Below are 55,953 nucleotides of genomic sequence, written 5' to 3' on the forward strand. Positions count from 1 at the left end.
CCTCCAGGACACCGGGCCGCTGTACCGGGCGGGCCCGCCCGGCCTGCGACGGGTGAAGGAGGGGGCGCATGGCGTGCTCGAGGCGGGTGGCACCGCCACGCCCGAGGGCACCGCTGCCCTGTCCGCTCTGGACACGGAGCTGCGGGAGCGGGGCATCGCGCCGCGCGGAAGCGCCGTGCTGCTCGCGGGCGCCCTGTTCGTGGACGGTCTCCCGGTAGCGGCGGTCGCGGCACCGGTGGTCACGGCGCCGTCCGGGCGGTGACTCCCCTCGGACTTCGGACTTGCGGGTGTTCAGTCCTTCGCCGGTGCCGTCAGCCCGTGGCGGTGGAGGAAGGCGTCGACGAGCCGGTCGGTGAACTCCTGGCCGACGGGTTCGCCGGTCACCAGCACCCGGTAGTAGACGGGGCCCATGAGCTGGTCGGTCTCGGCCGCCAGATCGAGGCCGGGCGGCAACTCCCCGCGCTCCAGGGCCCGTTCCAGCGGAAGGCGGTCGCGGCCGCGCTGGTCGTCGAGGTACCGGGACCGGAAGTCCCCGGCGAACGCCGGATCGTGCTGCGCGTGGGCGATCAGGGCCTTGAAGACGGCACCGGAGTCGGACGCGCTGAGGAACCAGGCCAGCTCGCGCAGATAGGTGCGCAGGTCCCGGGCGAGGTCGCCGTGGTCGCGCACGGTCAGGTCCTCGGCCACGTCCTGGAGGAAGGCGTCCATGAGGACGTCGGTCTTGGTGCTCCACCAGCGGTAGATGGTCTGTTTGGCGACACCGGCCCGGGTGGCGATGCCCTCCATGGTGACGCCCGCGAAGCCCTTCTCGACCAGCAGGTCGTCGGCCGCGTTCAGCACCGCGAGCCGGGCCTGCTCGCTGCGTCCGTGCCGGTTGCCGTGGTGGCGTGCCGCCGGTCGGCCGGTGCCGGGTGTCCCGGTGGTCTGTGTCGCGCGTGCCATCTCGCCTCCCCGGTCAGGATAGCGACCCGCCGGGGCCGCTCCGCCCGGGAGACCCTCCCCGGCGTGGAGCGGCAGTACGCGTCCGCCGCCGCGTCCGGGCCACATGGCTGGGCCCGCCCGCCGGTGGGAGATCACCGGCCCGCGGGCCCGGGTGCCGAGAGGGGTGGCTAGTCCCGTTCCCCTTCGGCCTGTGAGGGAGTCGTCCTCTGTACGTCGGGGTGGCCGGTGTCCGTCTCGTCGTCGCGCTCGCCCTCGGCCTGCGAGGGGGTCGTCCACGGCACGTCCGGGTGGCCGGCTTCCCGTTTGCGTTCGGTGCGGGAGGGGGCTGCCTCGGTCATCTGATGCCTCCGCTCCTCATGCCCTCCTGGTGCGGACGCCGCCCATTTTACGCCCGAACGCCCACGTCGGCGCGGTGGCGATCACGAGGGCCGGAGCGAGGCCGGGAGCTGCCGGTGCACCAGCGCGGCGTACCGGCCCCCGGCGAGCATCAGGTCGTCGTGGCCTCCCCGCTCCGTGAAACGGCCGTCGTCCAGGACGACGATCTCGTCCGTGTCCATGATCGTGCTGAACCGGTGCGCGACGACGATCCGGGTACAGCCCAGCGCGGACAGCTCACCGGCCACCTCCGCCTCGGTCACGGCGTCCAGATGACTCGTGGCCTCGTCCAGCACCGGCAGCGCGGGGTCGGCCAGGAGCGCGCGGGCGATCGCCAGGCGCTGGCGCTGGCCTCCCGAGAGCGCACTCCCACCCTCCGCCACATGTGTCTCCAGCCCCATGGGCATCCGCCGCACATCGGGGAGCAGCCCGGCCCGGCCGAGCGCCTCGAAGAGGGCGCCGACGAGCTCCGTGCCAAGCGGGACGACCTCGACCCGGCGGGCTCCGCGGACCTCAGGGCTCCGGATCCGGCCCTGCGCTGATGTCGGCACGTGAGAATGTCTAGACCAGTGTCATGTTCACTGCCATGATGACTCTGCACTTCCGGCACCCCCGCTTTATGAGACCCCCCATTCCCCCCGCTGACGCGGCCCGTGGGGCCGCGCGAGAGGTGGCGTATGTCCAGACGCGTCTCCACCCGATTCCGGACCCTGCCCTGCTGCCTGTCGGCCTTACTCCTGGCCCTGGGCATGACCGCACTGGCCCCCGAGGCGTCCGCCCGGCCGGCCGTGCCGAGCACGATCCCGCTGAAGTTCACCAACAACTCAGGGCGCGGCGACCAGATCTACGTCTATACGCTCGGCACCCTGCTCTCGACCGGGCAGCAGGGCTGGGCCGACGCCTCCGGGACCTTCCACCCCTGGCCCGCCGGTGGCAACCCGCCCACCCCGGCGCCCGACGCGTCGATCGCCGGACCGGCGGGCGGCCAGTCCCTGACGATCCGCATCCCCAAGCTCTCCGGCCGGGTCTACTTCTCCTACGGCCAGAAGATCGACTTCCGGCTCACCACCGGTGGCCTGGTGCAGCCCGCCGTGCAGAACCCCTCCGACCCCAACCGGAACATCCTGTTCAACTGGAGCGAGTTCACCCTCGACGACTCCGGGCTGTACATCAACAGCACCCAGGTCGACATGTTCTCCGCGCCGTACGCGGTGGGCGTGCAGGGTGCCGACGGCAGCGCGAAGACCACCGGCCACCTCAAGCCCGGCGGCTACAACGGCGTCCTCAACGCGCTGCGCGCACAGGCCGGCGGCTGGGGCAAGCTCATCCAGACCCGCCCGGACGGCACCGTGCTGCGGGCCCTGTCACCCGGGCACGGCATCGAGGCAGGCGCCCTGCCCGCGAACGCGATGGACGACTACATCAACCGGGTGTGGCAGAAGTACGCCGGCACCACCCTCACGGTCACGCCCTTCGCCGACCGGCCGGACACCAAGTACTTCGGGCGGGTCTCCGGCGACGTCATGAACTTCACCAATGGTTCGGGAGCCGTGGTCACCAGCTTCCAGAAGCCGGACTCCGACTCCGTCTTCGGCTGCTACAAGCGCCTCGACGCACCCAACGACCAGGTGCGCGGCCCCATTTCGCGGACCCTGTGCGCGGGCTACAACCGCACGACCCTGCTCACCAACCCCAACCAGCCGGACACCAGTGACGCCGGGTTCTACACCGACGGCGTGACCAACCACTACGCCCGCGCCATCCACGGCCAGATGGCCGACGGAAAGGCGTACGCCTTCGCCTTCGACGACGTCGGCCAGCACGAGTCGCTCGTCCACGACGGCAATCCGCAGCAGGCGTCCATCACCCTGGACCCCTTCAACTAGGCCGGGAGGAGGCACGGCATGAGACGCAAGAGACCGCTGCACACCCGCCTGGCGGCCCTCGCCATCGGAGCACTCGCCCTGCTGGCCCCGCAACTCCTCCCGGCCACGGCCGAAGCGGCGCCGCCCGCCACCGTGTGCAACAAGTACTGCGACGCCCGCGATCCGGCGCTCGCCCCGCAGAGCCGCACCCCCGTCACGGCCACCGTCTTCTCCCGCTCCATCGCCCTGCACTTCGACGACACCGACGCGATGGGCTGGGCCTCCATCGACAACGGCAGCCCCGGTGACGAGGTGTGGCTGGACCGTTCCTTCGACGGCGGCCGGACCTGGTCCTCGGGCAGCCGCCTCGGCAACACCGCCGTCCCCGCCGGACAGCGCGGCTGGCGCACCCTGATGTACAACGTGGACGACTGGGGCGCCCAGGGCGTCGGCGCGCTGCGGGCCTGCGGCAAGGCCGGTGACCGCACCGACATCGCGTGCACGCCCTGGGCCCGTACGACCTGGAACGCAGGGGACCGCCGTACGGCCGCCGCCACCGCCCAGATGGCGTTCTACTCGAACGGGACCGGCCTGTTCTCCACCACCGGCTGGTGGAACTCGGCCAACGCCCTCACGGCCGTCATCGACAACATCCGCGTCACGGGCATGCACAGCTATGAGTACGCGATCGCCCGCACCTACGACCTCAACCTCGGTGCGCAGGGCGGGCAGTTCCGCAACGACTACATCGACGACACCGGGTGGTGGGGCCTGGCCTGGGTGGCCGCCTACGACCTCACCGGGGACTCCCGCTATCTCGCCACCGCCCGCGCCGACGCCGACTACATGGCCTCCTACTGGGACTCCACCTGTGGCGGCGGAGTGTGGTGGAGCACGGCGAAGACGTACAAGAACGCCATCGCCAACTCCCTCTACCTCCAGCTGAACGCCGCCCTGCACAACCGGATCCCCGGCGACACCGCCTACCTCCAGCGGGCGAAGTCGGAGTGGACCTGGTTCCAGGGCACCGGCATGGTGAACTCCTCGAACCTGGTGAACGACGGCATCGACCTGGGCACCTGCAAGAACAACGGCAGCGCGGTCTGGTCCTACAACCAGGGTGTGCTGCTCGGCGGCCTCACCGAGCTGTACCGGGCGACCGGTGACGGTTCCGTGCTCGACACGGCCCGTCGCATCGGCACCGCCGCCACCACCTCGTCCCAGCTCAACACGGCTGACGGCATCCTCAGGGACCCCTGCGAGACCGGCGACTGCGGTGCCGACGGCCCGTCGTTCAAGGGTGCCCATGTGCGGGGGCTGGCCAAGCTGAACGCGGCACTGGCCGACCACCCCTACACGGCCTACCTCAAACGGCAGGCGGACCGCGCCTACGCCGCCGACCGCAACGCCCTGGACCAGTACGGACTGCGCTGGTCAGGACCGCTGGACAAGACCGACGCGGCACGACAGCACAGTGCACTGGACCTGATGAACGCGGCCTCCTAGGCCACGACGGCGGCCACGAAAGCGGCCGCGGCAGCGCTCATCAGGGCCGCAGGATGAGCTTGCCGCGGATGTGGCCGGTCTCGCTCTGCTCATGGGCCGCGGCGGCGTCGGCGAGCGGGAAGCTCCGCACCACGGGCACCCGCAGCCGGCCCTCCGCGGCGAGCCGGGCGAAGTCGGCGATGGCCTCCGTCGGGCGGCCGCCGCCACCCGCCGAGAAGGTGACACCGAGATCGGCGGCCGCGGGGTCGGCGATGGTGACGACGCGGTCGGTCGTGCCGCCCCGCAGCTCGATCGACACGGGCAGGGCACCCTGGCCGGCCGCGTCGTAGACGGCGTCGACGCCCTTGGGCGCCACGGCGCGCACCCGGTCGGCCAGGCCCTCGCCGTAGGCCACCGGGATCGCGCCGAGCGAGCGCAGATAGTCGTGGTTGGCGGGCGACGCGGTGCCGATGACCGTGGCGCCCCGGGCCACCGCGAGCTGGACACCGACCCCGCCGACCGCACCGGCGGCCCCGTGCAGCAGCAGGGTCTCGCCCTCCTTCAGCCCCAGCAGGTCCAGGACGCGTGCCGAGGTCTCGGCGGCCACGGGCAGCGCCGCGGCCGTCTCCCAGTCGAGTCCGGCCGGTTTGGGGGCGACATCCGTGGCCAGCGCGTACGCGGCGTAGGCCCCGGTGTCCGTCCAGCCCAGCACCTCATCGCCCACCGACACATCGGTGACCCCGTCACCGACCTCGTCGACGACCCCGGCCGCCTCCACACCCGGGATCGCGGGGAACGCGGCCGGGCCCATCTGCGGCATCCGGCCACTGCGGATCTTGTAGTCGAGCGGGTTCACCGCGGCGGCCATGACCTTCAGCCGCACCTGCCCGGGACCCGGATGGGGCTCCTCCGTCTCCTTCAGCCGCAGCACCTCGGGGCCGCCGTACTCCTCGTAGACGATCGCCTTCATCACTCTCACTCCCGTCAGCCCTGTCGAGGGGCTTTTGTAGCGACAACGCCATCCTCGGCCGGGACATGCCCCGCCCCGGCCGTTCCTCCGGCCAGTTCCACCTGGCCGGAGGAACAGCCGGGGCCGCGGGACGGGCCCACGGCGACCCGCCCGGCGACCCCGGAACCACCATCACCAGCGCCGAGATGGCCGCCATCGCCCCGGTGGCGCGCGCCGAGGGAACCTGGCAGGGCCGGGCGTGGATGGCCGGAGCCGAGGTGCCCGTGCTGGCCGTGCACAGCGATGCCACCGCGCGGGGCGCGCTGCTCGTCCTCGTACGGACCGAGGAGATCCCCGTCCCGGGCGAGGCACTGGCGGCCGCCCGCGCCCTGTGGGACCTGGTGACCGCGCACCGGGACCGGATGGCGGTGGAGGCGGTGCCCGGGATGCTGGTCCAGTCGCGGGCCGCGGCCGCGGCGCGGGCCACGGCCATCGCCGAGCTCGTCGACGCCCACGGCGCCGCCCTGTCCGCCCTGCTCGGCGTGTTGCGCTCCCGCGATCTGGACGACCGGACCGCCCGGCACCGAGGAGGGCGCGGACCGGCTGCTCGCGGCCGATGTGGCCAATACGGCCCGCGCGGTGGTGCGGGCCGTGGTGCACGCCATGCTCGACGAGCAGGGACCGGGCCGGGACGGCGCGCCGCGCCCGGTGCACCGCGTGCACATCGGCTGGAAGGTCGGCGAGGGCGAGCTGCGCGCCACCGTACGGGACGACGGCCCCGGCGTCCTGAGGCGGACCGCCCTGGACGCCCGCCGGGTCGGGGAGCGGCTGGCCGCGCTGGGCGGACGGCTGGACGTGGACGCGGTCCCGGAGGGGCACCACGGTGACGGCCACCTTGCCGCTGGGCCCGCCGCAGCCCGCCCGCGAGGATCCGCTGGACGGCCTGGGGGCGCGTGAGCTGGAGGTGCTGGAGCAGCTGGCCCGCGGACGGCGCAACCGGCAGATCGCCCAGCAGCGAGTCGACGGTGAAGTTCCACGTGGCGAACATCCTGGAGAAGCTGGGTGTCACCTCACGTGGCGAGGCGGCCGCGCTGGCCCACGCGTGGGGGGCCACCGGCTCCTGAGCCGCCGACATGGCGTACCCGGCAGGCACGTCGGCGTACGGCCTAACGCTTCGGAACGTATCGTTGGCGGGAACGGCGAGCGGAGCGTTTGATGACCACACCGCGGGACCTGCTGATCGTCACTCTGGACGTGGCGCCCATCCGACCCCTGGAGCGGGGCGACCTGTCGCTCGCGCTCGCGGGAGCCGAGCTGATCGACCTCCTCGGCACCGAGGCGCTCGCGATCGAGGGCGAGCGGATCGTGCCGGGGCTCTGCCCGCCGACCGGGGATCGCCTGCTGGACGAGGCCGCGGCGTCACTGGTTCGCCAGCCGCCCCACGAGCTGGTCGGCGAGTGGCTGTGGCGCAGGGGCCGCGGTCTGTCCTCCGCCTATCTGGACGCCCTGGAGGAGGCGGGACAGATCACCCGGCGGCGCCACGGGTGGCTGCCGCTCCGCGCCGGTCAGGCGGTGCCGGTCGACTCGCCCGCCCGCCGCCGCGCGACGGACCGCTGGGCCTCGGACGAGCCCGTCCTCGCCACCCTCGCGGCGGCCATCGGCATCCGTGAGGAGCCCGCGGAGGACGCCGCGGGCGCGGCCGACGACGCGACCGTGACCGTGCTCGCCGCCGTCAACGACGCCGTGATGGAGCTGGAGGCCGAGCGGCAGCGGCGAGCCATCGAGGAAGCGGCCTACGACAACATCTGGCGCGGCGAATGACCGAGTGACGGTGACGGGGGAGTGGCGGACGCCGCCGGGGGTGGCGCGGTGTGCGGTGGTGGGTGGCGCGGTGTGCGGTGGTGGGTGGCGCGGCGCCGCCCACGATCCGCAACCGTGGCCCCGGGCGGGCCGTTCCGCCGTATCGTGTCGGATGATCCACCACGTCCCATTGGGCACCATCCCCGAACGGAGACGCACATGGACACGTTAGCCGGAGCGTCCGGCCACAGATCCGCCCGCCGCGACGCCGAGCCCATCACGGCACCCTTCCCCCAGGCTCTCATCGACGCGTTCCGCGCGCGGCCGGAGCCGCCCGCCTTCGAACACCGCTCGCGCGTTCTCTCGCGCGGCGAGGTGCTGGAGCTGATCGGCCGGTGCGCGGACGGGCTGCGGGCGGCCGGACTCGGCCCGGGCCGTTCGGTGGCAGTGGCCACCGATGTGACGCCCGAGGGTTTCGCGCTGCTGGTGGCGGCCTACGCGCTGGGCTGCCGGGTGACGGGGCTGCGGCCCGGCATGACCCCGGCCCATCTGGTGTACGTCCTTTCCGACGGAATCGACGTCCTGGTGGCCGACGAGACCGGTGCCACCCCCGAATTGCTGGACGCGGCGGGTGGGGTGACCGTGTTGCGGCTGGGGGACCTCCTGGACACCCACCCGAAGGCCACGGGAGAGCTGACCGCCCAGGGCCGCCCCGACGACATCGCCCTGGTGACGCTGACCAGTGGCAGCACCGGACGCCCCAAGGGCTGTGCGCAAAGCTATCGTTCGCTCACCCTCAACTGGGCGTGGCAGTCCGCCCGTTGGCCCGAGCGGACCGCGCGGCTCGCGGCGGGCTACCAGCGGTATCTGCTCTTCGGCACCCTGAGCAGCGCGGTGATCTTCGAGCATCTCGGGGTCTGCCTGATGGGTGGCGGCACCGCCGTCATCCCCGAACCGCCGTTCGCCTTCCCCCAGGTCTTCGAGCGCCACCGGATCACCGCGTGTCTGATGACCGTGCCCCGGCTGCACCATGTGCTGGACGTCCTGCGCACGGACCGCGTGGACACCTCCAGCCTCCGGGTGCTGCTGGTGGCCGGGTCCCCGCTCGCCCCGCACCGGCTCGCGGAGGCGGCCCGGCTGCTCGGCCCGGTGGTCCACCAGGGCTACGGGCAGACGGAGACCGGCATGCTCGCCCTGCTCACCCCGGATGAGATGGCCGAGTTTCCGGATCAGGTGTACGACTCGGTGGGCCGGGCGTGGTCCGGGGTGGAGATGGACGTCCGCGACCCCGAGGGGCGGCCGGTGCCCGCCGGGACCACCGGCGAGATATGGGTGCGCACCGACTCGGCGATGGTGGGCTACTGGAAGGACGAGGCGCGGACCCGGGAGGTGCTGCGGGCCGGGTGGGTGCGCACCCGCGATGTCGGACACCTGGACGACCAGGGCTTTCTGCGGCTCACCGGGCGCGCCCGGGACGTGGTCATCATCAACGCGATCGTGCACTACGCCGGGGCGATCGAACGCGCGCTGGCGGCCCATCCCGATGTCGACCAGGCGTATGTGGTGGGCGCGCCCGACGAGCGCACCGGCGAGGCCGCGCACGCCTTCGTCGTTGCGGCCGAGGGCCGTGAACCGGACCTCGACACCGTGCGCGCGTTCGTCGCGGCGGAGTTGGGGGAGGCGAGTGTCCCCGCCACCGTCACCGTCGTGACCGAGGTGCCGGTGGCGCCGAGCGGGAAGCCGGACAAGCGGGCGCTGCTGTCGCGGATCACCGGGCCGCTGGAGACGGCGTGATGGTGTGGGGTCGCCCGGACTGAGAGGTCCCGGTGTGCCGGCGGGCACACCGGGACCTCTCCCGTGCGAAGGGTGGCGCTCAGCTCCCGGCCGGCACCGCCGCCGTGGTGCCGGCCGGCTCCCCGGCCGCCCGGGACCTTTCGTCCCGGCGGTCCAGCCAGTTGAGCACCGGAACGGTCATCACCGTGGTCACCAGGGCCACCAGGACCAGCGCCGCGAACAGCTCATCACCGACGATCCCGGCCGAGAGCCCGATGTTGAGCGCGATGAGCTGCATCAGCCCGCGCGCGTTCATCAGGGCGCCGACCCGGACCGCCACCGCCCCCGGCTCCCCGCACAGCTTGGCGGCCGCCCAGCAGCCGCCGAACTTGCCGACCGACGCGAGCACGACACAGCCCGCGCCGAACGCCATCACGGCCGGGTCCGCGAACACGTCGAAGCGCGTGTTGAGACCGGAGTAGGTGAAGAACATCGGCACGAAGATGACCTGGGTTGCTCCCTGAATCGTCCGCACCACCCGCTCGGACGCCTCGTGGCGGGGCATGGACAGGCCGGTGCAGAACGCCCCGAAGACCGCGTACAGCTGGATGGTGTCGGTGAACCAGGCGCCGCAGAACAGCACCGCGACAGTGAACAGCAGCCGGGACTCGTCGCTCAGCCCCGGCTTGGTCAGGATCCAGGCCAGGAGCCGCCGACCCACCAGGAGCAGGACGGCCACGAAGAGCAGCGAACCGCCCAGCGCCTTGACGATCGGCCCCGTCTGCTCCGAGGCCACGCTGAGCACCCCGGCGAGCATGAGCCACGCGGCCGCGTCATCGGTGGCCCCCGAGGCGAGGGAGAGCGACCCGTGCCGGGTCCCGGATATCCCCTGCTCGGTGATGATGCGGGCCAGCATCGGGAAGGCGGTGATGGCGAGGGCGACCCCGACGAAGGCCGCCGTCACCCAGACCGAGACCCCGTCGACGAAGATGGGGACATGGCCGTCGGACGCGAAGGTCAGCCCCACGCCCAGCAGCAGCGGCACCAGCACCCCGGCGGCGGAGACCGTCACCGCGGTTCCGGCCAGCCCGCGCCCGGCGTGGGCCCGGAATTCGTACCCCGCGTGGAACATCAGGGCCACCAGGCCGATCTGCCCGGCCACGTACAGCACCGGTTTGAGCTCCGGCGGGAAGACCGCGTCCGACGCGCCCGGCGCCACCAGGCCGAAGAGCGACGGCCCGAGCACCACACCGGCGATCATCTCCCCGACCACCGGCGGCTGGTTGAACCGGCCCATCACCAGCACCACCAGACGGCAGGTCAGCAGAATGACCACGGCGGCGATGAAGAAGGCGGGGGCGAGCTCTGTGGGAGTCATCGTCTCACCCTCCTCATCGGCTGCCGGCGACGGCGGGTACGGCGGTGTCACCGGCAGCCGTGGCGAAGTAGTTGCGGCACAGCCCCTGGCGCCGGGCGTCCCACACCATGTAGCCACCGAGCACCAGCTGGGTGAGGCTGCGCGGGATCGCCCCCCACCGGTCGGCCAGCCGCATCCCCGCGAGCCTCGCCGCCCGCGTGGCCGGTCGCCAGGCCACCGTGGTCCGCCGGGGGGCGCGCGGGATCAGCAGACAGGGGCCTCGGCTGGGCAACGACCGGGTGTGCTCGGCCGTGGACGCCAGCCGGAAGCGCCGGAGCATCTCCTCGGCCGCGACCCGCATGGTCAGCACGGCGAAACCACGGGCCGGGCAGGGCCGGTTGGCGGTCACGCCGAACGGGATGAAGGCCGGGGGCCGGGTGTCGGCGGACAGCCAGCGGCCGGGGTCGAACCGTTGCGGACCGGTGGCTCCCGACCGCTGATACTCGGGGTAGTTGAACAGCAGGACCGAGCCCGCCGGTATCGCAGGTCTTCCGGCCCGGGGGATCTCGTCGGTGGTGATGCGGTGGGCCACGCCGAACAGCGGGAAGTGCTGGAGTGTCTCGTTGATGACATGGTCCAGGTAGTCGGCGTCCTCCTCGCCGGAGAGCAGACGGTCCTGGACGGTCCGGTGCGTGGCGAGTGCCAGCAGCAGATGGGCCATCGCCTCCGACGTCTGCACCACGGCGGTGTTGAAGAACGTGCCCTGGAGGTAGTACGCCTGTTCCCGCCGACTGAGCAGCGACGGCAGCGGCACCGGCGGGGGATCGCTCGCCAGCCGTTCGCGCAGATACGCGGTGAGCCGGTTCCGCCGGTCCATATGGCGCAGGCTGGTGCACTTCAGGGCGCTGACCACGTCGTCGGCGTTGCCGACGATCAGGTCCCGGACATGGCGCGGGCACGGTTCACGGAACACCACTTCGTAGTAGACCTCGGCCCACACCGGCATCATGAGATCGCGCAGCCGTACCCGGTGTTCCCGGGTGCCGTATCCGCCGGTGCCCTGGTCGAGTTCATCGAGCACCCGCCGGGTGCAGCGGCCGACCAGTTCGCTCCACCGTTCCCGGGAGAGCCCGGCGAGGATCTGCCGGGTCGTCCTGGCCACCTCGTCGTACCGCGGGCCGGGTTCCAGATGCTCCTGGTGGACCTCGGGGCCGGGGGAGAGCCAGTACCAAAAGAGGTCGGACAGGGCGGCGCCGCGGCTGCGGCCGTTCGCGGCCGGATGGCCGTAGACCCGCTTGAACTCCTCGACCGGCACCTCACGGCCGGGCGCCGGTATCCCCTCCTCGCCGTTGACCCGCGCGAAGAGGCGCACCCGCAGGTCGATCACCAGCCGGGGCAGCCAGTACGGCAGGCTGGCCGTCAGCGCCACGGCCGTCGCACCGGTGGCCGCCCGTCTGAGGCGGCTCATGACGCCACTCCACCGGGCGGAGTGGCCGAGGCGTCGGCGGGAGGCCATACCGGGGCACGCACCAGATCCGGGGTGAGGCCCTGGACACCGGAGGCGCCGCATAGCGCGAGTGCCTGGTCGAGCTCCGCGCGCAGCAGTTCCAGCAGCCGCCGTACGCCCTTCTCACCGCCCTCGGCCAGGGCCCACATCACCGGCCGGCCGATGCCCACGGCGGACGCGCCGAGTGCCAGCGCCTTGACCACATCGGTGCCCCGACGCACACCGCCGTCCAGCACGATCGGGATCCGTCCGGCCACCACCGCGTGGATCTCGGGGAGAAGCTCGATCGTGGCGGGCACGGTGTCCAGCTGACGGCCCCCGTGGTTGGACAGCAGCAGTCCGTCGACGCCGTGGCGCACCGCCAGCCGGGCGTCCTCGGGGTGCAGGGCGCCCTTGAGCAGGATCGGCAGCGAGGTGATCCCGCGCAGCCAGTCGATATGACTCCAGGAGATCTCCGGCGACATGGCGATCGGCCGCACCCGGCCGCCCTCGCGCGGATCGACCATGTGCTCGCAGCGCAGTCCGTCCGGCAGGTCGAGGAAGCCGTTGCGCAGATCGCGCTCGTGCGCGCCGCGCACCGGGGAGTCCACGGTGACCACCAGCGCGGTGCACCCCGCGTCGGTGGCCCGCCGCACCAGGGACTGGGTGAACTCCAGGTCCGGCTGGAGGTAGAGCTGGAACCACAGGGGCGCCGGGTCGCCGCCCTCACCGGCGCCGCGGGTGGCCTCCGCGATGTCCTCCACCGCCACTGTGGACGCCATGCTCACGATCATGATCGTGCCGGCGGCCGCGGCGGCTCGTGCGGTGGCCAACTCCCCTTCCTCGACGAGGAGTTTGTGGAAGGCGGTCGGCGAGAGCAGGATCGGCGTTCGCGCGCGGCTGCCGAGCACGGTGATGTCCAGCGCCCGCTCGGCGTTGCCGCGCAGCACCCTGGGCAGCAGCCGCAGCCGCCGGAACGCCTCTTCATTGGCCCGTGCGGTGATCTCGTCCCCGGCGCCACCGGCGATGAAGTCGGTGTAGACGGGGTCGAGTCTCGTCCGGGCGGTGGTTTCGAAGTCCTGGACGGTCATCAGCATGGCGCGGTGTCACCGCCCCGCGCCGGCGGGTTGCGCGTCCAGCTCACGCGCGAAGAACTCGACCAGCGGGGCGTGGTGGACCTTCGGGTGGTTCCACTCGTTCTCCAGGTTCTCGGCCATGTGGTGGGTGCCGAGGAGTTCACCGCCCCGGAAGTGACGGATCACCGGATGCAGATAGGAGGCGTCGAAGGCTTCCCCGACCGAGTTCTGCGCCGCCCGGCGCACCGTGATGTCAAAGGGATCGACCTTGTCGTGGTCGGGGCCGTACTCCAGGGTGACGATGAAGTAGTCGGCGCCCGCCGTCAGGGGGCTTTCATGGGCGTAGGCGACCGGCACCTCCTCGTGGTAGCGGGCCTGGTCGCCGTCGGCCGCGACCAGCAGGTCGCCGATCACACCGAACTGCTGCCACAGCGCGGAACTGCGGTTGACCCGCGCCACCACGGCGTCCGCCAGCGCGGACGGATCCGTGGCCAGCGGCTGGGCCGGCCAGGCCAGGTCATGGTGGCGTTCGTCGAGAATGCGGCTCAACGCCCGTACGCCGTAGCGGAATCCGTGGATGAAGCCATTGGTGGACTTCTTGAAGTCGCGCTGCTGGGTGAGGGTACCGGCGAAGTACAGCCCGGGCACATTGACCGACTCATACGCCGGCGTGAGGGCCGCGAAGCGGTCGTTGATGACCAACTCGGGGCGGCATTCGGGGTCGAACGGCGAGGCGTCGAAGCGGAAGCCGGTGCACACGATGATCCGGTCGTAGGGGATCTCCTTCACGACCTCGTTCGCCCGGGAGAAGCTGAACCGCACTCGGTACCCGCCGCCGTCGCCCGGCTCCTTCTCGATCGAGAGCACATTGCCGTCGAGTATGGCGTTCTGTGATTTGAGCTGGTATGTGTCGAGGAAGTTGTTGTTGACGGCGCGCAGATGGCCCACATAGTGGCTCTTCCACGCCAGCCGCAGGCTGTGCGGTCCGGCCACATGGATGACGGCGGCCGTCTCGATGAGGTTGTCGGCCGTCTCCAGTGCGGAGTTGCCCTTGCCGAGGATCAACACGCGCTGGTCGGTGAAGTCCTCGGGGTCCACCGAGACATCGGAGTAGTCCTCGGCGGTCTCGATACCGGGCACGTCGGGTATATAGGGCCGGCTCACGCCGGTGGCCATCACCAGCCGGCGGCCACGGTGGTCGCCGCCGTGCTGATCGGTGACGGTGAAGCCGTCGTCGTCGCGGCGGATCCGCACCGCCCGGGTGTCAAAGGCGATGTCGAGGTCGAACGCCTCGGCGAAGTCGGCCAGATAACGCACATAGTCGTCGGCGGCCGGGAAGTAGCGCTTGCTGTAACGGGTGAACAGCAGCTCCGGATCGGGGGACAGCAGGGAGTTCCAGTCCATCCGGAGGTTGAACTCGGGGTCGTCGATACCGGTGTGCACCTTGTTGCTGGAGATCAACTGCCGGTGGCGGGGGAACTTTTGAAAGAAGGTGCCCGGTCTGTTTCCGGCTTCCAGGATCCGGTAGGTGTGGCCCGCCGTCGCCAGCAGGTGCCCGAGCTGGAGGCCGGCGGGGCCGGCACCGATGACAAGGTAGTCAAGAGCCTCGGAAGAGTGGAGAGGTTGGTTGTGCACAGTGCCTTCCTTTCAAGAGCGCGATGCGGTGAGGAGCGCGATGACAGGGGAAAGCCGTGAACATTTTCCTTTAAATCTCAACAACCACTCTAATGAGCCGCCGTCACCTTGAGCAATATCGAAAACAGGCCAGTGTGGCCGGCCCGGTATCGGATCAGACGGCCGACCAGCCGTTGTCCACGGGCAGGATGACGCCGTTGACATTGCTCGCGGCGTCGGAGGCCAGGAAGAGGATGGCGGCGGCCTGCTCCTCGGCCGTGGCGATCCTCCCGACGGCCGAGGTATGGGCTCCGATGACGGCCGGGCCATGCTCGCCCGGCCGGGCGTCGACCCGCATGGCGGTGGCGGTGCCGCCGGGGGCGATCGCGTTGGCCCGGATCCCCTGCTCCCGGTACATCACCGCGAGGGACTTCACCAGGCCCACCACACCGTGCTTGGAGGCGGTGTAGGCGGCGCCGGCCGTACTGCCGCGCAGCGACGCCTCCGAGGCGGTGAAGACGATCGCGCCCCGGCCCGCCGCCAGCATGTGCGGCAGCGCGGCCCGGGTGAGCATGAACGGGGCCGTCAGGTTGATGCGCAGCACCCGGTCCCATTCGGTGTCGTCGGTGTCCGCGACCGCCGAGAAGCGGTCCATGATGCCGGCGTTGTTCACCAGGACGTCCAGACCGCCGAGCGCCTCCATGGCCGTGGCGACGACCTCGTCCACCACCCGCTGGTCGCCGAGGTCGCCGACGACCGCGTGGGCCACTCCACCCGCCGCCCCTATCGCTGTGACAACCTGTTCGGCGCCGTCCCGGTCGACGTCCGCGACCAGTACCTTCGCCCCCTCGGCGGCAAACGTCAGGGCCGCGGCCCGGCCGATCCCCGATCCCGCTCCGGTGACGATGACGCCGCGATTCCGAAGACCGGTGCTGCTCACGGTTGTCTTCCCTTCTTCATGTTGTCCGAGATCGACGTGTTCTGAGGACCGTGCGCATCCCACCGGGGTGTGCACGGGGGCGGCGGTGCGGACGAGGAAAACGCCCGCGCCGCCGCCCGGTTGCGGTCGTACGGTCCGGGACCCGGTCCCGGAACCGGCCCCGGGGTCGCGGCGTCCGTGCCGGGCGCCGCGACGCCGCGGAGATCCGTCGGAAGGACCCTAGTCCTGGACCTCGATGGCCATGGCCGGGCACACCGCCGCGGCGTGCCGGACGTCGTCGGCCTGCTCGGCCGGGGGCTCGGCGTTGAGCAGCACCACGATGCCGTCCTCGTCGCGCTGGTCGAAAACCTCCATCGCGGCGACCACACACTGGCCGGACGCGACACACTTGTCCTGATCGACGGTCACCTTCATCGGGGTTTCCTCTCTTCTCACCAGGTCACGGGCAGTTCGTAGACGCCGTAGACCGATCCGTCGTGTTTGAACGGGATCCGCTCCAGCTCGGTGGCCGGCCGCAGAGTGGGGATACGGCGGTAGAGGGTGCCGTAGACGACCTGGAGCTCCATCCGGGCCAGTGGCTGGCCCAGGCACTGGTGCACCCCGAAGCCGAAGGCCACATGGCGACGGGCGTCCCGCCGGAGGTCCAGCCGGTCGGGTTCGGCGAACACCCCGGGGTCCCGGTTGGCGATGTCATTGGCCAGGATCAGCCCCTCGCCCGCGCGGATGACCTCCCCGCCGATCTCGATGTCCGCCACCGCCACCCGGCGCCGCCCGCTGTGGGTGATGTGCAGATAGCGCAGCAGCTCCTCCACCGCCGACGCGATCAGCCGGCGGTCGTCGGTGTCGCGCAGCAGGGCGAGTTGCCCGGGGTGCTCGAACAGGGCGAGAGTGCCGAGCGCGATCATGTTCGCGGTGGTCTCGTGGCCCGCGATCAGCAGCAGCACACCCATCTGCGCGGCCTCGTTGCGGGACAGCTCGCCCGCCGTGACCCGCTCGGCGAGACCGGACAGCAGATCGTCCACGGGACGGGCGATCTTCTCGCCCATCAGGCCGTCCAGATACTCGATCAGGTTGCCATGGGCGGCCGAGCGCTGCTCGGGGGTGACGTTCCGGTTGATGATGACCTTGCTGTTGTCCTGGAAGAAGTCGTGGTCGGCGTAGGGCACTCCGAGCAGCTGACAGATGACCAGCGAGGGCACCGGCAGGGCGAACGCCTCCACCAGGTCCACCGGGTTCGGACCGGCCAGCAGCTCGTCGATCAGGTCGTCCACGATCTTCTGCACGCCGGGCCGCATGGCCTCCACCCGCTTGATGGCGAACGGCGCCGTCACCATCCGCCGCAGCCGGGCGTGCTCGGGGTCGTCCTTCAGGATGAAGCTGACCCCCGTACCTCCGGGTGGCATCGGGGCCTGGCGGGGGTAGCCGGGCCGGTGGATGTCGGCGCTGACCCTCGGGTCGCCCAGCAACGCCCGCTGATCGGCGTACCGGGTCACCAGCCACGGCGTACTGCCGTCCCACAGGCGGACCCTCGCCAACGGACCCTCTTGCTGCAGGTCCCGCAGCTCCGGAGGCGGGTCGAACGGGCAGCCCGCCGCCCTGGCCATCGGAAACTCCGGGGCCCGCGCGGCGCGCTCGTCCACCGGGTTCACTGTGCTGGTCATCGCTCCCTCAATTCGTTTGAGGCATGTGGTGGAACCCCCGTTGTCCCCCGTTGTCCCTCGACGGCCCTCGGCGGTCCGCCGGTGTGTGAGGGCCGCGGTCAGTGGGTGACGGGCGCCAGCCACAGCCCGACGATCCCGTCGATCAGGCCGGTGGCGGCGTCGTGCCAGCTGGACCGGGGCGTGGCGGTGTGCTCGGCGAGCGCGCGCTCCCGCTCGGCGCACATGTGCAGGATCAGATGGCGCGCCATGGCCCCGCGCTCTATGTGCACCTCGATCGGCAACTCGGGGAGGCACCGGTTGAACCCCTCGACGGTCCGCCGCAGCGCCGGAGAGGCCATGGACTCATCGGCCATGATCTCGTGGAGCGCCGGGTCGGTCATCACCTGGGCGCAGAACCGCGCGTACCAGGTCGGGCTGGGCAGCTCCGCCAGATGCTCGAGGACCGGGCGCACCAGAGCGGCCACCCAGTCCCGTACGTCGGTGGAGTCGCCGATCTCGCCCAGCATCCGCAGGCGCAACCGCTCGACCTGCTCCGCGTGTTGCCGGGCGATCGCCCGCACCAGGTCGGCCTTGGTGCCGAAGTGGTAGCCGACCGCCGCGTTGTTGCCCTGCCCGGCGGCCTCGCTGACCTGGCGGTTGGAGACCGCGTACACCCCGCGCTCGGCGAACAGCCGCTCCGCGGCGGCGAGGATCGCCCCGCGCGTGGCATCGGCCCGCTCGTGCCGTACGGCCCTGCCCGCCATGGTCACCACCGCACCGGGAGGTCGCGCAGCCCGCCCACGGCCAGGCCCTCCAGCCGCCGCAACTCCACTACGGAGACGGCGAGTTCGAGCGTGGGCAGGCGGCGCAGCAGTACGTCCAGCGTGGCCTGTAGCTCGGTGCGGGCCAGTGCCTGGCGGCCCGATTCGCTGTCCGAGACCCGGGCCGCGTCGTCGGCGTTCAGCAGCCGGGTGAACCTCGGGTCGGACAGCACCTGTTTCACATCGTCGTAGCGGGTCAGCAACGATGCCTCGTCCCCGCTGGGCAGCGCCACCTTCGCCACCGGACACCGCTGCCGCAGCCGGGCCCACTCGGCGGGTGGCCCCAGCGCCGTATCGCTGGGGATCGGATAGCTGAGTAACTGCTCGCCGTCTCCTGGAGTCACGACGCTCTCCCTCGGTCCGGGGCGGGGCGGTCATCGACAAGATCAGGCAACCCCATGGGCAATACTTAAGTCAAGCGACTGATTTAAATTGTCCCTCATCGTTCACCCATCGAGGCGGGAGGAGCGGCGTTCAGCAGTCGTCCGACGCTCCGGCGTCATGGACCAGCAGCGCGATCTGGACGCGGTTGTTGAGATCCAGCCGGGTCAGGATGCGCGACACATGGGCCTTCACCGTCGGCAGTGCCAGATGCAGCTCCCGGGCGATCTCCGCGTTGGAGCGGCCCCGCCCGACCGCCCGGGCCACTTCCCGCTCCCGTTCGCCCAGCAGTGCCAGCCGGGCCCGGGCGGCGGTGGCCCGGTCCTCCTGCCCGCCGCCCGCCACCTGCTCGATGAGCCGGCGGGTGACGGCGGGGGAGAGCACCGGATCCCCGGCGGCCACCGTGCGGATGGCCGTGACAATGTCCCCTGGCGGGGTGTCCTTGAGGAGGAACCCGGCCGCGCCGCCGCGCAGCGCCCGCAGCACATGACCGTCGGTGTGGAAGGTGGTCAGCACCAGCACCTCCGGGGCGCCGGGCCGGGCCCGGAGTTCCGTGGTGGCGGTCAGCCCGTCGACGCCCGGCATCCGGATGTCCATCAGCACCACATCGGGCCGGTGGGCGGCGACCAGGGGCGGCACCTCCGCCCCGTCGGCGCCCTCCGCGACGACCTCGATGTCCGGGGCACCGCCCAGCATCAGGCGCAGTCCGGCCCGTACGATCGCGTCGTCGTCCACCAGCAGGACATTGATCACCGCGCCGTCCTCCCTCACCCCTGACCCGCGGCGGACACCGTGTCCGCCGCGGGCCAGGGTAGCCAGGCGCGCACCCGGAAACCGCCCTGGGCCGGGCCCGCGTTCAGCTCGCCGCCCGCCAGCCGGGCCCGTTCGGCCAGCCCGATCAGCCCCTGCCCACCGCCTTCGCCACGGCCGTCTTCGCCACCGCCGGTGTCCGCGGCCGCCCCGGGCGGCGGCGCGTTGCGGACCTCCACCGTCAGCCGGTCGGCCGGGCCTCCGGCCACCCGCACCGTGACCGCCGCGCCGGGCGCGTGTTTGCGCGCGTTGGTCAGCGCCTCCTGGACGATGCGGTACGCCGTGCGCCCCACCACGGGCGGCGGGGCCGGATCGTCGGGCGGCCCGGTCAGCTCGATCCGGCCGCCCGCCGTCCGGGCCTCCGCCACCAGCCGGGCCAGATCGGCCAGTTCGGGCTGGGGCCGCTCGTCCTCCGCCGGTCCCGCGCGCAACACCCCGATCACCTCACGCAGATCGCTCAGCGCCAGATGGGCGCTCTCCCGGATCACCCCGGCGGCCCTTCCGATCTCCTCGCGGGGCGCCTTCGTATGGAACTCCAGCGCCCCCGCGTGCAGGCTCAGCAGCGTCAGCCGGTGCCCCAGCACATCGTGCATCTCCCGCGCGATCTCCTCCCGCGCCTCCCGGCGGGCCCGCTCGGCCCGCAACTCCGCGTCCGCCTCGGCCAGTTCGGCCCGCTCCCGCAGGGAGGCGATCAGCTGCTGCCGGGACCGCCGGAACAGCCCCCATCCGATGGCTCCGGCGATCAGCGCGAAGTAGGTCAGCGCCGAGCTCTTCCGGTCCCCGGAGACCTCCGGCAGCTGCCACAGGAAGACGGGAAGCGGTACGAAGGCCACCGCCGCCACCCACGCGGTGGCCCGCCCCGGCCGGGTCGCGGCCACCGTGAACACCGCCACCATCGCAGGACCGGTGAGGTAGTGCGAGAGCTCGCTGCCCGCCAGCAGCAGCGCCACCGTCAGCGCCACCGGCCACCGCCGCCGCAGCAGGACCGTCGCACACCCCAGCCCGCCGATCACCTGATCGACGGTCAGCCACACCGGATCGAGACCCTCCTCGACCGGTATGGAATCGGAGCTGGCGGCGGCGAAGCACGCGGCGAAGAGCATCAGCCCCAGATCGGCTGCCCAGTCCCGGCGGGTGCGGTGGATGCGGCCCATGTCCCGGAAATCTACGCGGACCGGGCGGGCGAGCGGGGACTCGTACCGCGAGCGGATACTTAAGTACCACTCCCCGGTGGCGGGCGGTGTCCTTCGGTCACCGCCGAGCCGTCTTGTGCCCGATCCGCCGCCCGGGACGGCCCGCCTAGGTTCGGGCCATGACATCCACCAAGGACACCTCCCCGCTCGCCGCCGTGTCGCATCTGCTCTCCTTCACCCTCGTCGTCGGCGGCGGAAGCGGTCTGCTGCACGAATGGTGGGGCTGGCTCCACTTCATGGGGTTCGTCCGCTTCCTCGTCCCCGGCGGCTATGAGGTCTACAGCTACGTCGTGATGGTCGTCCTCGGCCTGGCGGTGGGCGCGGCGGGCGGTGCGCTCGGTGATCGAGGACGCGGATGAGACCGCGGCCGGTGACCGCTCCGGTCACCGGCCGCGAGCCCGTCGATCCGGGTGCGGGCGGCGGCGTCCTGGGCGTTGACCACCTTGACGATGAGCTCACCGGTGGCCTTGTCGCGGGTCACCACCTGGCGGAACGGCTCGGCCACCTTGTCGTCGGTGAACGAACCCCACTTCTTCCCGTCCAGGTACAGCGTCACCCGCCGGCCGCGGGCCTCGATCCGCACGTCGTACGCCCGGCCCGTCTCGATCTTCGAACGGACGATAGGCAGGCGCTGACGGGGCGTCAATGGCCGGTGCGCGACGGTCGGTCCGCCGGACGCGGCGGCGCCGTCGTGCCCCGGACCTCGAGGACCGGGGCGGTGAGTGCCACCTCGCCGGGGCGGGCGGGGTCGGCGATCCGGTCGAGCAGCCGGCGCGCGGCGCGGCGGCCGATGTCATGGCCGGCGTTGTCCACGGTGGTGAGCCACAGATGGCGCAGCCGCGCGAGATAGGTGTTGTCGTAGCCGACGAGGGAGAGGTCGTCCGGCACCCGCAGGCCCAGCTCCTCGGCGGCCGACAGGGCGCCCACCCCGGCCATGTCATTGAAGGCGAAGACCGCGGTGGGCCGGTGCGGCGCGCCCAGCAGCCGGACCGTGGCCCGGTAGCCGCCCTCCTCGGTCAGATCGCCCTGCTCCACGGTCGCCGACCCGGACAGGCCGTGCTCGCGCATGACCGCCTCGAAGCCACGGCGGCGCAGTTCGCCCACCACGCCCTGCCCCGCGATATGCGCGATGTGCCGGTGGCCCAGGCCGATGAGGTGCTCGGTGGCCAGGCGGGCGCCCAGCTCGTCGTCGCCCGCGACGATGTCCACGTTCGGCAGCACGGGCTCGCGGGTGCCGACGACCACCGTGGGCACCCGCGCGGCCGCCGTGCGCACCGCCGCCGGGTCCGGGAGCGTGCCCACGGCGATCAGGCCGTCCACCCTCAGCTCGGTGAAGGTGTGGGTGAGGTCCTCGCCGAGCCGTCGGTTGAGCCGGCCGTCGGCCAGCAGGGTGCGCAGACCGCTCGCGTACAGCTCGGAGTTGAGCCCGTCGAGCAGCTCCACGAACCAGGGGTTGCGCAGATCGTTCAGGAGCACCCCGACGGTCCGGGTGCGCCGCTCGCTGAGGCTGCGCGCGGCGGCGTTGGGCCGGTAGCCGAGCTCCTCGACGGCGGCCAGGACGGCCCGCCGCTTCTCGGGGCGCACCTGCGGGGAGCCGCGCAGCACCAGGGAGACCAGCGACTTCGACACTCCGGCCCGTTCGGCGACATCGCGGATCGTCGGTGATCTCATGCTCTGGACCGTTCCATACGGCGAACACGGTTGTCAAAGGGGTTGACACCTGCGGGAAGGGCTTTCAGTGTGGGGCCGGAAGAGATCTGGAACGGTCCAAAGAAGGGCAGTCATGGTGAGTACGCTCGGGGTCGCCGTCGTGGGATTCGGCTGGATGGGACGGGTGCACACCCAGGCGTACGTCCGGCTGCCGCACCACTTCCCGCAGCTGTCCGTACGGCCCGAACTCGTCGCCGTCGCCGACGAGGTGCCCGGCCGGGCCGAGGAGGCCGCCGGACGGTACGGCTTCGCCACCGCCGCCGGGGACTGGCAGGAGGTCGCCGCCGACCCCCGGGTCCAGGCGGTGAGCATCGCCGCGCCGAACTTCCTGCACCGCGAGATCGGCGTCGCCATGGCCCGGGCGGGCAAGCACATCTGGATCGAGAAGCCCGTCGGGCTCACCGCCGACGACGCCCGCGCGGTCGCCGGGGCCGTGGCCGAGGCCGGAGTCCAGGGCGTGGTCGGCTTCAACTACCGCAACGCACCCGCCGTCCAGACCGCCCGCGCCATGATCGCCGCCGGGGAGATCGGCACCGTCACCCACGCCCGCGTCCGTCTCTTCAGCGACTATGCCGCCCACCCCGAAGGTGCCCTGACCTGGCGGTACGAACGTGCGCGTGGCGGCAGCGGAGTGCTGGGCGACCTCGCCTCGCACGGGGTGGACCTGGCCCGCTTCCTGCTCGGCGAGATCGACGCGCTGACCGCCGACACCGCCGTGTTCGTGCCCGAGCGGGCCTGCCCCACGGATGCCACCGCCGGTCACACCCGGGCCACCGGCGGCGAGCTGGGCCCGGTGGAGAACGAGGACTACGTCTCCTGTCTGCTGCGCTTCGCCTCCGGCGCCCGTGGGGTGCTGGAGGCCTGCCGGGTCTCGGTCGGCGAACAGAACACCTACGGCTTCGAGATCCACGGCACCAAGGGCGCGGTGTTCTGGGACTTCCGGCGCATGGGCGAACTCGGCGTCAGCCGCGGCACCGCGTACCAGGACCAGCCCGTCTCCACCGTGTACGTCGGCCCGGGGCACGGCGAGTACGCCGCCTTCCAGCCCGGCTCGGCCAATGGCATGGGCTATGACGATCTGAAGGTGATCGAGGCGTACCACTTCCTGCGCTCCATCGCCGAGGGCACCGCCCACGGCGCCACCCTGGACGACGCCGTGCACAGCGCCACCGTGCTGGACGCCATGACCCGCTCCGCCGACCTGGGCGCGTGGGTGAGCCCCGGCTGAGCGAAGCGGCGGACGCCGGGGTGACTTCCGGCTCATGGCGGCCGTGGTGAGCACGCGGGGCCGAACCGGCGTACTGGAGGGGGCGGGGAACCGCGCCACGCACCCTCGACGCCGGAGGTATCCCAGCCGTGACCACCTCGACCGAAGCGGCCCCGACCGGGGCCGGCCGCCGCGACGCGGGCGCTCCGCGGGGCGGGCGGTTCGATTCCTCCCTCGGCCTCATCATGCTGCTGCTCCTGGTGGTGGTCGCGCAGGGGCCGGTCCGCCGGGCGCTGTCGGCTCCGGTGGCGCAGAGCTGGATGACCGTGTTCACCGCGGTGGTCCTCCAGGCCCTGCCCTTCCTCGTGCTCGGGGTGCTGCTGTCGGCGCTCATCGCGGTCTTCGTCCCGCCGTCGTTCTTCGCCCGCGCGCTGCCGCGGCGGCCCGCCGTCGCGGTGCCGGTGGCGGGCGTGGCCGGGGCGGTGCTGCCCGGCTGTGAATGCGCCTCCGTACCGGTGGCCGGGGCGCTGGTGCGCCGGGGTGTCACCCCGGCGGCGGCGCTCGCGTTCCTGCTGTCCGCCCCGGCCATCAACCCGATCGTGCTGACCGCCACCGCCGTCGCCTTCCCCCGCCAGCCGCAGATGGTGTTCGCCCGGTTCGTGGCGAGTCTGTTCGTGGCGTGTGCGATGGGCTGGCTGTGGCAGCGGCTGGGGCGGGCCGACTGGCTGCGCCCACCGGGCCGCCCCGCCTTCCACGGCCACGGAAAGGGCGCCGCGTTCTGGGCGTCCGTACGCCACGATGTGATGCACGCCGGCGGCTTCCTCGTCGTCGGCGCCATGGCCGCGGCCACCCTCAAGGCCGTGGTCCCGGCGAGCTGGCTGCGCGGCGCCGCCGATGACCCGGTCGTGTCGATCCTGGCCCTGGCGGTCCTCGCGGTGCTGCTGTCGATCTGCTCCGAGGCCGACGCCTTCGTGGCCGCGTCCCTGTCGCAGTTCTCGCTCACCGCGCGGCTGGCGTTCCTCGTCGTCGGCCCGATGATCGACCTGAAGCTGTTCGCGATGCAGACCGGCACGTTCGGCCGCGGGTTCGCGCTGCGGTTCGCGCCCGCCACCTTCGTCCTCGCCGTCCTGATGTCGACCCTGGTCGGGGCGGTGCTGCTGTGAACAGGAAGGCTCAGGCGATCGTGCTGTTCCTGGTCGGCGGGGCGGTGCTGCGGGCCGGATCCACCGACCTCTATCTGCGCTATGTGAAGGCGGGGCTGCGCCCGCTGCTCCTCGCGGCCGGTGCCGTTCTGATGGCGGCGGCCGTCGCCACCGTCTGGTACGAGTGGCGGACGCGCCCGGCCGGTGGGGACGCGGGGGAGGGCGAAGGCGGCCACGGGGAGGGCGAAGGCGGCCACGCCCACCGGGAACCACGTGTCTCCTGGCTCCTCGTGCTCCCGCTGTTCGCCCTCATCCTGGTGGCGCCGCCCGCGCTCGGCTCGTACACCGCCATGCACACCGGCACGGCGCTGCAACGCCCTTGGGGCTTCCCCGCCCTCCCCGCCGGGGACCCGCTGCCGCTCAATGTGGCCGACTACGCCGGGCGCGCGGTGTACGACCACGGGCGCTCCCTGGAGCACCGAAGGGTCAAGATCACCGGCTTTGTCGCCCTCGACGGCCACGGCGCCCCCTATCTCGTCCGTATGGCGCTCAACTGCTGCGCCGCCGACGCCCAGCCCGTCAAGATCGGCCTGACCGGGCGGATCCCCGCGGTGCTGGAATCCGACACCTGGCTCCAGGTCATCGGCACCTACACCCGCGAACGGACCAAGGACCCGGTGGGCGGTGGCGCCATCCCGTACCTCGAGGTCAGCCGGTCCAGGCCGGTCCCGGCCCCGCGCGATCCGTACGACGAGAGCTGGAACGGCTGATGGCTGACTCATCGTCAGGCCACCCTCGCTGCCCCGCCGACCGGTCGCTAGAATCCGCCGAGCGGCTGCTGATCATGGGGCAGTGGGCGGCCGACCACAGGAGTTCCCCCCTGCCATCACCCTGGGAGTCGACCATGGAGCACACCTCGCCCGTACGTACGGCCACCGCACCACTCGGGCCACCGCCGCCGTTCGACCCGGAACTCACCACGGCGCTCGCGGCCATTTATGAGCTCCTGCCGCCCGGCGGCTCCGGGGCCGATCCGGGTGCGACACCCCCTCAGGACGTGCCCGGCATGGAGCCGGTGACGAACGAGGCCCTGGAGCGCGACGGGGTGTTCCGGGTCGAGGAGCGGTCCGTCCCCGGCCCGGTGGGCGCGCCGGACGTCTCCCTGCTGATCTGCCGCTTGGCGGACGCGGCCACTGCGGTGCCCGCGCTCTACCACATCCACGGCGGTGGCATGACGGTCGGGGACAACCGCACGGGCGTGCCGGAGATGCTCGACCTCGCCCAGGAGCTGAGGCTCTCCGTGGTCTCCGTCGAGTACCGCCTGGCACCCGGGACCCAGCACCCCGGACCGGTGGAGGACTGCTACGCCGGTCTGGCCTGGACGGCCGAACACGCCGCCGAGCTGGGTATCGACCCCGGGCGCCTCATCGTCGTCGGGGGCAGCGCCGGTGGCGGCCTCGCTGCCGCGGTCGCCCTGATGGCCCGGGACCGCGGCGGCCCAGCCTTGTTCGGGCAACTGCTGATGTGCCCCATGCTGGACGACCGCAACGACACGCCCTCCGCCCTGCAGATGGCAGGAGTCGGGGTGTGGGACAGGGCTGCCAACGAGGCCGGGTGGACCGCGCTGCTCGGCGCCGCACGCGGTGGTGACGACGTATCGCCCTACGCCGCACCGGCCCGGGCGACGGACCTGTCCGGTCTGCCTCCCGCGTTCATCGACGTAGGGGCCGCGGAAACCTTCCGCGACGAGGACGTCGACTACGCCGGCCGCATCTGGCGGGCCGGGGGACAGGCCGAACTGCACGTCTGGCCGGGTGCCTTCCACGGCTTCTCGGGCATGGCACCGCGGGCGGCCGTCTCGCGGGACGCGCGGGAGGCGCGGCTGCGGTGGCTGCGCAGGCTTCTGGCCAACTGACGGCGGCCGCTTGGGGACGGTCGTGTGGTGATCCGCGGGCGGACCACCACACGACCGTGAGAGTCAGTGGTCAGTGGGACTCGCGGGGCACCGGATGTCCGCTGCCACCGACCAGGAAGTCCAGGTCGAGCCCCTGGTCCGCCTGTAGCACACGCTCGGTGTAGAGCCTGGTCCAGCCTCGGTCGGCGACCGGCGGCGGGGGCTCCCAGGCGGCCCGTCGGCGCTCCAGCTCCTCCTCGCCCACGTCCAGGGTCAGCGTACGCGCCGGGACGTCCAGGGTGATCCAGTCGCCGTCGCGCACCAGCGCGAGCGGGCCACCGACGGCGGACTCGGGGGACACATGGAGCACCACGGTGCCGAAGCCGGTGCCGGACATCCGGCCGTCACAGATGCGCACCATGTCCTCGACGCCCTTGCGCAGCAACTTGGGCGGCAGCACCACATTGGACACCTCGGGCATCCCCGGGTAGCCGCGCGGGCCGCTGCCCCGGATCACCAGCACGGTGTTCTCGTCCACCGGCAGGTCCTCGTCCGCGTACACGGCGAGGTAGTCCTCCGGCGTGTCGAACACCAGGGCCCGACCCCGGTGGGTGAGCAGATGGCGCGATGCGGCGGACTGTTTGATCACCGCGCCGTTCGGCGCGAGATTGCCGCGCAGTACGGCGGTGCCGGTGCCCGCCTCCTGGAACGGGTCGTCCAGTGTCCGGATCACCTCACGGTTCCAGCACTCGGCGTCGGCGACGTTCTCCGCCACCGTACGGCCGGTCACCGTGGTCGGCTCCGGGTGCAGCAGCGGGCCCAGCTCGCGCATCACCACCGGCAGCCCACCGGCGTAGCAGAAGTCCTCCATCAGGAACCGTCCGGAGGGCTGGAGATCGACCAGCGTGGGCACCTCCCGGGCGAGCGCGTCGAAGTCGTCGAGAGCCAGCGGCACCCCCAGCCGCCCCGCTACGGCCAGCAGATGGATCACCGCGTTGGTGGAGCCGCCGATGGCCGCGTTGACCCGGATCGCGTTCTCGAACGCCTCCCGGGTCATGATCTGTGACGGCCGCAGATCCTCCTCCACCATGGCCACGATCCGCTGCCCGGCGCGCTGCGCCGTCTCGTACCGCCGCGAGTCCACCGCCGGCCAGCTCGCCGAATAGGGCAGTTGCATGCCGAGTGCCTCGGCCATCGACGCCATGGTGGACGCGGTGCCCATGGTCATGCAGTGCCCGCCTGACCGGGCCATACAGCCCTCGGCGAAGAAGCACTCCTCCTGGGTCATCCGCCCGGCCGCCAGCTCGGCCTCGAACCGCCATACCTGGGTGCCAGAGCCCACGTCCCCGCCCCGGTACTTGCCGTTGAGCATCGGACCGCCGGTGACCATGATGGCCGGCAGATCGACGCTGGAGGCGGCCATCAGCAGACCCGGTGTGGTCTTGTCACAGCCGGACAGCAGCACCACACCGTCCAGCGGATTGGCCCGCATCAGCTCCTCGGCCTCCATGGCCAGCAGATTGCGGTACAGCATCGCGGTGGGCCGCATCAGCGTCTCGCCCAGCGCCATCGCGGGGAACTCCAGGGGAAAGCCCCCGGCCTGCCACACCCCGCGCTTCACCGACTCCGCCACCCGCTGCAGATGGCTGTTGCAGGGCGCCAGCTCCGACCACGTCGTGGCGATGCCGATCACCGGGCGGCCGTCGAACACCTCACTGGTATAGCCCTGGTTGCGCATCCAGGACCGATAGATCATCCCGGACCGGCCCTCCGCACCGAACCAGGCCGCGCTGCGCCGACGGCCGTGTGTTCCCGTGTCAGTCACTTCTGCACTCCCTCTGGCGATCCCTGTCAGCGAAGGGTGATGACGTTTCCGGTGATGAGCGCGGCCTCGTCCGAGGCGAGGAAGACGATGGTCTTCGCGACCTCGGCCGGGTCGGCGACATGGAAATGGGTGGGGCTCATGGCGACGAACCGCCGGACCTCGTCAGTGACCCACCCGGTGTCGGTCACGGGCGGCTGCACCACATTGGCCGTGATGCCGAGGTCGGCCAGCTCGGCGGCCGCCGACAGGGTGTAGTCGGTCTGTGCGGCCTTCGCCGCGCCGTAGGACACCTCTCCGGGGAAACCGAGCTCCCCTCCCGACGTCAGGCCCACGATCCGCCCCCAGTCGGCACCGCGTGCCCGGTGGCGGCGGGCCAGTTCGCCGATCAGCAGCGCGGGCGCCATCGCGTCCACCGAGAACTGCCGGGACCAGGTCTCCGCGGTGACGGGGCGCAGCGGCCGGTCGAACCGGTCGGCCGGATCGGGGGTGAAGGTGTCCTGGATCCATCCCGAGGCGTTGTTGACCAGGATGTCGACCGGGCCCAGGCGGTCCTCGGCGAGGTCGAAGAGCCGCTCCGGAACCGCCGGGTCGCCGAGGTCCGCCTCAAAGGCCTCGGCCCGCCCCCCGGCCCGGCGGATCTCCGCCGCGACCTCTTCACCGTCGGTGGATCGCGCGGCGTGGTACGGATCCGGGGCGGCCCCCTCGCCGCTGCCGGGTGGCGGGCGCAGATAGGTACAGAGCACCGCGGCACCGCGGGCCGCCAGCGCTCGTGCCGTCGCGGCGCCGATCCCCTGGTTCGCCCCCGTCACCAGGGCGACATGGCTGGTTGACGATGTTTCCCGCACCCACGCAGTACAGCAAAGACGAGCGCCACGCGGAAGATCGTGTCATCGGCATCCTTGGCGTCATCGGCATCCTGGGCGTCCTCGGCGAGGCCGTGCTTCGACCGGGCGCCGTCCGGCGGCTCCGCGCGGGCGTCCGTTCAGCCCTGGGGCGGCGAGCCGTACGGCCCGGTGGGGGCGGGTGCGGTAAGCATCCGGTGCGTGTGGTGTGGATCGGTGTCCGGCCTACGGTGAGGAGTGTCCGCATGAGTGGCGAGCTGTCCGGTGCCACGGCCCTGGTCACGGGCGCCACGGCGGGGATCGGCCGGGCCGTGGCCCTGCGGCTGGGGGCGCTGGGGGCCGAGGTCGTCGTCCACGGCCGGGACGCGCGTCGGGGCGCGGACGTGGTCCGGGAGGTGTCCGCGACGGGTGCCACGGCCAGGTTCGTGGCGGCGGATCTGGCCGAGGCCGACGATGTGCGGCGGCTGGCCGCCGAGGCGGGGGACGTGGACATCCTGGTCAACAACGCGGGTGTCTACCGGTTCGCGGACACCGCCGGGACCTCGTCCGAGATGTTCGACGTCCATATGGCCATCAACGCCCGTGCGCCGCTTCTGCTGGTGGGACGGCTCGCACCGAGGATGGCCGCCAGAGGCCACGGCGCCATCGTCAACCTCAGCACCATCGCCGCCGGTGCCCCCGCCCGCAACGCCGGGGCGTACGGCGCCTCGAAGGCCGCGCTGGAGCTGCTGACCCGGGTGTGGGCCGATGAGTTCGGCGGCCGGGGAGTCCGGGTCAACGCCGTCCGCTCGGGTCCGGTCCGCACCCCGGGCACCTCCGAGATGGGGGAGGAGGCCTTGCGGACCGTGGCGCGGGCCACGGTTCTGGACCGGCCCGCGGCGCCAGAGGAGATCGCTGAAGCCGTGCTCTTCCTCGTCTCCTCCCGGGCGAGTTACATCACCGGCGCCATCCTGGAGGTCCGGGGTGGTGAGCTCGCCCTGGGCTGACGCACGCCGGATCCTGGTGCTGGTGTCCGATGGATCGTGACGCCTGCGGCGGGCTGTTCCCCTCCCCGCCCCTTCCCGATACCAGGGGCTTCGCCCCTGGACCCCGAGTCTGGGCGGAACTCTGCCACGCGGCGGAGCCGCATACCGATGCCGCGGGAAGGGGCGAAGCCCCCATCCGGGGTCTGGGGCAGAGCCCCAGTTTCGGGAAGGGGCGGGGAGGGGGAAGCATCGGTATGCGGCTCCGCCGCGCGGTCCGCCGGACATCGCGTAGGACGGACTCAGGGCGCGGTGCCGGCCCTTACGGTGGTGCGCCGGTCCATGCGATGGGCTGTTCCGTCCAGATGCACTTGCCCTCGGCGGTGTAACGGGTCCCCCAGCGCTGCGAGAGCGCGGAGACCAACTGGAGCCCCCGCCCTCCCTCGTCCGTCTCGGCGGCCCGGCGGATCCGGGGGGTGGTGGCGCTGGCGTCCGAGACCTCGCAGATCAGCGATCCTCCGCGGATCAGCCGGAGCCGGGTGGGCCCCCTGGCGTGCCGGACGACATTGGCGACGAGCTCGCTGACCAGCAGTTCGGTGGTTGTGATGAGCTCGTCGAGCCCCCATGCCCGGAGCTGTTCGCGGACATGGGTGCGGGCGAGACCCGCGGCCACCGGGTCTTCCGGCAGCGGCCACTCGGCGGTGTTCCCGGACACCAGCCTGTGGAGCCGGGCGATCAGCAGGGCGGTGTCGTCGGCGGTCAGCAGCTTCGGGGGCAGCATGACCCCGACCAGGAGGTCGCAGAGCCGGTCGAGTCGGTCGTGGTCCGTCTCGTGCCGGTCGCCCGCCCTGCGGCCGCTGGTGCGCGGACGGGGCGGAGGACATGTGAGGAGCCGCCCGTACTCGCTGGTCAGCACCTGGGTGCACTCGGCGATGCCGGTGTCGATGTCGCGTGCCGCGGACTCCACCAGACCGTCGGTGTACAGCACCAGCAGACTGCCGTCGGGCAACTGGAGATCCACGGTGGCGAACGGGGGCTCGGCGGCGCCCAGCGGTGGATCGGGCGTCGGGTCCAGGCACTCCACGCTTCCGTCCGGGCGCACGATCAGCGGCGGGGGATGACCTGCGCGGGCGAGGGAGCAGTACCCCGTGATGGGGTCGTATACCGCGTAGAGACAGGTGGCGTAGGAGTCGTCGCCCAGATCGCTGACGACCTCGTTCAGATGGGCCAGGACCTCCTCGGGGGGCAGCTCCAGGTTGGCGAGCGTGTGCACGGCGGTGCGCAGCCGCCCCATGGTGGCGGCCTCGGCCAGACCGTGGCCCATTACGTCTCCGATGACGATGGCCACCCGCTCAGCGGACAGAGGAATGACGTCGTACCAGTCGCCGCCGATATCCGTACCGCTGCTGGCGGGCAGATAGCGGACGGCGGCGGTGAGGGCGGCCGGAGTGGGCAGCGCCCGGGGGAGCAGACCGCGCTGGAGCGCCTGGGCGCGGGCGTGCTCCGCGTCGTAGAGGCGGGCCCGGGCTATCGCCTGTGCGACCATGCCGGTGAAGGCGGTGAGCAGGGTGCGCTCATCGCCGGAGAACTGCCGGGGCTCGGCGAAGGAGACGATACAGACGCCGATGGCGACTCCCGAGGCGATCATGGGCAGCACCGCCCAGGCCTTCTTCTGCGAGAGGGCGGGTCTGCCGACCAGGTCGGGGAAGAGCTCCTCGTACTCCTCGACCGATGAGATGAAGTAGGGCAGGCGCGAGTCGAGTACATCATTGAGCGGGCGGAAGCCCTCGAATGCCGAGATCCCGTCGACCATGCGGAGGAAGACGCCCGGATACCCGACCGCTCCGCCCAGGTGCAATCGGCCGCCCTCCAGAATCTCGATCAGCAGACCCGATGCGCCGAACGGCGGCAGGACATGCTCGGCGACGACCTCGACGACATCCTGGGTGGTCACCGCATCGGCGAGCGCACTCGTCAACTCTCGTACCCGGGTCGCCTGTTCGGTGCCGATCCGCTCGGCCTCCGCGCGCCGCGCGGCCTCGGTGCGTCCTTCGGTGACATCGGTGAGATAGGCCGTCAGCCCATCGGGGACCGAGACCAGCCGTATGTGGTACCAGCGGTCGTCGGTGGGCCACCGGATGTCGAACCCGGTCGGCCTGCCGTCGGCGGCGGCGCGGCGGCAGCGGTCCTCCAGCTCGGGGACCGTGCCCGCGGGGCCCTCCCAGAGCGGCCGGCCGAGCACCTCTCCGGCCGGGCCGACCAGGCGCTCGGCCTCGACATTGAGGAAGGTGATCCGCCAGTCCCGGTTCACCGCGAAGAACGCGTCGCTCATGTACCGCAGCGCCTGCCCCACCGACTCCCGCGCCATCCGGCTCTCGGTGGTGTCCCAGACCTTCCCGAGCATGCGGACCGGCTCGCCGTTCTCGTCGAGCTCGAGATGGGCACGGCTCTGCACCCAGCCGGTGGTGCCGTCCGGGCGGCGGACCCGGTACTCGGCCTCGTAGCCGCTCCGCTCGCGCAGCGACTTCTCGGTGGCGGCCATCACCCGCGGCATGTCCTCGGGGTGGATGAGGTTGAGCCAGCTCTCGATCCGTCGCTGGTAGCCGCCGGGGAGGCCGAGAAGTGTCAGCCCCGCCCGGTCCCAGCGCATCTCACCGGTGTGGATGCCCCATTCCCAGGAGCCGGCCTTGACCGAGTCCAGGGACTGCTGGACCACCGAGCCGCCCGGCCGCTGGTGCCACCACGGGTACTCGTCGCGGTCGCCGACCCCGACTCCCGAGCGCGAGAGGCGGCGCTCCGCCCAGCGCCCCACCGCCTCGAGGAAGGCGGCCTGCTCGGGGGTCGGCTCCCGTGGGCCGGTGAGGACGGACAACGCGCCCACCGGCCCGTCCGGACCGGTCAGCGGAACGGAGGCCACCGTGGTCGCCGCCGGAAGGCTCCCGGCGGCGGCGCGGGCGGTCTCCCCGGGGCTGGGGACCTCGCCGACCCCGGCGGTCCCCCCGACCCCGGCGGCCTCGCCGGAGGCGACCACGGCGGTCTCTCCGACCCCGGCAGTCTCGCCGGAGGCCGCAGGCAGCCATACGAAGCGGCCGTCCCGCACGGCGCGCGCGGGGGCGAGCGGGGCCTCGTCCTGGCGGATCTCCTCCCAGCCGCCGAGGGCGGCGAGCGGCAGCCCGCTGGCGAGGACCAGGCGCAGCGTACGGCTCCCCGCCGGGCCGCAGGACCAGTGCACCAGGCCCGCGAGGCCGCCCAGCTCGGAGACCGCCTGATCCAGGGCGTGCTGCATCACCTCGCGGTCGGTGAGCGCGGTGCCGACGGCCGAGAGGAGGGAGAGCCGTTCATCGCCCCATGAATGGGAGCGCCCCACCGCGTCTGTTCCGCGCCACTCCGCCATCCCAGGACCTCACTCACGGAATAGGGCGTTCTCGGACAAACGTAGCACTGGCATATGCCGGGCATCACTCGTTGGACGTTCGCCGCCAAGTTCCCTATTTTCCCTACTGGAAAAATAGGGAATGATGAAGTCCGGCCGATGGAGGGGAGCGGGCGTGACGGTGGTGGACGCGGCGGCCGAAACACTCGACCGCGCATGGTGGCTGCAGATCGCCGGCGAGGCGGCGGACGACCTCGCCACGGACGCGGTCGTCCGCGACCAGGCCGGCAAGACGCCGTACGACGAGATCGCGCGGCTCCGTGAGGCGGGGCTGCTGGCGCTGCTGATCCCCGTCGAGCGCGGCGGCGGGGGAGCGGGCTGGTCGACGGCCTGCGCCGTCGTACGGAAGATCGCCGCGGCCGACGGCGCGATCGGCCAGGTGCTCGGCTGCCACTACCTGCTGTCCTTCAGCGCCCGCTTCTTCGGCGGGGCCGATCTCGCCGCCCGGGTGGAGCGCGAGTCGGCGGCCGGGCAGTGGTGCTGGGGCGGCGGTCTGACCCCGCGCGAGCCACGGCTGACGCTCACCTCCGGGAGGGACGGCCGGCTGGTGAACGGACGCCAGGGGTACGCCACCGGTGTGCTGGTCGCCGACCGGCTGGCCGTCCGCGCCACCCACGCCGACACCGGTGAACCGCTGGCCGTGCTCGTCGACACCGCCCACCCCGGTGTGGTGTGCGGCAGCGACGACGGGGACACCTTCGGGCAGCGGCTGGCGGCCGGCGGCAGCGTGGAGTTCGACGGGGTGCCGGTCGAGGACGACGCGGTGCTCGGCCCGCTCTCCTGGGACGAGGACACCCTCTCGCCGTTCAGCGGGCTGGCCGCGCCGACCGGCCGGCTGGTCTCGGCACAGATATGTCTCGGGATCGCGCAGGGGGTGCTCGCCGAGGCCCGCGAGTACACCAGGGCGGTGCACGCGCCCTGGCCGCACACCTCCCCGCGCGATCCGTACGCGCTGACCACCTACGGGGAGCTCACCGTCGCCACCTTCTCCGCCGCCGCCCTCGCCGACCAGGCGCTGGAGGCCCTGGACGGCGGGCTGGCGCGCGGCGAGGAGCTGACCGACGACGAATGCGCCGAGATCACCGTGCTGGCCGCCGCGGCCGAGGCCGCCGCCGCCCGGGCCGCCCACGACGCCACCGCCCGCGCCCTGGACGTCGTCGGCGCCCGCTCCGCCTCCTCGGCCTACGGATTCGACCGCTTCTGGCGCAACGCGCGCACCCATACCCTCTACGACCCCGTCGCCCACCGGCTCCACGAGGTCGGGGACTACTTCCTCAACGGCGAGCACCCCCCGTTCACCCTGCCCTTCTGACGGCCCGGCGCTCAAGGGGCGGATAATCGGCGCATGCGGATCTCGGCGAAGGCGGACTATGCGGTGCGGGCGGCATTGGAACTGGCCGTGGCGGGGGAGGGCACCTCAGTCAAGGCCGAGGTGATCGCAGGTGCGCAGGGCATCCCGCACAAGTTCCTCGAGGGCATCCTGGGCGATCTGCGCCGGGGCGGCCTGGTGGCCAGCCAGCGCGGCGGCAAGGGCGGCTACCGGCTGGCCCGCCCGGCGGACACCATCAGCATCGCCGAGGTGATCCGGGTGGTCGACGGCCCGCTGGTGTCGGTGCGCGGAGTGCGCCCGCCCGAGCTGTCGTACTGCGGACCCGCGGAGTCGCTGCTGCCGCTGTGGATCGCGGTACGGGCCAACGTACGCAAGATCCTCGGCGAGGTGACCCTCGCTGAGGTGGCCGCGGCCAAGCTGCCCGGCGACGTCCTGGGCCTCGCCGAGGACCCGGAGGCGTGGACCAACCCCTAGGGCCCTCCTGACGGATCTCCGCGGCGTCGCGACGCCCGGCCGCCGGCGCGCGAGCCGCCCTACGAGCCGGCGTCCAGACCGTCGACCATGCGGTCCAGCAGCCGGGCGAACGTGGCGTCGGGGGTGAGCGGGCGTGCCGGGGCGGAGAGCGCTTCGGCGAGCTCCGGATGGTGGCCGTCGGCGGCCACCGCGGTGAGATAGCGGGCTTCGGCGGCGGCCCGCTCGGGCGAGGCGGAGAGCGCGGCCTGGGCGATCTCATCGGCGACGAGCCTGGCGGTGAAACCCGTGATCAGGCTGAACACCTCCAGCTTCGCGCCGCCGTCCAGCGCGGTGGGCCGCAGGGCGGCGAGCGCGTGTTCCAGGAAGGCCAGGGTGTTGGGCCCGAGGGACCAGCGGCGGTTGAACAGCGCGGTGGGGAGCCAGGGGTGGCGGAGCATCAGGGCCCGCTGGGCATGGGCGATGGCCTTCAGATCGGCACGCCAGTCACCGGTGAGCGGATCCGGCGGTGACAGCTCGCCGCTCACATGGTCGACCATCAGCTGCAGCAGCGTCTCCTTGTCGGGGGCGTAGCTGTACAGCGACATGACCCCGGCGCCGACCTGCGAGGCCACCCGCCGCATGGTGACCGCGTCGATTCCCTCCGCGTCCGCGAGGGCGACCGCCGCGGCGGTGATCGCCGCCCGGCTGAAGGCGGGTTTGCGCCCCTTGCGGGGGCGGTCGGAGTTCAGCCACAGCTGCTGGGGGTCGACGCCTCCGGCGTCTGACCCGTCACCGCGCACCACGACCTGATCGCTCCTTCCCCGCCGCGGCGACTCGCCTCGCCACGCCGACTTGCGGAATCCATCCAAGCATCTACTATTCTCGTACGTGGTACGGGATTAGTGGAGGGGGACGCGGGATGACGTCACACATGCGCGATGGAGTGTCCGGGGGCACGGCCGGTGGGGCCGGAACCGCCTGGATCGCGCCCCCGGGCAAGCCACCGCTGTCCGCACGGATGATGAGGGCGACCTGGCGCGGCCTTCCGGCACGGCGGTACGAGGCCGGATGGGAGCCGGATCTCGAGGTCCCGGCCGCCGACGGCAGCCTCCTCCGTACGGACCACTACTTCCCGCGCGCGGACGGCGACTTCCCGACCCTGCTGGTGCGCTCGCCCTACGGCAGGGGTGTGCCCTGGTCACCCATGTACGGCATGCTCTTCGCCGAGCAGGGCTTCCATGTCGTGCTCCAGAGCTGCCGTGGCACCGGCGGCTCGGGCGGCGAGTTCCACTTCTGGCGCAACGAGGCGGCCGACGGCCGGGCCACCGTGGACTGGCTGCGGGACCAGCCCTGGTTCAACGGCGCGCTGGGCACCCTCGGCCCGAGCTACCTCGGCTACGTGCAGTGGGCGCTCGCCCTGGACCCGCCGCCGGAGCTGCGGGCGATGGTGGTGCAGGTCGGCCTGTACGACCCGTACGCCCTGTTCCACCGCGACGGTGCCCTGCAACTGGAGAACGCGCTGCTCGTCGGCTCCGGGATGACCTCCCAGCACCGGGGATTCGGCCCCTTCCTCCGGGCCACGCTGCGGCTGCGGCGCCACCTCGCGGAGATGACCCGGGCGCTCCCGCTGCGCGGCAGTCACGTCCGCGGGCTCGGGGGTGAAGTGCCCTGGCTGGACGAGGTGATGTCACACCCGGACGCCGACGACCCGTTCTGGGAGGGCGCGTCCACCGGTGGCGCCGCGGCCACCTCGCGCGTCCCCACCTGTCTGATCAGCGGGTGGCATGACGCGCTGGTGGACCAGACCTTCGAGCAGTACGGCCGGTTGCGCGGGGCCGGCTGCGACACCTCCCTGCTCGTCGGCCCCTGGACCCACGCTTCCGCGCTCCAGAAGGGCTGGCCGGAGGTCTTCGCCGAAAGCCTCGCCTGGCTGCGCGCGCATCTGTGCGACGACCCCTCGGGGCTGCGCCCGGCCAGGGTGCGGGTGCACATCGGCGGTCAGGGGCACTGGCGGGACCTCGCCGAGTGGCCGCCGTCCCCGGCCGTCGGCCAGTGGTTCCCGGCGGGGGACGGGCGGCTCATCCGGCAGCCGCCCGACGCGTCCGTCCCGCTCGCCGCCTTCCGCTACGATCCGGTCGATCCCACCCCGTCCATCGGGGGACCACTGCTCTCGGCCACCGCGGGGAGCCGTGACAACGGCGACCTCGAGGGGCGGCCCGATGTGCTGACGTTCACCGGTGAGCCGGTGAACGAGCCCGTGGACGTCCTCGGTCCGGTGACCGCACGGCTGCGGGTCTCCACGGACACCGGCTACGCCGATGTCTTCGCCCGGCTCTGCGACGTCGACGAAAAGGGCCGCTCCGTCAATGTGTGCGACGGCCTGGTGCGGCTGCCCACCACACCGGCGCACCCCCTGGAGGTCGCCGTGCCGATGAGCTCCACCGCCCACCGCTTCGCCCCCGGTCACCGGGTCCGTCTCCAGATCAGCGGTGGCGCCCACCCGCGGTTCGCCCGCAATACCGGAAGCGGCGAGCCGACGCTCGACGCGACCACCCTCACGCCCGTGCGCATCACCGTGCACGGGGGTTCGGCGCTGGAGCTGCCTCAGGCCCGCGCCGAATGATGAAACGGTCGCTGGCGCGCGGGGGGCGTCAGCGGCCGTCTCATCCGTCCACCACATAGCCGAGGGCCTTGTCGACCACATTGCGCAGGGGGCGGCCCTCGCGGTGTCGGAGCAGATTGTCGAGGAAGAGTTCGCCCAGGTCGGCGCGCCAGTCCGTGACCTCGCCCGCGGTGTGCGGGGAGACGATGACACCCGGCATCTCCCACAGGGGCGATTCCACTGGCAGCGGCTCATGGGTGAAGACGTCCAGCGCCGCCCCGGCCAGCCTGCCCTGGGCCAGTGCGTCCACGAGGGCCTGCTCGTCGACCAGCGGGCCACGCCCGACGTTGACCAGCCGGGCCCCCCGCTTCATCGCCGCCAGTACGGGCGCGTCGACCATGCCACGGGTGGCGGGGGTGAGCGGGGCGGCCAGGACCACATAGTCCGCCTCGCCCAGCGCCTCGCGCAGGCCCGCCGGGCCGTGCACCACGCCGAAGTCCGGGTCGGCGGTCCGCGGTGTGCGGCCCGCGCCACTGACCCGCATGCCGACCGCGCGCAGCAGCCGGGCGACGGCCCGCCCGATGGAGCCGGTGCCCCAGACCAGGACCGTACGGTTGCCGATGCGCTCGCTGTCCGAGGGGCGCCACTCCCGGCGGCGCTGGTGCTCCCAGGTGCCTGGGAAGTCCTTGGCGAGGGAGAGGACCAGCCCCAGGACGTACTCGGCGATGGGCCGGTCGTAGACGCCCCGCGCGTTGGTGAGCACCACCTCGGGGTTGCCGGTCAGCGCGGGGAAGAGGAACGGCTCCACCCCCGCCGCGGCCACATGCACCCAGCGCGGGGCCTTCGCCGGATCGTCCGGCCAGGCGCCGGCCACCGCGGAGGTCAGCGGCCACCACGCGAGCAGGGCGTCCGCGCCGGGGAGGAACAGCGGCAGCTCCTCCTCGGTGGCGTACACCGTCTCGGCGAGGGACTCGATCCTCGCCCGATTGGGCGGCAGATGGTCCCGGTACAGGACGACCAGCCGGTCAGCCACGTCCGGCTCCCACGGAGTCGGCCGCGGCGGTGGCATCGGTCATGACGGGGCTCCCACGGGCGTGACGGGTACGGGCGGACGCCTCCAGCGTGGCCGAGACCACGGCAGTGGACAACGGACAGAGTGTCCACCCGATGACGAGGGACGGAACACGGTGGACGTTGACGGTGGCCGACGGCTGAACCAGGGTGATGGCCAGCCGGAACGCGCCACCGGTCGCTCCGGAGCCCATCCCGTCCCCGTCTCCCCGGAGCCCATCCCGTCCCCGTCTCCCCGGAGCCCATCCCCGTCCCCGGGGCGTACCCCGCCCCGCAGCCGGCCCGCCGCCGCAGGCGTCCGTCCCCACCGCGTACCCCGTCGTGCGTGTCCACCGAATGCTTGATCCACGATGCCCGCCACCGCCCCGGCATCGACCCGCGCCGCAGCGCCCCTCCTCGTCCCCAGGAGATGCAAGCATGTCCCTTCCCAGAACCTCCCGCGATCCCTCCCGAGAGCCCATCGAGGGCTCCGCCGCCACCCTGGACAACGCCCCCGTCACCGCCTTCCACCGGAGGATGGTCGCCGTCGCCATGGGCGGTCCGTTCTGCGACGGCTATCTGCTCGGCATCATGGGGGTGGCGCTCAGCCTGATCACCCCGGCCCTGGATCTGGACACGATGTGGACCGGGCTGGTGGCGGCGTCCGTCCTCGTCGGTGTCTTCCTCGGCGGTGTGGTGTTCGGCCCGATCACCGACCGGGTGGGCCGTCATCTGATGTATGTGCTCAATCTGGTCGCGTTCGTGATCGGCTCCGCGCTGCAGTTTTTCGTCACCGAGGCGTGGCAGCTGGTGGTGCTGCGGCTGTTCATCGGCATCGCGATCGGCGCCGACTACCCGATCGCCTCCGCCCTCACCACCGAGCTGGTGCCGCGCCGGATGCGCGGCCCCGCCCTGTCCGGGCTGGTCCTGGCCTGGTGGGTGGGGTACGGGGTCAGCTTCTGGGGCGGCTGGCTGCTGCTGGGCACCGGCGACGACGCCTGGCGCTGGATGCTCGCCTCCGGCGCGGTCCCCGCCGTGCTCTTCCTGCTCCTGCGGGCCGGCGTGCCCGAGTCGCCGCGCTGGCTGGCGTCGCGGGGACGGGTGGAGGAGGCCAGGGAGGTCGTACGCCGCCACCTCGGCCAGGAGGTCAGCGCCGAGGAACTGCTGGCGGAGGTCCGCCAGGACCGGCGTGGCGGCTCCGGGCTCGGCAACCTCGCCGAGATGTTCCGCCGTGGCTACGGGATCCCCGCGCTGTTCTGCTCGCTGTTCTGGATCTGCCAGGTGGCGCCGGCCTTCGCGGTGCGGTCCTTCCAGCCGCAGATGCTGGAGTCCTTCGGGGTGACCGGCACCTTCGGCGCCAGCGCGCTGATCACCACGCTCGCGGTCGCCGGAACGGGCCTGGGGCTGGTCGTCGTCAACCGCGTCGGCAGGCGTCCGCTGCTCATCGGCAGCTTCCTGTGCGTCAACGTCTCCCTGATCGCGCTCACCGTGCTGCCACTGCACTACGCGGCCCTGGTGGTGGCCCTCTTCGCCGCCTTCCAGTTCTTCGAGGCCGCGGGCAGCGGACTGCAGTTCGTCTACCCCAGCGAGCTGTTCCCCACCGACCTGAGGGCCACCGGCGTCGGCGTCGCCACCGCCATGAGCCGGGTGGGCTCCGCCTCCAGCACCTTCCTGCTCCCGATGGCCACCGCCGACCTCGGGGTCCGCGGCACCCTCGCCATCGGGGTGGCCATCACGCTCATCGGCCTGGTGGTGTCCGTCGTCCTCGCCCCCGAGACCAAGAACCTCGGCCTGGCCGAAGCCAGCAGCCGCGCCTGACACCCCGTCAAACCCCCCGTTCACCGGAAAGGACTCGCCCATGCGCAAGCTGGTCTCCTTCGACTGCTACCGCACGCTCATCAACTTCGACACCCGCACCGCCACCCACGAGATCGTCAAGGACCGGCTCGCCGAGCTCGGCGTCGACCCCGATCAGTTCCACCACGACGCCTATGTGATGCGCTTCCAGGGGGTCCTGGACGAGTACCTGCCCTACCGGGAAGTCGTCCGCCGCACCCTGCGCAATGTCATGACGCTGCACGGCCTGGAGTACCGGGACGAGGACGGCGAGGCGCTGATCGAGGCCATCAAGAAGTTCACCCCGTTCCGCGAGGTCCCCGACGCGCTGCGCCGTCTCAAGGGCGAGTACGACATCGCGATCCTCTCCAACAGCGAGGACGACCTGATCACTTACGCCGTCGAGGCGCTGGGCGTGGACTTCGACCATGTGCTCACCGCCGAGCAGGCCGGTGCCTACAAGCCGCTGCCGCAGGCGTTCGAGTACCTCATGACGGCCACCGGCCGCGGCCCCGAGGACATCATCCACACCGCCCAGGGCTGGGAGTACGACATCATGCCGACCAAGCGGTACCCGGGCATGCGGCGGATCTGGGTGAACCGCTACGGCTTCCCCGGCTCGGCGGCCTTCCAGCCGTACGAGGAGATCAAGGACCTGTCCGAGCTGCCCCCGCTGCTCGGAGTCTGACCCTCGCCCCGGCCCCACCGCCATCCACCCCACCGCCACCCACTCCACCGCTCTTCGCCGCGAAGGGAATCCATGACCGCCACCACGGCCGGCCGCCCGGCACCGGTCAACGGCCGCGTCGCCCACTGGTTCGCCGAACTCCCCACCCTCCGCCCGGCGTTGCCCGGCGACCGCGACGCGGATGTGTGCGTCGTCGGCGCCGGACTGACCGGGCTGTGGACCGCGTACTACCTCAAACACGCCGACCCGGGGCTCCGGATCACCGTCCTGGAGGCCGAGTTCGCCGGATTCGGCGCCTCGGGCCGCAACGGCGGCTGGGCCTCCGGGCTGATCCCCGGCGCCCGCGACCGGATGGCCGGGGCCTACGGCAGGCCCGCGGTCCTGGACTGGCAGCGGGCCATGAACGAGGCGGTGGACGAGGTGATCGACGTGGCCGCCCGCGAGGGCATCGACGCGGGCATCGTCAAGGGCGGCACCCTGCGCGTCGCCCGCACCCCCGCCCAGGCCACCCGGCTGCGCCACAAGGTCGAACAGGACCATGAGTGGGGGGTGGCCGAGTCGGTGCTGCTCACCCCCGCCGAATCCGCGGCGCGCATCCGTATCGACGGGGTCACCGCCGCCGCGTTCACCCCGCACTGCGCCCGGCTGCAGCCCGCCACCCTGGTCCGCGGCCTCGCCGACACCGTCGAACGGCTCGGTGTCACCATCCACGAGAAGTCCCCGGTCACCGCCATCGAACCGGGCCGTGCGATCACCGCGCACGGCACCGTACGGGCCCCCGTCGTGCTCCGGGCCACCGAGGGGTTCACCGCGTCCCTCAAGGGGCTGCGGCGCGCCTGGCTGCCCATGAACAGCTCCATGATCGTCACCGAACCGCTGCCCGCCCGGATCTGGCGCGAGATCGGCTGGGAGGGCCGGGAGACCCTCGGGGACACCGCCCACGGCCATATGTACGCCCAGCGCACCGCCGACGACCGGATCGCGATCGGCGGGCGCGGAGTGCCCTACCGCTTCGGCTCGCGCACCGACCACGAAGGGCGGGTCGGCGAGCGCACGATCGGCCAGCTCACCCGGACCCTGGAGCGGATGCTGCCGCAGACGGCCGGGGCCCGGGTGGACCACGCCTGGTGCGGGGTGCTGGCCGTGCCCCGTGACTGGTCCGCCACCGTCGGCCTGGACCGGGCCACCGGGCTCGGCTGGGCCGGTGGATACGTCGGACACGGAGTCACCTCCACCAACCTGGCCGCCCGCACCCTCACCGATCTGGTCCTGGCCCGCGACACCCGGCTCACCCGGCTGCCGTGGACCGGCCACGCCCCGGGCACCTGGGAGCCCGAGCCGTTCCGCTGGCTGGGGGTGCGCGGCCTGTACACCGCCTACCGCCTCGCCGACCGCCACGAGGCGGGCGGACGTGTCCGTACCTCGCCCATCGCCACCGTCGCCGACCTCATCGCACGCCGCCCGTGAGGCCGGGTGGCGCCGCGCCCGGGCCCGGTCCGACGGCCCTGGGCGCGGCGGCCCGGCTCTGCGATGATGAGCGGTATCCGGAGGGAGTCCGTCCAGATGCCGTTGCTCACGGTTGCCGACGTCCTGCGCCTTCCCGTCATCGTCGCGGGACTTCCCCGTGTGATGGCCGGTGAGGAGCAGCTGGCCCGTGCGGTCCGCTGGGTGCACGTCACCGAGCTGCTCGACCCCGCCTCGTTCCTCGAAGGCGGTGAGCTCGTACTGACCACGGGCATGCCCCAGCCCAACGACCCCAGCCGGTTGCGCGGCTATGTGGACCAGCTGGCCGACATCGGCGCCGCGGGGCTCGTGGTGGAGCTCGGCCGCCGCTACCAGCAGGCGCCACCGGACCTGGTGGCCGCCTGCCGGGCCCGGGACCTGCCGCTGATCGTCCTGGCCCGTGGCATCCGCTTCATCGAGGTGACCCAGAACGTCCACGCGCTGATCCTCGACGCACAGGGCGAGCTGCTGCGCCGCTCCCAGCAGGTGCATGAGATCTTCACCGGGCTGACGCTGCGCAACGCCGAACCGAAGGAGCTGGTGCGCGCCGCCGCCGATCTGATGGGCCGCCCGGTGGTCCTGGAGAACCTGCTGCACCACGCGGTGTTCTCCTGTACGGCGGGCGGCACGGCCGGTCAGATCCTGGAGGCGTGGCAGCGCCGCTCCCGCGCCACGCCGACCCCCGACACCACGCGGGCCAGCGGACCGGAGGGCTGGCTGGTGGCCCCCGTCGAGCACAACGGCCGGCGCTGGGGGCGGCTGGTGGCGGTGCCGAACGCGGCCGCCCCCGCGGCCGACCCGGAACACACCATGATCCTCGGACGGGCCGCCACCGCCCTCACTCTCGCCCGGCTGACCGGCCACACCCAGTGGGACCGCCAGGCCCACACCTGCGCCCTGCTGGAGCTGTTGCGCTGGAGCTACCGCGGCCGCACCGAGGCACGCATCCGCGTCGAGGCCCTCGGCATACCGGTCGTCGGCCACCGCCTCATCGCCCTCGCCATCGGCCACCACGGCGCCACCGCCGACGAGACGGGTCTGGACGACCGGCTCGCCAGCGCCCTACAGGGCTCCGGCATCCGGGCCCTGGTGGGGCGGCTCTCCCCGGACCGGACCGGGGTGCTGCTCGCCCTGGCCCGGGCCAGCGCCTGGCAGCCGGTGGTGGAGCGGGTCAGCCGGCTCACCGAGGAGTCACTGGGCGCGCCGGCGGTGGTGGCGGTCGGACCGGGAGTGACCGAGATCGACCAGGTGGCGAGGGCGTTCCGGGAGGCCGAGGAGGTCGTGGACGCCATCGGCCCCACCACCCCGCACCGGCCGTTCCACGTGCCCTCCGACGTCGGACTGCCCGAGCTGCTGTACGCGCTCCGTGACGACATCCGTGTGCAGAGGTATGTCGAGCACCAGCTGGGCAGGCTGATCGAGTACGACGAGCGCCATGCGGGCGATCTGCTGACCACGCTGCGCCACTACCTCGCCGCGGGCAACAAGTCCATCGCCGCCAAACAGATCGGCCTGTCCCGCCAGGCGTTCTACCAGCGGCTGCACACCATCGAACGGCTTCTCGGCCGCGACCTGGAGTCCGGTGTGCAGCGCACCCAGCTCCATGTCGCCGTCACCGCCCTGGACACGCTGACGGAGTCCGGCGCGGGAGGATGGGGCGCATGACATCCGAGACCGGCTATCTGCTGGACAACCGGCAGCGTGAGGCCGGCCGCCGTTTCGACGCGCTGGCCGAGCTCTTCGACCCCTGGACCCTGGACCACCTCGACCAGCTCGGCCTGGCCGCCGGGTGGCGCTGCTGGGAGGTGGGGGCGGGCGGGCCCTCGGTGCCCACCGCCCTCGCCGAGCGGGTCGGGCCCACCGGGCAGGTGCTGGTGACCGACATCGACACCTCCTGGCTGACGCGGCTGTCCGGCCCGGCCACCGGCCCGGTCGAGGTGCGGCGCCACGACGTGGCCCGCGACGAGCCGCCGGGCGGCGACTTCGACCTCGTCCACGTCCGGCTGGTGCTGGTGCATCTGCCCGACCGGGCCGAGGCGCTGCGGCGGATGGCCGGGGCGGTGCGGCCGGGCGGATGGCTGGTCGTGGAGGACGCCGACCCGGCGCTCCAGCCCCTGGCCTGCCCCGATGAGCGCGGCCCTGCCGAGGAGCTGGCGAACCGGATCCGCCGCGGATTCCGCGCGCTGCTCGCCGAGCGCGGTGTGGACCTCGCCTTCGGCCGCACCCTGCCCGCCCTGCTGCGCGGCGCCGGGCTGCACGCCGTACGCGCCGAGGGCTGCTTCCCGCTGACCTCCCCGGCCTGCCGGGAGCTGGAGGCGGCCACCGTGCGTCAGCTGCGCGGGCAACTGGTGGCGGGTGGCCTGGCCACCGAGCAGGAGATCGAGCACCATCTGGACCATCTGCGCGGCGAGGGCATGGACGTCACCACCGCCCCGCTCATCACCTGCTGGGGCCGGCGCCCGCGCTGAGCGCCGAACGCCCCCGAGAATCCGCGCTCAGTCGAGCAGACCGAGTTGGCTCGCCGCCCGGATCGCCAGCCAGACCTCGGCGAACGCGCCGGTGGTGGACAGATCGCGGCCGGTCAGCTCATGGAAGCGGCGCAGCCGGTAGGCGAGCGTATTGGGGTGCACATGGAGCGCCGCGGCCGCCTCGTCCGTACGGCGGTCGCGCTCCATCCAGGTGCGCACCGACGTCAGCAGCCGCGAGCCGTGGCCGGTGTCGTAGCGCAGCGCCTCGCCCAGCACATGCTCGACCAGATCGGTGAGCGCGGCCGGGTCGTCGGGCAGCCAGCGACCGGTGACATCGTCGCCGTACCGCACGAGCGCGCGGCCGGAGGCGACGGCGTGGGACGCCGCCCACAGCGCCTCGCGCTGGGCGATCCGCAGCGGGGAGCCGGGGCTGAACGGGCGGCTCATCCCGGCGGCCACACCCGGCAGGGACTCGACCGCCTCGCCCAGGTCGGGTGAGCCGAGCAGATAGCGGTCCTCGCCGCGCTTGAGCAGCAGACACGGCTGATCCTCCAGCGCCCGCAGTACGGCATCCTCGGTGACGCCCCTGACCACCGCCAGCACGGTCTCGCCCTCGATGGAGTGGCGCAGCAGATGGCGGCGCGCCACCGCGGGTTCGAGGGCGCCCTGGAGCAGCTCGGCGAGGATCTCCGCGCCCTCGCGGCGCAGCGTCTCCCGCTCGGTGCGGACCATGGCGAGCTGGAGGGCGGCCACCGTGGCGATGTGCTGCACCACGGCGAGCCCCGCCGGGCGCGCGCCCTCCCGTTCGAAGGCGATGAGGAAGCCCGCCGGGCCACCGGGGGAGGGGACCGGGAGGGCGAAGCCACCGGGGATGGTCGGCGGGGCGTCCGCCGAGCCGGGGATCACCGACGCGTCGGGCGCGGGCACACCGGGAAGCAGCGGCCGGCCCTGGGTGGTGCACAGATAGATGTCGTAGCCGGACAGCTTCTCCAGCCGGCCGAACAGCGTCGCGGTGTCCAGGTTCTCCGAGGTCAGCCAGCGCAGCGCGCCGAACACCTGCAACTGGGCGCCCAGCCGGTGGCGGGCGTCCTCCTGGACGGCGGCGGCCACCTCCTGCGCCACCGCCATGAACGGCACGGCCAGCGGGATCTCCAGGACCGGCATCCCCCGCTCCTCGGCGGCGTCGAAGAACGCGCGGCGCAGCGGGGGCATCCGCAGCTGGGCGGAGACCGCCAGGGCGGCCACCCCGGCGTCGTCCAGCCGCTCCAGATAGGCGCGCTGCCCGGCCGCCGAGCGGGGCATCGCTATCCCCGTCGTCATGATCATCTCGGAGCCGAGCAGCCAGGGCGTGGGGTCGTCCAGCTCGCTCACATGCGCCCAGGACACCGAGCGGTGCAGCCCCGCGCCACCCGCGATCAACCGCAGTTGCAGGGCCGGATACGACAGCAGATCGCCGACCGTCACACCCTGCTCTTTGTTGTTCACCACAAATTGAGCCTAACTCTTTGTCTCAGCAACGATTGTCGCGCGGTTCCTCCGCTGTGCAGACTCGCTCGACCGGACCCCACCGGCGCACGTCAAGAAGGGACTGCGACACCATGACCGAACCCCGAGGGCCCGTCGACTCCTCCCGGGTCCCGCGCTTCGCCGGCCCGGCCACCTTCGCCAGGCTGCCCCGCCTCGACGAGGTCGCGGGGGCCGACGTGGCGGTGGTGGGCGTCCCGTTCGACGGCGGTGTCTCCTACCGCCCCGGCGCCCGCTTCGGGCCCGCCGCGGTCCGCGAGGCCAGCCGGCTGCTGCGCCCGTACCACCCCGGGCTGGACGTTTCCCCGTTCGCCACCCAGCAGGTGGCCGACGCCGGTGACATCGCCGTCAACCCCTTCGACATCGGCGAGGCCATCGAGACCATCCAGGACGCCGCGGGCAGCCTCCAGACCGAAGGAACCCGCCTGGTCACCATCGGCGGCGATCACACCATCGCGCTTCCGCTGCTGCGCGCCGCCGCAACGAGGCACGGCCCGGTCGCGGTGCTCCACTTCGACGCCCACCTGGACACCTGGGACACCTACTTCGGCGCCGAGCACACCCACGGCACCCCGTTCCGCCGGGCCGTGGAGGAGGGCATCGTCGACACATCCGCCCTCTCGCACGTCGGCACCCGCGGCCCGCTGTACGGCAAGCAGGACCTCACCGAGGACGAGAAGCTGGGCTTCGGCATCGTCACCTCCGCCGATGTCTACCGGCGCGGCGCCGACGAGGTGGCCGACCAGCTGCGCCAGCGCATCGGCGACCGGCCGCTGTACATCTCCATCGACATCGACTGCCTCGACCCGGCCCACGCCCCCGGCACCGGCACCCCCGAGGCGGGCGGCCTGACCTCGCGCGAGCTCCTTGAGATCCTGCGCGGACTGGCCGGATGCCGTCTGATCGGCGCGGATGTGGTGGAGGTGGCGCCCGCCTACGACCACGCCGAGATCACCTCGGTCGCGGCCTCCCACGTCGCCTACGACCTGATCAGCCTGCTCGCACTCCAAGGGAAGCGGGAGACGACGGATGAGTGAATCCCCGGCACTGACCGAGGTCGAGGCTTATGGGGTCGAGCGCATCCCCGACGCGGACCGCAGCGCGACCCCCTTCGACCTGTTCCGCGTCGCGTTCGGCGGCGCCAACACCTTCGCCACCTGTGTACTCGGCGCCTTTCCGATCCTCTTCGGGCTCTCCTTCTGGCAGGGCCTGGCGGCAACGTTGCTCGGCGTGGTGGGCGGCTCCCTGATCCTCGCCCCGCTCGCGGTGTTCGGCCCGTGCAACGGCACCAACAACGCGGTCTCCTCCTCGGCACACCTGGGAGTGCACGGGCGGATCGTCGGCTCGTTCCTGTCGCTGCTCACCGCCATCGCGTTCTTCTCCATCTCGGTGTGGTCCTCCGGCGACGCGCTGGTCGGCGGCGCCCACCGGCTGATGGGCGTGGAGCAGAACGACGGGGTGTTCGCCCTCGCCTACGGCGTCTTCGGGGCGCTGGTGCTGACGGTGTGCGTGTACGGCTTCCGGTTCATGCTCTTCGTCAACAAGATCGCGGTGGTGGCGGCCTCGACGCTGTTCGTCCTCGGTTTCTTCGCCTTCGTGGGGGACTTCGACCCCGGCTACCAGGGGGTGTTCCCCTCGGTGTCCACGGCCGGGTTCTGGCCCGCGTTCATCGGCTCGGCGCTGATCGTGCTGTCCAACCCGGTGTCCTTCGGCGCCTTCCTCGGCGACTGGGCGCGCTACATCCCCGCCGACACCTCGCGCCGCAAGGTCGTCACGGCGGCGTTCGCCTCGCAGATCGCCACCATCCTGCCGTTCTTCTTCGGCCTGGCCACCGCCTCGATCATCGCCAAGAAGGCCGCGCCGTACATGGACGCGGGCGCGCCGAACTACGTCGGCGGGCTGCTGGCCATCTCGCCCGGCTGGTACTTCCTTCCGGTGTGCCTGCTCGCGCTCATCGGCGGCCTGTCCACCGGCACCACCTCGCTCTACGGCACCGGCCTGGACTTCTCCAGCGTGTTCACCCGGTTCAGCCGGGTGCAGGCCACGCTGTTCGTCGGGGTGCTCTCGATCGGGTTCATCTTCCTCGGCCGGTTCGCCGCCAATCTGTCCCAGTCCATCTCCACCTTCGCCACGCTGATCATCACCTGTACCGCGCCGTGGATGATCATCATGCTGCTCGGCTATGTGACCCGGCGCGGCTGGTACGACCCCGATTCGCTCCAGGTGTTCAACCGGCGCCAGCGCGGCGGCCGCTACTGGTTCCACCACGGCTGGAACTGGCGTGGCATGGGCGCCTGGCTGACCGCGGCGGTGCTCGCCCTGCTCTTCGTCAACGTCCCCGGCCAGTTCGTCGGGCCGTGCGGCGATCTGGCCGACGGCGCGGACATCTCGCTCCCGGTGGGCCTCGCCACCGCCTCGCTCCTCTATCTGGCGCTGCTGTGGCTCTTCCCCGAGCCGCGCGAGGTGTACGGGCCCGAGGGGCCGCGACTGGTCCGCGCCTCGGACGCGCCCGTACCGCCGATCACCACGGAGGCCGGCGCGCCCGTGCCCGTGGTGGCGGAAGGGGCGTGAGGCACCGTGCGCCTCATCGACCTCTCCGTACCCGTGGTCACGGGCATGCCGGTCTACCCCGGCGATCCGCGGGTGGCCATCGCCCCCGCGCTGAGCGTCGCCGCCGACGGGGTGAACGTCACTCACCTGGACATGGGGTCGCAGTCCGGCACCCATGTCGACGCCCCGTTCCACATCGACGACGCGCTGCCCACCCTCGACCGGCTGCCCCTGGAGCGCTTCTGGGGCCGGGCGGTGGTGGTGGACGCCCGTGGCGCGGAGCCCCGGACACCGCTCGGACCGTCCCTGTTCGACGGCCGGCTACGGGCCGGGGCCATCGTGCTGGTGGCCACCGGCTGGTCGCGGCACTGGGGGCACGACGACTACCTCGCCCATCCGTATCTCACCCCGGAGGCCGCCGAACTCCTCGTGGCCGCCGGGATCCGCACCGTCGGCATCGACGCGCTGAGCGTCGACGCCACCCCCGCCGACGACCTCCCCGCCCACCGGATCCTGTGCGGCGCCCACGCCGTCATCGCCGAGAACCTCACCGGTCTCGACCACCTGCTCGACGCGCAGACGGCGGGAGAGCCCATCGAGGTCTCCCTGCTGCCGCTGCGGCTCCCCGCCGCCGACGGCGCCCCGGTGCGGGCCGTGGCCCGCGTCGGCTGAACCACCCACGAAGGAGCACCACCCCATGCACGACGAGGTTCTGCGGGCCGCCGACGCCCTGGTGGCGGCGTTCGGCGAAGGCCGCCTCGACGACTACTTCGCGGCGTTCGCACCCGACGCCACATTCGTCTTCCACACCACCTCCGAACGCCTCAGCTCCACCTCGGACTACCGGGCCCTGTGGGACCGCTGGGTGGCGGAGGACGACTTCCGCGTCGTCTCCTGCGCCTCCACCGACCGGCTGGTCCAACTTCTCGGCGACAGCGCGGTGTTCACCCACCTGGTGGAGACCACGGTGAGCACCACGGCCGGTGTGGAGACCACCCGCGAGCGCGAGACCATCGTCTTCCGCCGTCAGACCCGCGGCCACTGGCTGGCCGTGCACGAACACCTCTCGGCAGCGCCCGGCACGACGACGGCCACGGCCACGACGACCCCGGCTACGACGACGGCCACGAGCACGGAAACGGAACGATGAGCGAGCTTCTCGTACTGCGCAACCACATCGACGGCGAGTACACCGACGCGGCCGACGGCCGCCGCCTGGAGGTCACCGACCCCGTCACCGGTGAGGTGTACGCCACCTCGCCCCGGTCCGGCGCCGCCGACGTCGACGCCGCGCTGGCCGCCGCCGCGGCGGCCTTCCCCACCTGGCGCGACGCCACCCCGTCCACCCGGCAGAAGCTGCTTCTGAAGATCGCGGACGCGGTCGAGGCGCGGGCGGAGGAGATCGCGGACGCGGAGTGCCGCAACACCGGAAAGCCGCGCGCCCTCACCCTCACCGAGGAGATCGCCCCGATCGTCGACCAGATCCGGTTCTTCGCCGGAGCCGCGCGTCTGCTGGAGGGCCGGGCGGCGGGCGAGTACATGGAGGGTCTGACCTCGATCGTCCGGCGTGAGCCGATCGGGGTGTGCGCGCAGGTCGCGCCCTGGAACTACCCGCTGATGATGGGCGTGTGGAAGTTCGCCCCGGCCCTCGCCGCGGGCAACACCGTCGTCCTCAAGCCGTCGGACACCACCCCCGCCTCCACCGTGCTGCTCGCGGGCATCATCGGCGACATCCTCGAGGAGCTGGGCCTCCCGGCCGGCATCTTCAACGTGGTGTGCGGCGACCGCGAGACCGGCCGTCTGATGGTCGAGCACCCCACCCCGGCGATGGCGGCCATCACCGGCTCGGTGCGCGCGGGCATGCAGGTCGCCGCGTCGGCGGCGAAGGACATCAAGCGGGTCCACCTCGAACTGGGCGGCAAGGCCCCGGCGGTGGTCTTCGAGGACGCCGATATCGCGGCGGCCGTCGAGGGCATCTCGCTCGCCGGATTCTTCAACGCGGGCCAGGACTGCACCGCGGCCACGCGTGTCCTCGTCCACGAGTCGATCCACGACGCGTTCGTGAGCGCGCTCGCCAAGGCCGCGGCCGCTATCAGGACCGGCGGTGGCATCGACGACGAGGACGTGCTGTACGGGCCGTTGAACAACGCCGGCCAACTGGCCCAGGTCACCGGCTTCATCGACCGGCTCCCCGCGCACGCCACCGTTGAGACGGGTGGCCACCGGGTCGGTGACAAGGGCTTCTTCTACGCGCCCACCGTGGTCTCCGGACTCGGGCAGGACGACGAGATCATCCAGAACGAGGTCTTCGGCCCGGTCATCACCGTGCAGTCCTTCCGCGACGAGGCCGAGGCCGTCGCGTACGCCAACGGTGTGGAGTACGCGCTGGCCTCGTCGGTGTGGACCAGGGATCACGCCCGCGCGATGCGGATGTCCAAGGCCCTGGACTTCGGCTGTGTCTGGATCAACACCCATATGATCCTCGCCGCCGAGATGCCGCACGGCGGCTACAAGAGGTCCGGTTACGGCAAGGACCTCTCCGCGTACGGCTTCGAGGACTACACCCGCGTCAAGCACGTCATGACGGCCCTCTGAACAACCGCCGCCACTCCGGCCTGTCAGCATCGCGCCGCCGACCCGGCGCGGTGCTGACACACCCGGTGCCGTACGTGCGTAGCCTGGTGCGCCATGAGCGAGATGACACTGCGCCGGGCCCAAGTCTCCGACCACGGGACGATCGTCGAGTGCGTGCGGGAGTGGTGGGGCGACTCGCGCACCCCCGGCCAGGCGCGTGAGCTTTCCATGCTGCTGCCCAGGCTGTTTCTGCAGTTCTTCGCCGGCACCAGCCTGGTGCTGGAGGACGGCGACGGCATCAAGGCGTTCCTGGTGGGCTTCCACGCCGCCGACAACGACCACGAGGCGTATATCCACTTCGTCGGGGTGGCGCCCGAGCTGCGCGGGCAGGGCGTGGGCCGCAGGCTCTACACGGCGTTCTTCCGGCGCGCCGCCGAGGCGGGTCGCCGTGAGGTGCACGCCATCACCTCGCCACTGAACACCGGGTCCGTGGCCTTCCACCGGGCCATGGGGTTCATGCTCGAGGAGGGCGACCGTGAGGTCAACGGCCTTCCCGTGCACGGCGATTACGACGGACCCGGGCAGCACCGGGTGTGCTTCCGCCGACAGATCGCCGTTCGTCCCTGACTGGGGACGAGAGGGCTTGACGGTGGTGGTGTGCTGCTCTACACCGGTATGGGAGCGCTCCCATGGCTCCCGTGACGTGTTCCACGACCAGGGCGTCCGTACCCGTTCCGCGGGCGCCCACGGACCGAACCTCATGGACCGCCGAAAGGAAAGCGCATGGCACGCACCAGACATCCGCTCGCCGCCCTGATTCCCTTACTCGCGTTCCTCGCCGTTCTCGTCCCGCTCGGCGCCGGTACGGCCCACGCCGAGTCCAACGGCGGGGTGAAGGTCATGCCGCTGGGCGACTCGATCACCGACGGGTTCAACGTCCCGGGCGGTTACCGCGTCGGCCTGTGGCAGAAGCTCACGGCGGGCCGCTACCAAGTCGACTTCGTCGGCTCGCTCTTCAACGGCCCGTCCGGCCTGGGGGATCACGACCACGAGGGCCACTCCGGCTGGACGATCCAGCAGATCGACGACAATGTCGTGAACTGGCTGCGCACCCAGAACCCGCATACGATCCTGCTGCACATCGGGACCAACGACATCTATGGCAGCAACCCCGCCGGGGCGCCGGCCAGGCTCTCCACCCTGATCGACCACATCACCGCCCAGGCGCCGAACGCGGAGCTCTTCGTCGCCACCATCACCCCGCTGGGCTTCATGGACTCGACCGTACGGGCGTACAACGCGGCGATCCCCGGCATCGTGCAGAGCAAGGTCAACACGGGCAAGCGCGTCCATCTGGTTGACATGTACAGCGCATTGACGCCCGCGGACCTGGCCGACGGAGTGCATCCCAACGCCGGTGGCTACGACAAGATGGCCGACGTCTGGTGGCGGGCGCTGCGGTCGGTGCCGGGCAGCATCGGCAACCCCTCGTTCGCCACCACCGGGTCCGGGGCGCATGGCAACGGGTCGGCCGCACGGGCGGCATGAGCCGCCCCTCCACCGTCACAGCCCAGGAGGGACCGTCATATGAACCACACCCCCGCCTCCGCGGAAACCGCGCGCACGCCCAGGCGACACCCAAGGACACCGAGGTCGGTGGCCGCGGCGTTACTCGGCGGCGTACTGCCGCTGCTCGCCGCACTGTTCCTGCTGGCACCGCCACCCGCGGCGGCCGCCTCGCTCACCGAGGTCACGGGCTTCGGCAACAATCCGAGCAACCTCCGCATGCACGAGTACGTGCCGAACAACGTCGCGGCACGGCCCGCCGTCCTCGTGGCGGTGCACTACTGCACGGGCTCGGGGCCCGCGTTCTACTCCGGTACCGAGTTCGCCTCCCTGGCCGACCGGTACGGCTTCATCGTCATCTACCCCTCCGCCACCAGAAGCGGCGCCTGCTTCGACGTCTCCTCACCACAGGCGCTGCGCCACGACGGCGGCAGCGACCCGGTGGGCATCGTCTCGATGGTCCGCTACGCCCAGCAGCGCCACAACGCCGACCCCAACCGGGTGTATGTCACCGGCGCCTCGTCGGGCGCCATGATGACCAACGTCCTGCTGGGCGACTACCCGGATGTGTTCAAGGCGGGCGCGGCCTTCGCGGGCGTGCCCTTCGGCTGCTTCGCCACCACCGACGGATCCGGCTGGAACACCGCCTGCGCCAACGGCACCATCACCAAGACGCCGCAGGCGTGGGGCGATCTCGCACGCGGGGCCTACCCCGGATATCAGGGCGCCAGGCCGAGGATGCAGCTGTGGCACGGCACCGAGGACGGCACCCTGCGCTATCCGAACTTCGGCGAGGAGATCAAGCAGTGGACCAATGTGCTCGGGGTGAGCCAGACCCCCGTCTTCACGGACCATCCGCAGTCCTCCTGGACCCGCACCCGCTACGGCGCCACGGGCAACCAGGCCCCCGTCGAGGCGATCAGCGTTCAGGGCACCGGACACTCCCTCCCGACCGCCGGAATGGCCGCACGGGCCATCACGTTCTTCGGCCTGGACGCCGGATGACCCGCTGACGGGCCGAGAACACGGAGAACGAGCCGACACGGTGAACCGGCCGACACGATGATGGGAAAGGCGCCTCGGGGCCGCCGAAACCGGCCCCTTGGCGGCCTTCCTCGGGAAAGGGGAGCGCGTGGACCGCGACATACGCACGGTGGACGATGTCTTGAGACTCCTGGACGGCCTCTTCGCACCGGAGGCCGACCGCTGGACGACCGATGGCGCCTCATGGTGGGACGGTTTCTACACGGACCGCGCGCGATGGGCTCCGAACTGCCCGACGGGGCCTGCTACCACCAGTCCGCGCTCCGCGGTGGCCTCGCCTGCACACCGGATTCCCTGCGCTGGATCTTCTCCGAGCTGACCGAGGTCGAGTTGCGCCGTATGCGCGACGAGCCGTCCGACTCCCCGGTCTTCGGGGAGCGGCTCTGAGGACGGCCCTTTTCCGCCGCCCGGCGCGGGCGGGGAGCACCGCGGCCCGAGGTGCCGCTGACGGTCAGTGTGCCGGAGTGGGGTCCGATACCGACACATCGGCCGAGGCCGAGGCGTCCCCGAGGCCGGTGTTCCACCGCTGGTCGTGCCGGTCCTCGGCCGAGCGCAGCTCGACCTCGCTGTCGGGGTCGTCGCCGTCCGGGGTGACCGCGAAGTCGGGTGCGATATGCGGGCGGATCACCCCGGCGCGGTCGACCGCGAACCGCAGGTTCTCGCCGTTGTCGCCATCGGCGGACGAGCACGGCCAGATGCCGACACCCCGGTCGGTGTCCCCGCGCGAGTCCAGACAGAAGTCGGGGTCGGCCTCGGTGTGCAGCAGCCCCTCCGAGTCCAGCCGCCACCGCTGGGTGTCGCTCCCGCTGCACTGGGCCAGGACGGCGTCCGTGCGCTTCTCCAACTGCTGGTCGCGGATGTCCAGACAGAGCCCGGAGGCGGCGTTGATCACCGCCGCGAAGCTGTCGTCCGGAATCGGGGCGGCGGGCGCGGGGGCGGTGCTCGGGGGAGTGGTGGCGGGGGCGGTCGTGGGCGGTTCGGTCATGCCACCGGGGTTCGGCGGGCGCCGCGGCCCCTTCGTCGGAGCCGGCGTATCCGTCGTCGGGTCCGACGAAGGAGCCGCCGGAGTGGCCGTGGGAGCAGGGGTGTTCGCGCGGCCGGCCGGGGCCATGTCGTCCCCGTCGGACACCAGGAGGGTGACGGTGAGGGCCACCACCGCCACTGCCGCCACCGCGACCAGCGCGGCCGTCGCGGGCGGCCGGGAGCCCGGCCAGGCCCGTCGGCGCCAACCTCCCGTGGACCC

Annotated in this window: 53 protein-coding genes and 3 pseudogenes (2 of these 56 running past the window's edge); 30 read left to right on the forward strand and 26 right to left on the reverse strand. The window is 72.2% G+C overall.

Translation table 11 applies throughout. The annotated features are described in order from the left end of the window. Positions 1–262, forward strand: the 3' end of a protein-coding gene (locus ACMTAK_RS47470; protein ID WP_413813213.1) for a triphosphoribosyl-dephospho-CoA synthase. Its footprint begins 611 nt before the window's first position; 262 of the gene's 873 nt are visible here — the last part of the coding sequence; its start codon lies beyond the left edge, outside the window; it ends in the stop codon at positions 260–262. Positions 263–291: 29 nt separating this feature from the next. Here ACMTAK_RS47470 and ACMTAK_RS47475 read toward each other — a convergent pair whose 3' ends face one another. The 3 genes from ACMTAK_RS47475 to ACMTAK_RS47485 form a co-directional block, all read right to left on the reverse strand. Next, positions 292–942, reverse strand: coding sequence for a TetR/AcrR family transcriptional regulator (locus tag ACMTAK_RS47475; RefSeq protein WP_413811915.1), 651 nt, complete (start codon positions 940–942; stop codon positions 292–294). A 167-nt stretch (positions 943–1,109) separates the two neighbouring features. After that, the gene (locus ACMTAK_RS47480; protein ID WP_413813294.1) at positions 1,110–1,280 is read right to left on the reverse strand and encodes a hypothetical protein; all 171 of its coding nucleotides are present in this window, start codon (positions 1,278–1,280) and stop codon (positions 1,110–1,112) included. 81 nt (positions 1,281–1,361) lie between these two features. Next, positions 1,362–1,868 carry an ATP-binding cassette domain-containing protein gene (locus ACMTAK_RS47485; protein WP_413811916.1) on the reverse strand — a complete coding sequence of 169 codons (507 nt, stop codon included), beginning with the start codon at positions 1,866–1,868 and terminating at the stop codon, positions 1,362–1,364. A 198-nt stretch (positions 1,869–2,066) separates the two neighbouring features. On the opposite strand from ACMTAK_RS47485, the gene ACMTAK_RS47490 reads away from it, so the two are divergent. After that, entirely contained in the window at positions 2,067–3,203 is a 1,137-nt protein-coding gene (locus ACMTAK_RS47490) for a glycoside hydrolase family 64 protein (protein ID WP_413813214.1), read from the forward strand. A gap of 18 nt (positions 3,204–3,221) precedes the next feature. Continuing rightward, positions 3,222–4,688 (forward strand): glycoside hydrolase family 76 protein, encoded by a 1,467-nt coding sequence (locus ACMTAK_RS47495; RefSeq protein WP_413811917.1) that lies wholly within the window; start codon positions 3,222–3,224, stop codon positions 4,686–4,688. 40 nt (positions 4,689–4,728) lie between these two features. Here the strand turns inward: ACMTAK_RS47495 and ACMTAK_RS47500 are convergent, their stop codons facing one another. Together ACMTAK_RS47500 and ACMTAK_RS47505 are read right to left on the reverse strand one after the other, a co-directional pair. After that, on the reverse strand, positions 4,729–5,637 hold the full coding sequence (locus ACMTAK_RS47500) for an NADP-dependent oxidoreductase (protein ID WP_413811918.1): 909 nt from the start codon (positions 5,635–5,637) through the stop codon (positions 4,729–4,731). A gap of 14 nt (positions 5,638–5,651) precedes the next feature. Further along, positions 5,652–6,281, reverse strand: a complete 630-nt coding sequence (locus tag ACMTAK_RS47505) for a hypothetical protein (protein ID WP_413811919.1) — start codon at positions 6,279–6,281, stop codon at positions 5,652–5,654. Between ACMTAK_RS47505 and ACMTAK_RS47510 the strand changes: the two genes are divergently transcribed. The 4 genes from ACMTAK_RS47510 to ACMTAK_RS47525 all read left to right on the forward strand — a co-directional run bounded on the left by ACMTAK_RS47510 (position 6,280) and on the right by ACMTAK_RS47525 (position 9,210). After that, positions 6,280–6,573 (forward strand): sensor histidine kinase, encoded by a 294-nt coding sequence (locus ACMTAK_RS47510; protein ID WP_413811920.1) that lies wholly within the window; start codon positions 6,280–6,282, stop codon positions 6,571–6,573. The two genes, ACMTAK_RS47505 and ACMTAK_RS47510, sit on opposite strands and share 2 nt — an antisense overlap. Positions 6,574–6,641: 68 nt before the next feature. Beyond that, the gene (locus ACMTAK_RS47515; protein WP_413811921.1) at positions 6,642–6,740 is read left to right on the forward strand and encodes a hypothetical protein; all 99 of its coding nucleotides are present in this window, start codon (positions 6,642–6,644) and stop codon (positions 6,738–6,740) included. Between the two features lie 91 nt (positions 6,741–6,831). Beyond that, positions 6,832–7,437 (forward strand): GOLPH3/VPS74 family protein, encoded by a 606-nt coding sequence (locus ACMTAK_RS47520; protein ID WP_413811922.1) that lies wholly within the window; start codon positions 6,832–6,834, stop codon positions 7,435–7,437. A 198-nt stretch (positions 7,438–7,635) separates the two neighbouring features. Next, positions 7,636–9,210, forward strand: coding sequence for a class I adenylate-forming enzyme family protein (locus ACMTAK_RS47525; protein ID WP_413811923.1), 1,575 nt, complete (start codon positions 7,636–7,638; stop codon positions 9,208–9,210). A 79-nt stretch (positions 9,211–9,289) separates the two neighbouring features. Here the strand turns inward: ACMTAK_RS47525 and ACMTAK_RS47530 are convergent, their stop codons facing one another. From ACMTAK_RS47530 to ACMTAK_RS47580, 11 genes are all read right to left on the reverse strand, one after another. Further along, entirely contained in the window at positions 9,290–10,567 is a 1,278-nt protein-coding gene (locus ACMTAK_RS47530) for a cation:proton antiporter (RefSeq protein ID WP_413811924.1), read from the reverse strand. Positions 10,568–10,580: 13 nt separating this feature from the next. Continuing rightward, positions 10,581–12,014: a cytochrome P450 gene (locus ACMTAK_RS47535; RefSeq protein ID WP_413811925.1), complete on the reverse strand. Its 1,434-nt coding sequence runs from the start codon at positions 12,012–12,014 to the stop codon at positions 10,581–10,583. Next, a complete protein-coding gene (locus ACMTAK_RS47540) occupies positions 12,011–13,129 on the reverse strand; it encodes an alpha-hydroxy acid oxidase (protein ID WP_413811926.1) in 1,119 nt (372 codons plus the stop codon). The genes ACMTAK_RS47535 and ACMTAK_RS47540 overlap by 4 nt, the downstream gene beginning before the upstream one ends. A 9-nt stretch (positions 13,130–13,138) precedes the next feature. After that, a complete protein-coding gene (locus ACMTAK_RS47545; protein WP_413811927.1) occupies positions 13,139–14,743 on the reverse strand; it encodes an NAD(P)-binding domain-containing protein in 1,605 nt (534 codons plus the stop codon). Between the two features lie 154 nt (positions 14,744–14,897). Further along, the gene (locus ACMTAK_RS47550; protein WP_413811928.1) at positions 14,898–15,662 is read right to left on the reverse strand and encodes an SDR family NAD(P)-dependent oxidoreductase; all 765 of its coding nucleotides are present in this window, start codon (positions 15,660–15,662) and stop codon (positions 14,898–14,900) included. Positions 15,663–15,881: 219 nt separating this feature from the next. After that, positions 15,882–16,076 (reverse strand): ferredoxin, encoded by a 195-nt coding sequence (locus tag ACMTAK_RS47555; protein WP_413811929.1) that lies wholly within the window; start codon positions 16,074–16,076, stop codon positions 15,882–15,884. A 17-nt stretch (positions 16,077–16,093) separates the two neighbouring features. Beyond that, entirely contained in the window at positions 16,094–17,323 is a 1,230-nt protein-coding gene (locus ACMTAK_RS47560) for a cytochrome P450 (RefSeq protein ID WP_413811930.1), read from the reverse strand. A gap of 98 nt (positions 17,324–17,421) precedes the next feature. Beyond that, complete coding sequence (locus ACMTAK_RS47565) at positions 17,422–18,066, reverse strand: TetR/AcrR family transcriptional regulator (RefSeq protein ID WP_413811931.1); 645 nt, start codon at positions 18,064–18,066, stop codon at positions 17,422–17,424. Positions 18,067–18,068: 2 nt separating this feature from the next. Beyond that, positions 18,069–18,467: a hypothetical protein gene (locus tag ACMTAK_RS47570; RefSeq protein ID WP_413811932.1), complete on the reverse strand. Its 399-nt coding sequence runs from the start codon at positions 18,465–18,467 to the stop codon at positions 18,069–18,071. A 130-nt stretch (positions 18,468–18,597) separates the two neighbouring features. Further along, positions 18,598–19,275: a response regulator transcription factor gene (locus ACMTAK_RS47575; protein ID WP_413811933.1), complete on the reverse strand. Its 678-nt coding sequence runs from the start codon at positions 19,273–19,275 to the stop codon at positions 18,598–18,600. Continuing rightward, positions 19,272–20,468 (reverse strand): sensor histidine kinase, encoded by a 1,197-nt coding sequence (locus tag ACMTAK_RS47580; protein ID WP_413811934.1) that lies wholly within the window; start codon positions 20,466–20,468, stop codon positions 19,272–19,274. Before ACMTAK_RS47580 ends, ACMTAK_RS47575 begins: the two co-directional genes overlap by 4 nt. A gap of 158 nt (positions 20,469–20,626) precedes the next feature. Between ACMTAK_RS47580 and ACMTAK_RS47585 the strand changes: the two genes are divergently transcribed. After that, a complete protein-coding gene (locus tag ACMTAK_RS47585) occupies positions 20,627–20,866 on the forward strand; it encodes a hypothetical protein (RefSeq protein WP_413811935.1) in 240 nt (79 codons plus the stop codon). A gap of 41 nt (positions 20,867–20,907) precedes the next feature. Here ACMTAK_RS47585 and ACMTAK_RS47590 read toward each other — a convergent pair. Together ACMTAK_RS47590 and ACMTAK_RS47595 are read right to left on the reverse strand one after the other, a co-directional pair. Next, positions 20,908–21,114, reverse strand: a pseudogene (locus tag ACMTAK_RS47590) (alpha-L-arabinofuranosidase C-terminal domain-containing protein); the annotation flags it as partial. Positions 21,115–21,149: 35 nt separating this feature from the next. After that, entirely contained in the window at positions 21,150–22,178 is a 1,029-nt protein-coding gene (locus ACMTAK_RS47595; RefSeq protein ID WP_413811936.1) for a LacI family DNA-binding transcriptional regulator, read from the reverse strand. A gap of 112 nt (positions 22,179–22,290) precedes the next feature. On the opposite strand from ACMTAK_RS47595, the gene ACMTAK_RS47600 reads away from it, so the two are divergent. The 4 genes from ACMTAK_RS47600 (at position 22,291) to ACMTAK_RS47615 (ending at position 26,481) form a co-directional block, all read left to right on the forward strand. After that, positions 22,291–23,445 (forward strand): Gfo/Idh/MocA family protein, encoded by a 1,155-nt coding sequence (locus ACMTAK_RS47600; RefSeq protein ID WP_413811937.1) that lies wholly within the window; start codon positions 22,291–22,293, stop codon positions 23,443–23,445. Between the two features lie 128 nt (positions 23,446–23,573). Continuing rightward, positions 23,574–24,587 (forward strand): permease, encoded by a 1,014-nt coding sequence (locus ACMTAK_RS47605; RefSeq protein ID WP_413811938.1) that lies wholly within the window; start codon positions 23,574–23,576, stop codon positions 24,585–24,587. Then, positions 24,584–25,336 (forward strand): TIGR03943 family putative permease subunit, encoded by a 753-nt coding sequence (locus ACMTAK_RS47610; protein WP_413811939.1) that lies wholly within the window; start codon positions 24,584–24,586, stop codon positions 25,334–25,336. The genes ACMTAK_RS47605 and ACMTAK_RS47610 overlap by 4 nt, the downstream gene beginning before the upstream one ends. Before the next feature lie 134 nt (positions 25,337–25,470). After that, on the forward strand, positions 25,471–26,481 hold the full coding sequence (locus ACMTAK_RS47615) for an alpha/beta hydrolase fold domain-containing protein (protein WP_413811940.1): 1,011 nt from the start codon (positions 25,471–25,473) through the stop codon (positions 26,479–26,481). Positions 26,482–26,551: 70 nt separating this feature from the next. On the opposite strand, the gene ACMTAK_RS47620 is transcribed toward ACMTAK_RS47615, so the two are convergent. Continuing rightward, positions 26,552–28,216, reverse strand: coding sequence for an IlvD/Edd family dehydratase (locus ACMTAK_RS47620; protein ID WP_413813215.1), 1,665 nt, complete (start codon positions 28,214–28,216; stop codon positions 26,552–26,554). Between the two features lie 95 nt (positions 28,217–28,311). Then, positions 28,312–29,130 carry an SDR family NAD(P)-dependent oxidoreductase gene (locus ACMTAK_RS47625; RefSeq protein WP_413811941.1) on the reverse strand — a complete coding sequence of 273 codons (819 nt, stop codon included), beginning with the start codon at positions 29,128–29,130 and terminating at the stop codon, positions 28,312–28,314. A gap of 242 nt (positions 29,131–29,372) precedes the next feature. On the opposite strand from ACMTAK_RS47625, the gene ACMTAK_RS47630 reads away from it, so the two are divergent. Further along, positions 29,373–30,113, forward strand: coding sequence for an SDR family NAD(P)-dependent oxidoreductase (locus tag ACMTAK_RS47630; RefSeq protein ID WP_413811942.1), 741 nt, complete (start codon positions 29,373–29,375; stop codon positions 30,111–30,113). Between the two features lie 298 nt (positions 30,114–30,411). Here the strand turns inward: ACMTAK_RS47630 and ACMTAK_RS47635 are convergent, their stop codons facing one another. Beyond that, positions 30,412–33,483: an ATP-binding SpoIIE family protein phosphatase gene (locus ACMTAK_RS47635; protein WP_413811943.1), complete on the reverse strand. Its 3,072-nt coding sequence runs from the start codon at positions 33,481–33,483 to the stop codon at positions 30,412–30,414. A 154-nt stretch (positions 33,484–33,637) separates the two neighbouring features. Here ACMTAK_RS47635 and ACMTAK_RS47640 point away from each other — a divergent pair, with 154 nt between their 5' ends. Together ACMTAK_RS47640 and ACMTAK_RS47645 are read left to right on the forward strand one after the other, a co-directional pair. After that, positions 33,638–34,834, forward strand: coding sequence for an acyl-CoA dehydrogenase family protein (locus ACMTAK_RS47640; RefSeq protein ID WP_413811944.1), 1,197 nt, complete (start codon positions 33,638–33,640; stop codon positions 34,832–34,834). 33 nt (positions 34,835–34,867) lie between these two features. Beyond that, the gene (locus ACMTAK_RS47645) at positions 34,868–35,326 is read left to right on the forward strand and encodes an RrF2 family transcriptional regulator (RefSeq protein WP_413811945.1); all 459 of its coding nucleotides are present in this window, start codon (positions 34,868–34,870) and stop codon (positions 35,324–35,326) included. Between the two features lie 59 nt (positions 35,327–35,385). Here the strand turns inward: ACMTAK_RS47645 and ACMTAK_RS47650 are convergent, their stop codons facing one another. Then, positions 35,386–36,108, reverse strand: coding sequence for a TetR/AcrR family transcriptional regulator C-terminal domain-containing protein (locus ACMTAK_RS47650; RefSeq protein ID WP_413811946.1), 723 nt, complete (start codon positions 36,106–36,108; stop codon positions 35,386–35,388). A 218-nt stretch (positions 36,109–36,326) separates the two neighbouring features. Here ACMTAK_RS47650 and ACMTAK_RS47655 point away from each other — a divergent pair, with 218 nt between their 5' ends. Continuing rightward, complete coding sequence (locus ACMTAK_RS47655) at positions 36,327–37,928, forward strand: CocE/NonD family hydrolase (protein ID WP_413813216.1); 1,602 nt, start codon at positions 36,327–36,329, stop codon at positions 37,926–37,928. A 40-nt stretch (positions 37,929–37,968) separates the two neighbouring features. Here ACMTAK_RS47655 and ACMTAK_RS47660 read toward each other — a convergent pair whose 3' ends face one another. Together ACMTAK_RS47660 and ACMTAK_RS47665 are read right to left on the reverse strand one after the other, a co-directional pair. After that, positions 37,969–38,940 carry a D-2-hydroxyacid dehydrogenase gene (locus ACMTAK_RS47660; protein ID WP_413811947.1) on the reverse strand — a complete coding sequence of 324 codons (972 nt, stop codon included), beginning with the start codon at positions 38,938–38,940 and terminating at the stop codon, positions 37,969–37,971. Continuing rightward, positions 38,933–39,172, reverse strand: coding sequence for a hypothetical protein (locus ACMTAK_RS47665; RefSeq protein ID WP_413811948.1), 240 nt, complete (start codon positions 39,170–39,172; stop codon positions 38,933–38,935). Before ACMTAK_RS47665 ends, ACMTAK_RS47660 begins: the two co-directional genes overlap by 8 nt. Positions 39,173–39,395: 223 nt before the next feature. Here ACMTAK_RS47665 and ACMTAK_RS47670 point away from each other — a divergent pair, with 223 nt between their 5' ends. From ACMTAK_RS47670 to ACMTAK_RS47690, 5 genes are all read left to right on the forward strand, one after another. Next, positions 39,396–40,775 carry an MFS transporter gene (locus ACMTAK_RS47670; RefSeq protein ID WP_413811949.1) on the forward strand — a complete coding sequence of 460 codons (1,380 nt, stop codon included), beginning with the start codon at positions 39,396–39,398 and terminating at the stop codon, positions 40,773–40,775. Between the two features lie 40 nt (positions 40,776–40,815). Continuing rightward, complete coding sequence (locus ACMTAK_RS47675) at positions 40,816–41,481, forward strand: HAD-IA family hydrolase (RefSeq protein WP_413811950.1); 666 nt, start codon at positions 40,816–40,818, stop codon at positions 41,479–41,481. 72 nt (positions 41,482–41,553) lie between these two features. After that, the gene (locus ACMTAK_RS47680; RefSeq protein WP_413811951.1) at positions 41,554–42,948 is read left to right on the forward strand and encodes an NAD(P)/FAD-dependent oxidoreductase; all 1,395 of its coding nucleotides are present in this window, start codon (positions 41,554–41,556) and stop codon (positions 42,946–42,948) included. 96 nt (positions 42,949–43,044) lie between these two features. Continuing rightward, complete coding sequence (locus ACMTAK_RS47685; protein WP_413811952.1) at positions 43,045–44,649, forward strand: PucR family transcriptional regulator; 1,605 nt, start codon at positions 43,045–43,047, stop codon at positions 44,647–44,649. Further along, positions 44,646–45,452, forward strand: coding sequence for a class I SAM-dependent methyltransferase (locus ACMTAK_RS47690; protein WP_413811953.1), 807 nt, complete (start codon positions 44,646–44,648; stop codon positions 45,450–45,452). Before ACMTAK_RS47685 ends, ACMTAK_RS47690 begins: the two co-directional genes overlap by 4 nt. Before the next feature lie 27 nt (positions 45,453–45,479). Here the strand turns inward: ACMTAK_RS47690 and ACMTAK_RS47695 are convergent, their stop codons facing one another. Beyond that, positions 45,480–46,940 (reverse strand): PucR family transcriptional regulator, encoded by a 1,461-nt coding sequence (locus ACMTAK_RS47695; RefSeq protein ID WP_413811954.1) that lies wholly within the window; start codon positions 46,938–46,940, stop codon positions 45,480–45,482. Between the two features lie 110 nt (positions 46,941–47,050). Here ACMTAK_RS47695 and speB point away from each other — a divergent pair, with 110 nt between their 5' ends. The 9 genes and pseudogenes from speB to ACMTAK_RS47740 all read left to right on the forward strand — a co-directional run. Beyond that, positions 47,051–48,013: an agmatinase gene (gene speB, locus ACMTAK_RS47700; protein ID WP_413811955.1), complete on the forward strand. Its 963-nt coding sequence runs from the start codon at positions 47,051–47,053 to the stop codon at positions 48,011–48,013. Beyond that, positions 48,006–49,547, forward strand: coding sequence for a purine-cytosine permease family protein (locus ACMTAK_RS47705; protein ID WP_413811956.1), 1,542 nt, complete (start codon positions 48,006–48,008; stop codon positions 49,545–49,547). Before speB ends, ACMTAK_RS47705 begins: the two co-directional genes overlap by 8 nt. A 6-nt stretch (positions 49,548–49,553) precedes the next feature. After that, entirely contained in the window at positions 49,554–50,198 is a 645-nt protein-coding gene (locus ACMTAK_RS47710) for a cyclase family protein (RefSeq protein ID WP_413811957.1), read from the forward strand. Positions 50,199–50,223: 25 nt separating this feature from the next. After that, complete coding sequence (locus ACMTAK_RS47715; RefSeq protein WP_413811958.1) at positions 50,224–50,676, forward strand: YybH family protein; 453 nt, start codon at positions 50,224–50,226, stop codon at positions 50,674–50,676. Beyond that, positions 50,673–52,121, forward strand: a complete 1,449-nt coding sequence (locus ACMTAK_RS47720; RefSeq protein ID WP_413811959.1) for a gamma-aminobutyraldehyde dehydrogenase — start codon at positions 50,673–50,675, stop codon at positions 52,119–52,121. The genes ACMTAK_RS47715 and ACMTAK_RS47720 overlap by 4 nt, the downstream gene beginning before the upstream one ends. Before the next feature lie 93 nt (positions 52,122–52,214). Continuing rightward, entirely contained in the window at positions 52,215–52,727 is a 513-nt protein-coding gene (locus tag ACMTAK_RS47725; protein ID WP_413811960.1) for a GNAT family N-acetyltransferase, read from the forward strand. Positions 52,728–52,883: 156 nt separating this feature from the next. Further along, complete coding sequence (locus ACMTAK_RS47730; RefSeq protein ID WP_413811961.1) at positions 52,884–53,648, forward strand: SGNH/GDSL hydrolase family protein; 765 nt, start codon at positions 52,884–52,886, stop codon at positions 53,646–53,648. A 39-nt stretch (positions 53,649–53,687) separates the two neighbouring features. Next, a pseudogene (locus tag ACMTAK_RS47735) lies at positions 53,688–54,668 on the forward strand (extracellular catalytic domain type 1 short-chain-length polyhydroxyalkanoate depolymerase); the annotation flags it as partial. Between the two features lie 130 nt (positions 54,669–54,798). Beyond that, positions 54,799–55,123, forward strand: a pseudogene (locus ACMTAK_RS47740) (hypothetical protein); the annotation flags it as partial. Between the two features lie 38 nt (positions 55,124–55,161). On the opposite strand, the gene ACMTAK_RS47745 reads toward ACMTAK_RS47740, so the two are convergent. After that, positions 55,162–55,953: the 3' portion of a ricin-type beta-trefoil lectin domain protein gene (locus ACMTAK_RS47745; RefSeq protein ID WP_413811962.1), read on the reverse strand. Its footprint extends 990 nt past the window's final position; the window shows 792 of its 1,782 coding nt (coding positions 991–1,782); its start codon lies off the right edge, out of view — the gene reads right to left on this strand; it ends in the stop codon at positions 55,162–55,164.

This window comes from Streptomyces lacaronensis (assembly GCF_047337785.1).
Classification (GTDB): Bacteria; Actinomycetota; Actinomycetes; order Streptomycetales; family Streptomycetaceae; genus Streptomyces; species Streptomyces lycopersici.

Excerpts from the sequence above, each read along its gene's own strand:
- ACMTAK_RS47530 (WP_413811924.1), bottom strand. The coding sequence starts at position 10,567 with ATGACTCCCACAGAGCTCGCCCCCGCCTTCTTCATCGCCGCCGTGGTC.
- ACMTAK_RS47630 (WP_413811942.1), top strand. The coding sequence starts at position 29,373 with ATGAGTGGCGAGCTGTCCGGTGCCACGGCCCTGGTCACGGGCGCCACG.
- ACMTAK_RS47615 (WP_413811940.1), top strand. The coding sequence starts at position 25,471 with ATGGAGCACACCTCGCCCGTACGTACGGCCACCGCACCACTCGGGCCA.
- ACMTAK_RS47600 (WP_413811937.1), top strand. The coding sequence starts at position 22,291 with ATGGTGAGTACGCTCGGGGTCGCCGTCGTGGGATTCGGCTGGATGGGA.
- ACMTAK_RS47690 (WP_413811953.1), top strand. The coding sequence starts at position 44,646 with ATGACATCCGAGACCGGCTATCTGCTGGACAACCGGCAGCGTGAGGCC.
- ACMTAK_RS47725 (WP_413811960.1), top strand. The coding sequence starts at position 52,215 with ATGAGCGAGATGACACTGCGCCGGGCCCAAGTCTCCGACCACGGGACG.
- ACMTAK_RS47670 (WP_413811949.1), top strand. The coding sequence starts at position 39,396 with ATGTCCCTTCCCAGAACCTCCCGCGATCCCTCCCGAGAGCCCATCGAG.
- ACMTAK_RS47510 (WP_413811920.1), top strand. The coding sequence starts at position 6,280 with ATGCTCGACGAGCAGGGACCGGGCCGGGACGGCGCGCCGCGCCCGGTG.
- ACMTAK_RS47665 (WP_413811948.1), bottom strand. The coding sequence starts at position 39,172 with ATGGGCTCCGGAGCGACCGGTGGCGCGTTCCGGCTGGCCATCACCCTG.
- ACMTAK_RS47620 (WP_413813215.1), bottom strand. The coding sequence starts at position 28,216 with ATGATCTATCGGTCCTGGATGCGCAACCAGGGCTATACCAGTGAGGTG.
- ACMTAK_RS47500 (WP_413811918.1), bottom strand. The coding sequence starts at position 5,637 with ATGAAGGCGATCGTCTACGAGGAGTACGGCGGCCCCGAGGTGCTGCGG.
- ACMTAK_RS47715 (WP_413811958.1), top strand. The coding sequence starts at position 50,224 with ATGCACGACGAGGTTCTGCGGGCCGCCGACGCCCTGGTGGCGGCGTTC.
- ACMTAK_RS47685 (WP_413811952.1), top strand. The coding sequence starts at position 43,045 with ATGCCGTTGCTCACGGTTGCCGACGTCCTGCGCCTTCCCGTCATCGTC.
- ACMTAK_RS47560 (WP_413811930.1), bottom strand. The coding sequence starts at position 17,323 with ATGACCAGCACAGTGAACCCGGTGGACGAGCGCGCCGCGCGGGCCCCG.
- ACMTAK_RS47720 (WP_413811959.1), top strand. The coding sequence starts at position 50,673 with ATGAGCGAGCTTCTCGTACTGCGCAACCACATCGACGGCGAGTACACC.
- ACMTAK_RS47655 (WP_413813216.1), top strand. The coding sequence starts at position 36,327 with ATGAGGGCGACCTGGCGCGGCCTTCCGGCACGGCGGTACGAGGCCGGA.
- ACMTAK_RS47565 (WP_413811931.1), bottom strand. The coding sequence starts at position 18,066 with ATGGCGGGCAGGGCCGTACGGCACGAGCGGGCCGATGCCACGCGCGGG.
- ACMTAK_RS47480 (WP_413813294.1), bottom strand. The coding sequence starts at position 1,280 with ATGACCGAGGCAGCCCCCTCCCGCACCGAACGCAAACGGGAAGCCGGC.
- ACMTAK_RS47525 (WP_413811923.1), top strand. The coding sequence starts at position 7,636 with ATGGACACGTTAGCCGGAGCGTCCGGCCACAGATCCGCCCGCCGCGAC.
- ACMTAK_RS47490 (WP_413813214.1), top strand. The coding sequence starts at position 2,067 with ATGACCGCACTGGCCCCCGAGGCGTCCGCCCGGCCGGCCGTGCCGAGC.
- speB (WP_413811955.1), top strand. The coding sequence starts at position 47,051 with ATGACCGAACCCCGAGGGCCCGTCGACTCCTCCCGGGTCCCGCGCTTC.
- ACMTAK_RS47535 (WP_413811925.1), bottom strand. The coding sequence starts at position 12,014 with ATGAGCCGCCTCAGACGGGCGGCCACCGGTGCGACGGCCGTGGCGCTG.
- ACMTAK_RS47505 (WP_413811919.1), bottom strand. The coding sequence starts at position 6,281 with ATGGCGTGCACCACGGCCCGCACCACCGCGCGGGCCGTATTGGCCACA.
- ACMTAK_RS47495 (WP_413811917.1), top strand. The coding sequence starts at position 3,222 with ATGAGACGCAAGAGACCGCTGCACACCCGCCTGGCGGCCCTCGCCATC.
- ACMTAK_RS47675 (WP_413811950.1), top strand. The coding sequence starts at position 40,816 with ATGCGCAAGCTGGTCTCCTTCGACTGCTACCGCACGCTCATCAACTTC.
- ACMTAK_RS47540 (WP_413811926.1), bottom strand. The coding sequence starts at position 13,129 with ATGCTGATGACCGTCCAGGACTTCGAAACCACCGCCCGGACGAGACTC.
- ACMTAK_RS47475 (WP_413811915.1), bottom strand. The coding sequence starts at position 942 with ATGGCACGCGCGACACAGACCACCGGGACACCCGGCACCGGCCGACCG.
- ACMTAK_RS47555 (WP_413811929.1), bottom strand. The coding sequence starts at position 16,076 with ATGAAGGTGACCGTCGATCAGGACAAGTGTGTCGCGTCCGGCCAGTGT.
- ACMTAK_RS47645 (WP_413811945.1), top strand. The coding sequence starts at position 34,868 with ATGCGGATCTCGGCGAAGGCGGACTATGCGGTGCGGGCGGCATTGGAA.
- ACMTAK_RS47680 (WP_413811951.1), top strand. The coding sequence starts at position 41,554 with ATGACCGCCACCACGGCCGGCCGCCCGGCACCGGTCAACGGCCGCGTC.
- ACMTAK_RS47585 (WP_413811935.1), top strand. The coding sequence starts at position 20,627 with ATGACATCCACCAAGGACACCTCCCCGCTCGCCGCCGTGTCGCATCTG.
- ACMTAK_RS47705 (WP_413811956.1), top strand. The coding sequence starts at position 48,006 with ATGAGTGAATCCCCGGCACTGACCGAGGTCGAGGCTTATGGGGTCGAG.
- ACMTAK_RS47635 (WP_413811943.1), bottom strand. The coding sequence starts at position 33,483 with ATGGCGGAGTGGCGCGGAACAGACGCGGTGGGGCGCTCCCATTCATGG.
- ACMTAK_RS47595 (WP_413811936.1), bottom strand. The coding sequence starts at position 22,178 with ATGAGATCACCGACGATCCGCGATGTCGCCGAACGGGCCGGAGTGTCG.
- ACMTAK_RS47520 (WP_413811922.1), top strand. The coding sequence starts at position 6,832 with ATGACCACACCGCGGGACCTGCTGATCGTCACTCTGGACGTGGCGCCC.
- ACMTAK_RS47580 (WP_413811934.1), bottom strand. The coding sequence starts at position 20,468 with ATGGGCCGCATCCACCGCACCCGCCGGGACTGGGCAGCCGATCTGGGG.
- ACMTAK_RS47730 (WP_413811961.1), top strand. The coding sequence starts at position 52,884 with ATGGCACGCACCAGACATCCGCTCGCCGCCCTGATTCCCTTACTCGCG.